At 45.0% G+C, this 47,562-nt stretch carries 72 protein-coding genes and 7 pseudogenes (1 of these 79 only partly in view); 34 read left to right on the top strand and 45 right to left on the bottom strand.

Features of this window, described 5'->3' with window-relative positions; translation table 11 throughout:
• From JCM16161_RS12430 to JCM16161_RS12390, 10 genes and pseudogenes are all read left to right on the top strand, one after another.
• A pseudogene (locus tag JCM16161_RS12430) lies at positions 1-526 on the top strand (hypothetical protein); the annotation flags it as partial.
• A gap of 222 nt (positions 527-748) precedes the next feature.
• Positions 749-2,509: a hypothetical protein gene (locus tag JCM16161_RS12425; protein ID WP_054856041.1), complete on the top strand. Its 1,761-nt coding sequence runs from the start codon at positions 749-751 to the stop codon at positions 2,507-2,509.
• A gap of 62 nt (positions 2,510-2,571) precedes the next feature.
• A complete protein-coding gene (locus JCM16161_RS12420; RefSeq protein ID WP_243671636.1) occupies positions 2,572-3,483 on the top strand; it encodes an AAA family ATPase in 912 nt (303 codons plus the stop codon).
• Between the two features lie 53 nt (positions 3,484-3,536).
• Positions 3,537-3,971 carry an ATP-binding protein gene (locus JCM16161_RS12415; protein ID WP_054856039.1) on the top strand — a complete coding sequence of 145 codons (435 nt, stop codon included), beginning with the start codon at positions 3,537-3,539 and terminating at the stop codon, positions 3,969-3,971.
• A 4-nt stretch (positions 3,972-3,975) separates the two neighbouring features.
• Positions 3,976-4,155: a hypothetical protein gene (locus tag JCM16161_RS12410; protein ID WP_054856038.1), complete on the top strand. Its 180-nt coding sequence runs from the start codon at positions 3,976-3,978 to the stop codon at positions 4,153-4,155.
• A 10-nt stretch (positions 4,156-4,165) separates the two neighbouring features.
• On the top strand, positions 4,166-4,342 hold the full coding sequence (locus JCM16161_RS12405; protein ID WP_243671635.1) for a hypothetical protein: 177 nt from the start codon (positions 4,166-4,168) through the stop codon (positions 4,340-4,342).
• Entirely contained in the window at positions 4,339-4,476 is a 138-nt protein-coding gene (locus JCM16161_RS18970) for a hypothetical protein (RefSeq protein WP_243671634.1), read from the top strand. Before JCM16161_RS12405 ends, JCM16161_RS18970 begins: the two co-directional genes overlap by 4 nt.
• A gap of 46 nt (positions 4,477-4,522) precedes the next feature.
• Positions 4,523-4,891 (top strand): heavy metal-binding domain-containing protein, encoded by a 369-nt coding sequence (locus JCM16161_RS12400; RefSeq protein WP_054856036.1) that lies wholly within the window; start codon positions 4,523-4,525, stop codon positions 4,889-4,891.
• A 94-nt stretch (positions 4,892-4,985) separates the two neighbouring features.
• Positions 4,986-5,423 carry a hypothetical protein gene (locus JCM16161_RS12395; RefSeq protein WP_243671633.1) on the top strand — a complete coding sequence of 146 codons (438 nt, stop codon included), beginning with the start codon at positions 4,986-4,988 and terminating at the stop codon, positions 5,421-5,423.
• Positions 5,424-5,446: 23 nt separating this feature from the next.
• On the top strand, positions 5,447-5,683 hold the full coding sequence (locus tag JCM16161_RS12390; protein ID WP_243671632.1) for a hypothetical protein: 237 nt from the start codon (positions 5,447-5,449) through the stop codon (positions 5,681-5,683).
• Here JCM16161_RS12390 and JCM16161_RS12385 read toward each other — a convergent pair.
• Positions 5,667-6,731 carry a hypothetical protein gene (locus JCM16161_RS12385; protein ID WP_243671631.1) on the bottom strand — a complete coding sequence of 355 codons (1,065 nt, stop codon included), beginning with the start codon at positions 6,729-6,731 and terminating at the stop codon, positions 5,667-5,669. The genes JCM16161_RS12390 and JCM16161_RS12385 overlap by 17 nt on opposite strands.
• Positions 6,718-6,882 (bottom strand): hypothetical protein, encoded by a 165-nt coding sequence (locus JCM16161_RS18965; protein ID WP_243671630.1) that lies wholly within the window; start codon positions 6,880-6,882, stop codon positions 6,718-6,720. Before JCM16161_RS18965 ends, JCM16161_RS12385 begins: the two co-directional genes overlap by 14 nt.
• Before the next feature lie 898 nt (positions 6,883-7,780).
• Between JCM16161_RS18965 and JCM16161_RS12375 the strand changes: the two genes are divergently transcribed.
• From JCM16161_RS12375 to JCM16161_RS18960, 3 genes are all read left to right on the top strand, one after another.
• On the top strand, positions 7,781-7,963 hold the full coding sequence (locus JCM16161_RS12375; RefSeq protein ID WP_054856032.1) for a hypothetical protein: 183 nt from the start codon (positions 7,781-7,783) through the stop codon (positions 7,961-7,963).
• 161 nt (positions 7,964-8,124) lie between these two features.
• Positions 8,125-8,502 (top strand): hypothetical protein, encoded by a 378-nt coding sequence (locus JCM16161_RS12370; RefSeq protein ID WP_243671629.1) that lies wholly within the window; start codon positions 8,125-8,127, stop codon positions 8,500-8,502.
• 931 nt (positions 8,503-9,433) lie between these two features.
• A complete protein-coding gene (locus tag JCM16161_RS18960) occupies positions 9,434-9,661 on the top strand; it encodes a hypothetical protein (protein WP_243671628.1) in 228 nt (75 codons plus the stop codon).
• A gap of 43 nt (positions 9,662-9,704) precedes the next feature.
• Here JCM16161_RS18960 and JCM16161_RS12355 read toward each other — a convergent pair.
• The 5 genes and pseudogenes from JCM16161_RS12355 to JCM16161_RS12335 all read right to left on the bottom strand — a co-directional run.
• Positions 9,705-9,944: pseudogene (locus JCM16161_RS12355) on the bottom strand (creatininase family protein); the annotation flags it as partial.
• 88 nt (positions 9,945-10,032) lie between these two features.
• Positions 10,033-11,550, bottom strand: coding sequence for a hypothetical protein (locus JCM16161_RS12350; RefSeq protein WP_054856027.1), 1,518 nt, complete (start codon positions 11,548-11,550; stop codon positions 10,033-10,035).
• Between the two features lie 510 nt (positions 11,551-12,060).
• Positions 12,061-12,555 (bottom strand): annotated as a pseudogene (locus JCM16161_RS12345) (creatininase family protein); the annotation flags it as partial.
• 42 nt (positions 12,556-12,597) lie between these two features.
• Positions 12,598-13,011, bottom strand: coding sequence for a DUF86 domain-containing protein (locus tag JCM16161_RS12340; protein ID WP_054856026.1), 414 nt, complete (start codon positions 13,009-13,011; stop codon positions 12,598-12,600).
• On the bottom strand, positions 12,999-13,412 hold the full coding sequence (locus tag JCM16161_RS12335; RefSeq protein ID WP_054856051.1) for a DNA polymerase subunit beta: 414 nt from the start codon (positions 13,410-13,412) through the stop codon (positions 12,999-13,001). The genes JCM16161_RS12340 and JCM16161_RS12335 overlap by 13 nt, the downstream gene beginning before the upstream one ends.
• A gap of 111 nt (positions 13,413-13,523) precedes the next feature.
• Here JCM16161_RS12335 and JCM16161_RS12330 point away from each other — a divergent pair, with 111 nt between their 5' ends.
• A complete protein-coding gene (locus tag JCM16161_RS12330) occupies positions 13,524-15,242 on the top strand; it encodes a hypothetical protein (protein ID WP_054856025.1) in 1,719 nt (572 codons plus the stop codon).
• Positions 15,243-15,270: 28 nt separating this feature from the next.
• On the opposite strand, the gene JCM16161_RS18955 is transcribed toward JCM16161_RS12330, so the two are convergent.
• From JCM16161_RS18955 to JCM16161_RS18935, 6 genes are all read right to left on the bottom strand, one after another.
• A complete protein-coding gene (locus JCM16161_RS18955; RefSeq protein WP_243671627.1) occupies positions 15,271-15,438 on the bottom strand; it encodes a hypothetical protein in 168 nt (55 codons plus the stop codon).
• A 20-nt stretch (positions 15,439-15,458) separates the two neighbouring features.
• Positions 15,459-17,045, bottom strand: a complete 1,587-nt coding sequence (locus JCM16161_RS12325) for a hypothetical protein (protein ID WP_054856024.1) — start codon at positions 17,043-17,045, stop codon at positions 15,459-15,461.
• Positions 17,046-17,086: 41 nt separating this feature from the next.
• On the bottom strand, positions 17,087-17,314 hold the full coding sequence (locus JCM16161_RS18950) for a hypothetical protein (RefSeq protein WP_243671641.1): 228 nt from the start codon (positions 17,312-17,314) through the stop codon (positions 17,087-17,089).
• Between the two features lie 61 nt (positions 17,315-17,375).
• Positions 17,376-17,723: an MBL fold metallo-hydrolase gene (locus tag JCM16161_RS18945; RefSeq protein WP_243671626.1), complete on the bottom strand. Its 348-nt coding sequence runs from the start codon at positions 17,721-17,723 to the stop codon at positions 17,376-17,378.
• Positions 17,686-18,075 carry a hypothetical protein gene (locus JCM16161_RS18940; RefSeq protein WP_243671625.1) on the bottom strand — a complete coding sequence of 130 codons (390 nt, stop codon included), beginning with the start codon at positions 18,073-18,075 and terminating at the stop codon, positions 17,686-17,688. Before JCM16161_RS18940 ends, JCM16161_RS18945 begins: the two co-directional genes overlap by 38 nt.
• Positions 18,039-18,302 carry a hypothetical protein gene (locus tag JCM16161_RS18935; RefSeq protein ID WP_243671624.1) on the bottom strand — a complete coding sequence of 88 codons (264 nt, stop codon included), beginning with the start codon at positions 18,300-18,302 and terminating at the stop codon, positions 18,039-18,041. The genes JCM16161_RS18940 and JCM16161_RS18935 overlap by 37 nt, the downstream gene beginning before the upstream one ends.
• A gap of 132 nt (positions 18,303-18,434) precedes the next feature.
• Here JCM16161_RS18935 and JCM16161_RS18930 point away from each other — a divergent pair.
• Positions 18,435-18,736: pseudogene (locus tag JCM16161_RS18930) on the top strand (DMT family transporter); the annotation flags it as partial.
• 33 nt (positions 18,737-18,769) lie between these two features.
• Positions 18,770-19,228: a DMT family transporter gene (locus tag JCM16161_RS18925; protein WP_243671640.1), complete on the top strand. Its 459-nt coding sequence runs from the start codon at positions 18,770-18,772 to the stop codon at positions 19,226-19,228.
• Positions 19,229-19,234: 6 nt separating this feature from the next.
• On the opposite strand, the gene JCM16161_RS12305 is transcribed toward JCM16161_RS18925, so the two are convergent.
• The 3 genes from JCM16161_RS12305 to JCM16161_RS12295 form a co-directional block, all read right to left on the bottom strand.
• On the bottom strand, positions 19,235-19,690 hold the full coding sequence (locus JCM16161_RS12305; RefSeq protein ID WP_054856023.1) for a hypothetical protein: 456 nt from the start codon (positions 19,688-19,690) through the stop codon (positions 19,235-19,237).
• Positions 19,691-20,500: 810 nt separating this feature from the next.
• The gene (locus tag JCM16161_RS12300) at positions 20,501-21,040 is read right to left on the bottom strand and encodes a hypothetical protein (protein ID WP_054856022.1); all 540 of its coding nucleotides are present in this window, start codon (positions 21,038-21,040) and stop codon (positions 20,501-20,503) included.
• The gene (locus JCM16161_RS12295; protein WP_243671623.1) at positions 21,013-21,927 is read right to left on the bottom strand and encodes a hypothetical protein; all 915 of its coding nucleotides are present in this window, start codon (positions 21,925-21,927) and stop codon (positions 21,013-21,015) included. Before JCM16161_RS12295 ends, JCM16161_RS12300 begins: the two co-directional genes overlap by 28 nt.
• A 298-nt stretch (positions 21,928-22,225) precedes the next feature.
• Here JCM16161_RS12295 and JCM16161_RS12290 point away from each other — a divergent pair, with 298 nt between their 5' ends.
• Complete coding sequence (locus JCM16161_RS12290; protein WP_054856020.1) at positions 22,226-22,447, top strand: hypothetical protein; 222 nt, start codon at positions 22,226-22,228, stop codon at positions 22,445-22,447.
• Between the two features lie 16 nt (positions 22,448-22,463).
• Here the strand turns inward: JCM16161_RS12290 and JCM16161_RS12285 are convergent, their stop codons facing one another.
• Positions 22,464-22,853, bottom strand: coding sequence for a hypothetical protein (locus JCM16161_RS12285; protein ID WP_054856019.1), 390 nt, complete (start codon positions 22,851-22,853; stop codon positions 22,464-22,466).
• 121 nt (positions 22,854-22,974) lie between these two features.
• Between JCM16161_RS12285 and JCM16161_RS12280 the strand changes: the two genes are divergently transcribed.
• A complete protein-coding gene (locus JCM16161_RS12280) occupies positions 22,975-23,199 on the top strand; it encodes a hypothetical protein (protein WP_054853856.1) in 225 nt (74 codons plus the stop codon).
• Positions 23,189-23,626, top strand: coding sequence for a type II toxin-antitoxin system VapC family toxin (locus JCM16161_RS12275; protein WP_054856018.1), 438 nt, complete (start codon positions 23,189-23,191; stop codon positions 23,624-23,626). The genes JCM16161_RS12280 and JCM16161_RS12275 overlap by 11 nt, the downstream gene beginning before the upstream one ends.
• 10 nt (positions 23,627-23,636) lie before the next feature.
• Here the strand turns inward: JCM16161_RS12275 and JCM16161_RS18920 are convergent, their stop codons facing one another.
• From JCM16161_RS18920 to JCM16161_RS12265, 3 genes are all read right to left on the bottom strand, one after another.
• Complete coding sequence (locus JCM16161_RS18920) at positions 23,637-23,843, bottom strand: hypothetical protein (RefSeq protein ID WP_243671622.1); 207 nt, start codon at positions 23,841-23,843, stop codon at positions 23,637-23,639.
• Complete coding sequence (locus JCM16161_RS18915; RefSeq protein WP_243671621.1) at positions 23,756-24,172, bottom strand: hypothetical protein; 417 nt, start codon at positions 24,170-24,172, stop codon at positions 23,756-23,758. The genes JCM16161_RS18920 and JCM16161_RS18915 overlap by 88 nt, the downstream gene beginning before the upstream one ends.
• Before the next feature lie 147 nt (positions 24,173-24,319).
• Complete coding sequence (locus JCM16161_RS12265; RefSeq protein ID WP_054856050.1) at positions 24,320-25,039, bottom strand: hypothetical protein; 720 nt, start codon at positions 25,037-25,039, stop codon at positions 24,320-24,322.
• A gap of 679 nt (positions 25,040-25,718) precedes the next feature.
• Here JCM16161_RS12265 and JCM16161_RS18910 point away from each other — a divergent pair.
• The 6 genes from JCM16161_RS18910 to JCM16161_RS18900 all read left to right on the top strand — a co-directional run bounded on the left by JCM16161_RS18910 (position 25,719) and on the right by JCM16161_RS18900 (position 28,569).
• A complete protein-coding gene (locus JCM16161_RS18910; RefSeq protein ID WP_243671620.1) occupies positions 25,719-26,084 on the top strand; it encodes a hypothetical protein in 366 nt (121 codons plus the stop codon).
• A gap of 315 nt (positions 26,085-26,399) precedes the next feature.
• The gene (locus JCM16161_RS18905; RefSeq protein ID WP_243671619.1) at positions 26,400-26,762 is read left to right on the top strand and encodes a hypothetical protein; all 363 of its coding nucleotides are present in this window, start codon (positions 26,400-26,402) and stop codon (positions 26,760-26,762) included.
• 158 nt (positions 26,763-26,920) lie between these two features.
• Complete coding sequence (locus JCM16161_RS12245; protein WP_054856014.1) at positions 26,921-27,241, top strand: DUF86 domain-containing protein; 321 nt, start codon at positions 26,921-26,923, stop codon at positions 27,239-27,241.
• Positions 27,238-27,762, top strand: coding sequence for a nucleotidyltransferase domain-containing protein (locus JCM16161_RS12240; protein ID WP_054856013.1), 525 nt, complete (start codon positions 27,238-27,240; stop codon positions 27,760-27,762). Before JCM16161_RS12245 ends, JCM16161_RS12240 begins: the two co-directional genes overlap by 4 nt.
• Before the next feature lie 170 nt (positions 27,763-27,932).
• The gene (locus JCM16161_RS12235; protein ID WP_243671618.1) at positions 27,933-28,340 is read left to right on the top strand and encodes a hypothetical protein; all 408 of its coding nucleotides are present in this window, start codon (positions 27,933-27,935) and stop codon (positions 28,338-28,340) included.
• A gap of 82 nt (positions 28,341-28,422) precedes the next feature.
• On the top strand, positions 28,423-28,569 hold the full coding sequence (locus tag JCM16161_RS18900) for a hypothetical protein (RefSeq protein WP_243671617.1): 147 nt from the start codon (positions 28,423-28,425) through the stop codon (positions 28,567-28,569).
• 259 nt (positions 28,570-28,828) lie between these two features.
• On the opposite strand, the pseudogene JCM16161_RS12230 reads toward JCM16161_RS18900, so the two are convergent.
• The 6 genes and pseudogenes from JCM16161_RS12230 to JCM16161_RS12210 all read right to left on the bottom strand — a co-directional run bounded on the left by JCM16161_RS12230 (position 28,829) and on the right by JCM16161_RS12210 (position 31,792).
• Positions 28,829-29,520, bottom strand: a pseudogene (locus JCM16161_RS12230) (purine-nucleoside phosphorylase).
• Between the two features lie 5 nt (positions 29,521-29,525).
• Complete coding sequence (locus JCM16161_RS12225; RefSeq protein WP_243671639.1) at positions 29,526-30,014, bottom strand: DUF711 family protein; 489 nt, start codon at positions 30,012-30,014, stop codon at positions 29,526-29,528.
• Positions 30,015-30,176: 162 nt separating this feature from the next.
• Positions 30,177-30,611, bottom strand: a complete 435-nt coding sequence (locus JCM16161_RS12220) for a hypothetical protein (protein ID WP_054856010.1) — start codon at positions 30,609-30,611, stop codon at positions 30,177-30,179.
• A 42-nt stretch (positions 30,612-30,653) separates the two neighbouring features.
• Positions 30,654-31,166, bottom strand: a complete 513-nt coding sequence (locus JCM16161_RS18895; protein WP_243671616.1) for a hypothetical protein — start codon at positions 31,164-31,166, stop codon at positions 30,654-30,656.
• Positions 31,106-31,576 carry a hypothetical protein gene (locus JCM16161_RS18890; protein ID WP_243671615.1) on the bottom strand — a complete coding sequence of 157 codons (471 nt, stop codon included), beginning with the start codon at positions 31,574-31,576 and terminating at the stop codon, positions 31,106-31,108. The genes JCM16161_RS18895 and JCM16161_RS18890 overlap by 61 nt, the downstream gene beginning before the upstream one ends.
• A 51-nt stretch (positions 31,577-31,627) precedes the next feature.
• On the bottom strand, positions 31,628-31,792 hold the full coding sequence (locus JCM16161_RS12210) for a 30S ribosomal protein S14 (protein WP_013336226.1): 165 nt from the start codon (positions 31,790-31,792) through the stop codon (positions 31,628-31,630).
• A gap of 130 nt (positions 31,793-31,922) precedes the next feature.
• Between JCM16161_RS12210 and JCM16161_RS18885 the strand changes: the two genes are divergently transcribed.
• The 3 genes from JCM16161_RS18885 to JCM16161_RS18875 are packed head-to-tail and all read left to right on the top strand — an operon-like array spanning position 31,923 to position 32,762.
• Positions 31,923-32,072, top strand: coding sequence for a hypothetical protein (locus tag JCM16161_RS18885; protein WP_243671614.1), 150 nt, complete (start codon positions 31,923-31,925; stop codon positions 32,070-32,072).
• A gap of 2 nt (positions 32,073-32,074) precedes the next feature.
• The gene (locus JCM16161_RS18880) at positions 32,075-32,257 is read left to right on the top strand and encodes a hypothetical protein (protein ID WP_243671613.1); all 183 of its coding nucleotides are present in this window, start codon (positions 32,075-32,077) and stop codon (positions 32,255-32,257) included.
• Positions 32,229-32,762 (top strand): hypothetical protein, encoded by a 534-nt coding sequence (locus JCM16161_RS18875; protein WP_243671612.1) that lies wholly within the window; start codon positions 32,229-32,231, stop codon positions 32,760-32,762. Before JCM16161_RS18880 ends, JCM16161_RS18875 begins: the two co-directional genes overlap by 29 nt.
• A 157-nt stretch (positions 32,763-32,919) precedes the next feature.
• On the opposite strand, the gene JCM16161_RS12200 is transcribed toward JCM16161_RS18875, so the two are convergent.
• From JCM16161_RS12200 to JCM16161_RS18830, 17 genes and pseudogenes are all read right to left on the bottom strand, one after another.
• Positions 32,920-33,174 carry a hypothetical protein gene (locus JCM16161_RS12200; RefSeq protein ID WP_054856009.1) on the bottom strand — a complete coding sequence of 85 codons (255 nt, stop codon included), beginning with the start codon at positions 33,172-33,174 and terminating at the stop codon, positions 32,920-32,922.
• Positions 33,175-33,196: 22 nt separating this feature from the next.
• Positions 33,197-33,382: a hypothetical protein gene (locus JCM16161_RS12195; RefSeq protein ID WP_243671611.1), complete on the bottom strand. Its 186-nt coding sequence runs from the start codon at positions 33,380-33,382 to the stop codon at positions 33,197-33,199.
• A gap of 22 nt (positions 33,383-33,404) precedes the next feature.
• The gene (locus JCM16161_RS18870) at positions 33,405-33,551 is read right to left on the bottom strand and encodes a hypothetical protein (protein ID WP_243671610.1); all 147 of its coding nucleotides are present in this window, start codon (positions 33,549-33,551) and stop codon (positions 33,405-33,407) included.
• A gap of 22 nt (positions 33,552-33,573) precedes the next feature.
• The gene (locus JCM16161_RS12190; protein WP_054856007.1) at positions 33,574-34,476 is read right to left on the bottom strand and encodes a hypothetical protein; all 903 of its coding nucleotides are present in this window, start codon (positions 34,474-34,476) and stop codon (positions 33,574-33,576) included.
• Positions 34,477-34,631: 155 nt separating this feature from the next.
• On the bottom strand, positions 34,632-35,183 hold the full coding sequence (locus JCM16161_RS18865) for a hypothetical protein (RefSeq protein ID WP_243671609.1): 552 nt from the start codon (positions 35,181-35,183) through the stop codon (positions 34,632-34,634).
• A 20-nt stretch (positions 35,184-35,203) separates the two neighbouring features.
• A complete protein-coding gene (locus tag JCM16161_RS18860; protein WP_243671608.1) occupies positions 35,204-35,413 on the bottom strand; it encodes a hypothetical protein in 210 nt (69 codons plus the stop codon).
• Between the two features lie 44 nt (positions 35,414-35,457).
• The gene (locus JCM16161_RS18855; protein ID WP_243671607.1) at positions 35,458-35,877 is read right to left on the bottom strand and encodes a hypothetical protein; all 420 of its coding nucleotides are present in this window, start codon (positions 35,875-35,877) and stop codon (positions 35,458-35,460) included.
• A gap of 43 nt (positions 35,878-35,920) precedes the next feature.
• Positions 35,921-36,478 carry a peptidase M50 gene (locus JCM16161_RS12180; RefSeq protein WP_243671606.1) on the bottom strand — a complete coding sequence of 186 codons (558 nt, stop codon included), beginning with the start codon at positions 36,476-36,478 and terminating at the stop codon, positions 35,921-35,923.
• 98 nt (positions 36,479-36,576) lie between these two features.
• Positions 36,577-37,539 carry a dihydroorotate oxidase gene (locus JCM16161_RS12175; protein WP_054856006.1) on the bottom strand — a complete coding sequence of 321 codons (963 nt, stop codon included), beginning with the start codon at positions 37,537-37,539 and terminating at the stop codon, positions 36,577-36,579.
• Between the two features lie 75 nt (positions 37,540-37,614).
• Entirely contained in the window at positions 37,615-38,136 is a 522-nt protein-coding gene (gene pyrE, locus JCM16161_RS12170; protein WP_243671605.1) for an orotate phosphoribosyltransferase, read from the bottom strand.
• A pseudogene (gene pyrI / locus JCM16161_RS12165) lies at positions 38,136-38,613 on the bottom strand (aspartate carbamoyltransferase regulatory subunit). The gene pyrE and the pseudogene pyrI overlap by 1 nt, the downstream one beginning before the upstream one ends.
• Positions 38,610-39,536, bottom strand: coding sequence for an aspartate carbamoyltransferase (gene pyrB / locus JCM16161_RS12160; RefSeq protein WP_054856049.1), 927 nt, complete (start codon positions 39,534-39,536; stop codon positions 38,610-38,612). The pseudogene pyrI and the gene pyrB overlap by 4 nt, the downstream one beginning before the upstream one ends.
• Positions 39,537-39,604: 68 nt before the next feature.
• Positions 39,605-39,802: a hypothetical protein gene (locus tag JCM16161_RS18850; protein WP_243671604.1), complete on the bottom strand. Its 198-nt coding sequence runs from the start codon at positions 39,800-39,802 to the stop codon at positions 39,605-39,607.
• A gap of 17 nt (positions 39,803-39,819) precedes the next feature.
• Entirely contained in the window at positions 39,820-40,464 is a 645-nt protein-coding gene (locus tag JCM16161_RS18845) for a hypothetical protein (RefSeq protein ID WP_243671603.1), read from the bottom strand.
• The gene (locus tag JCM16161_RS18840) at positions 40,455-40,598 is read right to left on the bottom strand and encodes a hypothetical protein (RefSeq protein WP_243671602.1); all 144 of its coding nucleotides are present in this window, start codon (positions 40,596-40,598) and stop codon (positions 40,455-40,457) included. The genes JCM16161_RS18845 and JCM16161_RS18840 overlap by 10 nt, the downstream gene beginning before the upstream one ends.
• Positions 40,595-41,017 carry a hypothetical protein gene (locus JCM16161_RS18835; RefSeq protein ID WP_243671601.1) on the bottom strand — a complete coding sequence of 141 codons (423 nt, stop codon included), beginning with the start codon at positions 41,015-41,017 and terminating at the stop codon, positions 40,595-40,597. The genes JCM16161_RS18840 and JCM16161_RS18835 overlap by 4 nt, the downstream gene beginning before the upstream one ends.
• Positions 40,957-41,883: a hypothetical protein gene (locus tag JCM16161_RS18830; protein WP_243671600.1), complete on the bottom strand. Its 927-nt coding sequence runs from the start codon at positions 41,881-41,883 to the stop codon at positions 40,957-40,959. The genes JCM16161_RS18835 and JCM16161_RS18830 overlap by 61 nt, the downstream gene beginning before the upstream one ends.
• Positions 41,884-42,038: 155 nt before the next feature.
• Here JCM16161_RS18830 and JCM16161_RS12150 point away from each other — a divergent pair, with 155 nt between their 5' ends.
• The 3 genes and pseudogenes from JCM16161_RS12150 to JCM16161_RS12140 all read left to right on the top strand — a co-directional run bounded on the left by JCM16161_RS12150 (position 42,039) and on the right by JCM16161_RS12140 (position 45,354).
• Positions 42,039-43,142 carry an ABC transporter ATP-binding protein gene (locus JCM16161_RS12150; RefSeq protein ID WP_054856005.1) on the top strand — a complete coding sequence of 368 codons (1,104 nt, stop codon included), beginning with the start codon at positions 42,039-42,041 and terminating at the stop codon, positions 43,140-43,142.
• A 51-nt stretch (positions 43,143-43,193) separates the two neighbouring features.
• Positions 43,194-44,509 (top strand): annotated as a pseudogene (gene ahcY, locus JCM16161_RS12145) (adenosylhomocysteinase).
• A gap of 68 nt (positions 44,510-44,577) precedes the next feature.
• Positions 44,578-45,354, top strand: coding sequence for a winged helix-turn-helix transcriptional regulator (locus tag JCM16161_RS12140; protein ID WP_243671599.1), 777 nt, complete (start codon positions 44,578-44,580; stop codon positions 45,352-45,354).
• A 66-nt stretch (positions 45,355-45,420) separates the two neighbouring features.
• Here the strand turns inward: JCM16161_RS12140 and JCM16161_RS18825 are convergent, their stop codons facing one another.
• Both JCM16161_RS18825 and JCM16161_RS18820 read right to left on the bottom strand, forming a co-directional pair.
• Positions 45,421-45,573, bottom strand: coding sequence for a hypothetical protein (locus tag JCM16161_RS18825; RefSeq protein ID WP_243671598.1), 153 nt, complete (start codon positions 45,571-45,573; stop codon positions 45,421-45,423).
• A complete protein-coding gene (locus tag JCM16161_RS18820) occupies positions 45,573-45,740 on the bottom strand; it encodes a hypothetical protein (RefSeq protein WP_243671597.1) in 168 nt (55 codons plus the stop codon). Before JCM16161_RS18820 ends, JCM16161_RS18825 begins: the two co-directional genes overlap by 1 nt.
• A gap of 123 nt (positions 45,741-45,863) precedes the next feature.
• Here JCM16161_RS18820 and JCM16161_RS12130 point away from each other — a divergent pair, with 123 nt between their 5' ends.
• From JCM16161_RS12130 to sucD, 3 genes are all read left to right on the top strand, one after another.
• Positions 45,864-46,100 carry a hypothetical protein gene (locus JCM16161_RS12130; RefSeq protein WP_054856003.1) on the top strand — a complete coding sequence of 79 codons (237 nt, stop codon included), beginning with the start codon at positions 45,864-45,866 and terminating at the stop codon, positions 46,098-46,100.
• Between the two features lie 62 nt (positions 46,101-46,162).
• The gene (gene sucC / locus JCM16161_RS12125) at positions 46,163-47,287 is read left to right on the top strand and encodes an ADP-forming succinate--CoA ligase subunit beta (RefSeq protein ID WP_054856002.1); all 1,125 of its coding nucleotides are present in this window, start codon (positions 46,163-46,165) and stop codon (positions 47,285-47,287) included.
• Positions 47,288-47,292: 5 nt separating this feature from the next.
• Positions 47,293-47,562 carry the 5' end (the start) of a succinate--CoA ligase subunit alpha gene (gene sucD, locus JCM16161_RS12120; RefSeq protein ID WP_054856048.1) on the top strand. Its footprint extends 609 nt past the window's final position, so only the first 270 of its 879 coding nucleotides appear in the window; it begins with the start codon at positions 47,293-47,295; its stop codon lies off the right edge, out of view.

Genomic DNA, 47,562 nt, shown 5'->3' with positions numbered 1-47,562 from the left:
TGATCCCTGCATTGGCACGGTTGAGGCCGTGCAGTGGGCCGTGATGACCTGGTTCGCGGCCTACAATAACACCAGCGTCAATGAGTTCGAGGCGGAACCGCTGAACCCAACGGTAATGATGAATTACATACAGACACTACTCAATAATGAGGCGTTTAATACGGTAACATTCCCAAGCGGCACAACATTAATTTATGTTGGCGATATTGATACCCAGGTGAGCGCGACGCCGTTATTTGCCCTCGCAGGCGATATGGGCTCAATACTCGAGGCCATGGGAGTGTCACTACCTCCTGAGCTACAGCAATTCCTAAACTACCTAATAGTGGGCATATCCTTTAGTACGCAGACCATTAGCAATATTCAAAATACAATATTTATACAAATGAGTTATCCATCTGGTATCAACGTATGCACAAGCCCCATTGCCTATGAATTTAATTACCAAGTCTACGTAAGTAACCTGAGCAGTTACTACCCAGCACCTACGGCCTACGTAGACTTCAACGCCGGACCATGCTCATAACCCTAAAAGCGGCCAGCCCGTTGAGGACTTTTAAAATCACCCCTTCTTTTCCCTTTCTTGTTCTCACCCCTCCTGCCATTTACGCATTGGTTTTACCCTCTTGGCTTGTTCCTTTACCGCGTTTTAGCAGTGAATCACTTGAATAGGCGTAACTCAACCCCGCTCGGCTCACCTTTTATGATTGGGTGGAGTTAAAAAGGTCTGGTTGATTAGGTAGAATTGATGGTTGTGGGTTTGAAAATGAAGTGGTTTGTCGTGGCTGTGCTCGCGATTGTCGTGGTTTTTGTGTTTGCACTGACCATGCATTTTGTTGGTGAGTCCATGATTAAGTCCGTGAACCAGGTTGGTAAGGTGAGCCTTAACGCCGTCAATGGGGTAGTTCCAGTCAGCATTAACGTGCCAATCTACGTTATTGGTCCTCAAACGCTTATCCAGAGTCTCATTAATGTTGGCGTTAATGAATCATTGATTAAACCAACAACCATTAACCAACTACCAAACCTACCAAACAATAGCATTATGGTTATTGACTGGTCAGCGATAAGGCCGCTGCTTTACTTGATTAACAGAACTGGGGTTAATGCCGCTAGTCCTGCCATTAATACCTTAGTGAACCTACTTAAGCGTGGTGATTTGGTCTTGATAAGCGTCAATAAGAGTTCTTTATCCATTGCTGAGTTGGTCTTAGCTTATTCTCTTGCCAGGGCCGACGGTGTCGAGGTTAGTGGATTCACAAGCGTTGGTTCATTTCCATACCCAATTAGTCAGTATTTAATTGCATACCCAGTAATGCCCATAACGACAAACTACACGTTAATTGCAGGCTTCGTTTATAGGCGTGATGGAGTGACGGCACTGATAGTGGGTCCATTGAATATGCATGACATGCCTGGCTTGGTGATTACATGGTTAATGGTCACCGGCAGATACGGCATAGCCACAACTCCATTAAGCACTTTGGACCCAGGTTACGAGAATACAGACCCCTGCTATGCGACTTGGCTAAGCCTATTAAATGCACCAAGTGGTTCGGAGGGCGTATACGAGAATGATGAGTACATATTCATATGGGGTGCCCAGGCATTGGCCAGTGAGGCTACGCAGACCGTTATTATAAATCATAACCTCGGTATCGCCGCGGTGAAGGACAATTACGGTGACACCTTTTACTATGACTCCTGCATTTTGATCCTTAACACCACGCAGTTCTACACGGATACGCCACCGAACATACCCATTGAGTTAATAGGCGATGTTGCCTACGTGATGACACCATCCGGTGGTAACTCCTGGATTGCTAATAGAATCGTCGTACTAGGGCCTGGGCTACTGAGTAACTTAATTGGTGGCTTTGACCTATATGCCAGTTATGAGGATTACGTAAACGGCTTAACTAACTCGTTTATAATAACCACGAGCAGTGGGTACTCACCAACACCACAGTCGTCATCTGGTTCACTATTCTTTGGGTTTAGTATAGGTTATGAATCCGCTAGCATCTTTGTTGAGTATACATTACCATCAATAGGTGGGGCATCCGAGGGTATTAGCGTAAGTACTTACCCGTCGGCCTCGGCCTATGGGCTTGACGCAAACAACTACACATGGAACTTTTACTATAGCTTCGGTCCTCTTGACCTGTCAAGTGATGCCGACTTCATTAATGGTTTAATCGTCGGTGGCCCTGGAATGGTTGGTGAGTTGGCAATGCCTAATTTCTCGCTCGGTAATACGTATTGGGTCTACGCACCATTTAACGCCGAGGTTGAGACAACATGCTGGGACGCATGGGCTAACATGGGCTGGGAAATAGGCGTCATACCGGCATCATCAAGTGTGATTGTCAGCCCAAGTAATGTGGGCTTTTGGTTCTCGACACCGCAGACAAACGCGCCAAGTGGGTCGTGGGTCAATGGAGTATCTTACAACTACTCGCCATATTATAACTGCCCCAACATGATAACGTTGAGTGCACCGAGCTAGGAATATCATATAACGGGTTATAAAAATTAATATAAATTTTATAGCGAAAATTAAGAGTGGTAATGAGTAAAGATATAATGCGTGTGTATGGATATAAGGTATTTCCTAAGGAGATCACTATAGAGAACTTCAAGAGCATAAGGAATTTAACGTTGAGACCCAGGCCAGGTATAAACCTATTAGTTGGTCCTAATGGTGCAGGTAAGACGAATATTTTAGAGGCTGTGCATTTTTTCATGAGGGCGTTATCGAGGGATGAATTGATTAAAATACCCTATGCGCCATATATGCCCTATTATTGGGATCCGCAGGACCTATTTTACGCTAAAGACTTTAGTAATCCATTGGGCTTTAAACTAACCTTAAGAATAACCTGGGAGGGAGAACATGATACATACTCAACGCGTATGGTTCTCTCCACGAGATTTACGTTAACTGGCCCAAGAAGTATAGAGCCGCAATGGTTTGAAATAGATGTGAATGAATCAAAAATCGAGATCATGGGGGATAGACTACGTGTTTATTTAAAAGCTAAGTACACTAAGTATTTGAAGGATCTGAAGATAGGGCTTGACGATTTTAAAGAGCAGAATGGATACTTAATTGGTGACTTTAAATTGCTAGGCAATGGAATATTGGGAATTCTTTATTCTACCCTCCTATATGTAATGAGTACCCCAAAATACGAAAATCAGGATCTCCTCATGGTTCTAGGCATAGCATTACCCACCGACAGACTAGCTACTATTCCATTCATATTTAAATGGAATAGGACCAACGCTAATGAGTATAAAGGCATGCCTGTCCCGGTCCCTACTCTTACAACGACCACATTGCCATTTCCTTACTTCTTCATGGTGTTTGATGCGGTGTTTTCCAATGTAATACTTCTAAAGCATCCAGACGTGAGTGCTATTTCAGAACCAGCACCAATGCGTGGGCTAGAAAGAATGGATATTAGGCTAGGAACTTAGTATCTATCCTGTATTCACTTCGTGCTAATAAACGCCTTGATAAACTTGAGCGGGTGCTTAGGGAATTATTCCCAGAGGTGAGCATAGGCTTTAGGGACTTTGCAGGGAGGGTGGCCCTGATAATGCAGGAAGGAGGCTTGGAACTTCCTCCTCCTAACATGCCCGATGGCCTTATTAAGGTGCTGGCTATAGCCACGGCAGTTGAACTTAAGCCCTCCATTTTACTTATTGATGAAATTGAGAATAGTCTGCACGCCAGGGCCTTGGAGGTGATATTTGATTTACTCAATAACCTAGAAATACCCGTACTGGTTGCCACCCACTCACCAATTCTTGTGAATTTAGTCGGTCCGGAGAGAACGATAATTATTAGTAAGGACTTGAACGTAGCGACTACGGTGGAGCAGGTCAGCAATGTTGAGAGTCTCAGGAGTAAGCTTAAGGAGCTTGGCGTTTCGTTTAGCGATTACGTGTTTTATGGGAGGTGATTAATTGATTAAGAGGATGATCGTTGTTGAGGATACGTACGGCGTTGGATTCCATAGGGAATTAATACGTAAATTAGGAATTAGCACGAATCCTGAGGTGAGGAGGTTACCGGCTGGTAAGTGCAGTAATGCACTTCGAAGAAAGGTATTGGCCAGCGCCGTGACTGATTCCATATATAATTAAGGTGGTTTTCGTGATCGATGAGGAGAGTAGGGGTAAGGATAGGGCAGTTAATGATGTTTTGACTTACATGATGGGGTTTGAGGATAGGGTTAGGGTTGTCCTTGTTCAACCTAAGCACGAGCCTGGCTTTGCATTGGGCTCGGCTTCGACAAGATTAAGTGTAGGAAGCAACCTGAGGATGTGTTGAGATATAATAAGGGTAATTACGAGAAGAGATACTTAGCCGAGTGGGCTAATAATGTTGATATAGGTAAGCTCAGGAATGAGCCTGATTTTCAGGATTACTTAGATGCCCTTAATTGGCTTCTTAAGGATCCGTAGTGAATAGCGGTAAAACTTTAGTACTTTATTTGAATAATCGTGAATAATGGCGATTAGGGAGGGTGACGTTATAGTTGTTACTTCACCCTACATTCCTGGGTATAGGATAGTGAGGGTTTTGGGCGTCGTTTTAGGCATTACGGTTAGGTCTAGAGGCCTTGGCGGTAGGTTTCTTGCGGGTTTAAGGGCCTTAGCTGGTGGTGAGATTAAGGAATTCACAGAGTTAGCCGAGCAAGCCAGGAGGCAGGCTATTGAGAGGATGATTCAACATGCTAAGGAGCTTGGCGCTAACGCCGTCATTAGTTTCAGGCTCGATAGTAATGAGATCAGTGAGTACATGGACGAGATAATAGCCTACGGTACCGCGGTTATTGTAGAGCCTGAACAGGGCTCCGGACATATTGCGTTAGAATGATTTCCTAAGGATTAACTATATTTGTTTAATTTATCATATTAAAGTCCCTGTATATGTAATAACCTTTAAAAATGAGTTTGGGATCGATCAAGTAATGAATAAAGTTTTGACTCTAGCTGTGCTACTTATGATAATCATTGCTGCTGCGGTTACCGTATTATTAATCATCCATAGTACAAATACCATGAGCTATGTGGATAGGCTTAGGGAGTTAATAAGCAATGGCACGTTTACGGCGGTATACAACGTAAACATCACCTCAATCACCATGAGTGAATCTGGTAATAGGATAGGTAATTATAGGGTAATTGACCAGATAAGCCTTGGGTATATAAATGGCAGTAAGGTCTTTATCGTAGCAGTTAGGTATATTAACGAAACATCAGCGCCGGAGGAACCACGCATAACGCTATCAGAGGTTGCCTTTTGGATCAATGGAACAAGCCTTTGTGTGGCAAATCGCGTGATCATTAATGAACGCAGCTTAGGAGTAGTGAGTGCTATGCGCAGGGTACTTACTCATTATTTGTGAGCCTTTTACCGTTTAATTACCTGTTGAGTAATGTTAGTGTTGGCGTAGTTTCTGAGGGATTTAGCGCCAATTACTCAATCATTTCGCACATAAATTACGTGAATTCTACGAAATGGCATGGAAAGACCGTGTATTGCTATGAAATAGTCAGTAAGGGGGTTAGTGAGACAGAGCAGGTAATGACCAGGACAAGCACGAATAACTACATAACTGGAATAATATGTCTATTACACGTTTACGTAACTATTCATTATTTTTAATTACTTCTAATCCCTTTAATGCTATTAAGTAAGCTGAGGCCGTATGCCTATCATATCCTTTTTCCCTCATCACCTTTTCATGCTCCTCTGAGTTGGTAGTACCTTTAGGATTGACTAAAACGACGTTAAACCCTAACCTCAATGCCTTAATAACACCGTGAGTTAGCAACTGCTTCTTAGCGAAACGTGAAACCTTCCTATTACCGCTTTTGCTCCTAGTGAACTTCCTCCTCTTAACTAGGAATAAGTCCTCAAATACGACGTAATCAACGCCAATCCTTGAGAGGAAATTAAGGGCCTCAGATAAAGCGTTCAGTCTCAAAGCCTTAGCCCTCTCCTTAGGAAAACCTGGCCTAGTAACGTCTGAATACCAGAAGGTCTTGGTGGTAATAACCCCACCATCCCTGTTGATCACAACCACGTTTAGCCTGTCACTATTTAAATCAAAACCAGCAACTAAACCATAACCAGGTGGTTTCGGTGAAGAGAGGTACCTCAGGTATAGCCAGAGTGGTATTTGGAGGTGTATCATCGGCCTTTCCTTAAAGGAAATCACCGCGCCATAACCCTCCTCCCTTCTACTCGCTAAATCCTCCGATTCACGAAGCAATGGTAAGTACTTCCTGCCGAAATAAGCCCTTCCAACGATCCACGTCCCCCAGGGATCCTTGACCTTAACTTCCACGTGGTCCTCCGAAACGTGAAACTTAATCCCCCTATTACCCTTATCGCTTTTATTCCCCCTACAGGCAATCCACCTCCTCCTAACCTCAACCTTATTACCATTATTCTTAACTAACGCTAATGCCTGCTTATAGGCTGTTTCAGCGTAAAAAGCGTAAGGGATGATTTTATACAACTCCTTAACAGCATCATCTAATGGAACTCCTCTTAAAGCCAGGTTAATCCCAGCCTTCACAGCCTTTGAGTAATAATAAGCAATCCTCGAGATTCTCCCAATGTCTTCAAACTCAACCCTACCGTTTATAGTCACGAATTGGAAGTTTTCGAGTGCCTCCTTAGACCCTATCAATCTACTCCCCATCATCTGGTAGGATAACAATTACGATCACCTCCTTTCCAGCAATTTTCCCGGCCTTCTCCCTAACACTCTTCGGGATGTATATTGCATACCTCTTCTCACCGTACTTATCACTCCCAGCAGAGGATATGACGCCTCTGAAAACTATCTGCTCCATTTGATTTTAAGTAGCGGAAAAGCTATAAGCTTTTCTGCTAACACTTTATTGAAGGGTATCACTGTGAAGCCTATGAGCAGTCGCGAGGTGGAGGAAGGCACCCAACGAGGCTCCCCGTGTCCTCGAGGGGAGTGGTTCACCGCTCCCGTAGACGGCACGGGGAGGAGGAAGGAGTGATGAGGCCGAGTGATTAATAGTCACGAAAAGTGACTATTAATCACGATGAAGGCCGAACTCTATTACCCAATGGATTGCCAGCAATTAGCGTACTAAATGAGACAACGGTAACTATGTTCAATGAAGCCAGGTCTACAATAATTGAGACACTAAGGTCGGAGCTGGTTAATTACACACTCAATTATTTTAACATAACAGCATTTAATGAGTTAATTAAAGCAACAATGAGTCATTGAGGATTCATTAATGCGAGATACTACTTTCCTCCTAGATTCATAACCAAGCATTTAAATAATTAGCTAAACCACCATACCAGTATGCCCAAATGCCCCGATGTCAATACTCAAGCTGGGCGTTATGAAATCGCGCTTTTCGCCGTGCTCATTTTCGCATTGTTTATCTTAATGCTTTATTTAACTATGAATACCGTGAGATCTTTGGTATACTTCTATCCTTCATTATTATTACCTCTAATAATAATGTCTCTCATAACGGTTGGTATAGGTCTCTTGTTCTATCTCCTATATGATTATTGCTTCATCAATAAGGTTGACAGGATCATCAATAATTATCGTTATTTCACATACTTTATGCTTGTAATGTTATTTTTTGAATATTGGCGTGATATTTGCGGTAATTATAACTGCCTATATTCAATCTCGTCATACGGCATGTATTACATTATCACCATAATCCTACTTGTGGTACTAGCCTGATCTACATGGACATACCCTTTAGAAGCTCTGTGTTTAGTCAGTACAGGGCTTTCATGCTTGGCATCCTAGTTATTTCAATGGGTGTTACGTTCTTCATAATGAAGTTTAATGTGATGGGTAGTCTCCTCACCGCGTCCGGTTTTATCATTCTTGCATTATCGCTATTAGAATGGAGAAGGTATCCCTGAATTTAGGAATACTAATGTGGGAAGTTATATTCTGCGTTGAGATCGAGCAATACCTATGGACTTGGTTATTGAACTTAACATATTAGATATTAGAACATTTATTAGCTTAGATACCATTAATTTAAGCGGTTAGTATGGCTTTACATAGTACTAATGCTACCATGGTCATACTCAATATAGCAATGATGGCGTTAATACTGGTAATTCTAATGAGCATTGGGATCATTGTAAATAAGCCTATTATGGAGATCTCTGGTTCCAATTACGAAATCAATTATTATAAACTACCCATTAGTAGACCAACCCTATTAATACATGGAACCATCAATGGCATACCCGCATCAATCACCGTAACACTATACGCATACACCCCAGCTGAGATCTACCTACTTGGTTATTACCGGGGATTTGGCTCTGTTAGTATTAACTTGGATCGGCATCTTTTCGTTAAGGCGGGAGATAACGGGCTTATTAGTATTGGAGATATATGGCTTAGGGATTACGGAGATTCGATTAGACCCTCATTAATTGCTTCATAACTTATGGCGTCGGCGATATCGTTAGGACAGCCGTAATCGCAATACCGTACAATCCAGCATGGATAGTAACGGAGAGGCCTGTGGAAATTAATTTGTATGTTAACTTTAACTATGTAAAGTCATTAACGGTAAATACCGTAAATACGAATAAGGATATTTACGTTTGGGTACTTAAGCAATATCGCATATTTAGTGGTGGCGTACCGTTAATATTTGTTGGTTGGGATATAAGTGTCATAAAGAATTTATTCCTCGCCTCAATTAGCGTTGGGTCATACATAAGCAATAGCGGGATATATAATATCCTCAATGAAAACGGAAGCCTAATATCCATAGGACCTACTTATTTTATACAAGGCACTTATTACGTACTCTCACCTTCCAGTGGCATCATTATTAGCAGCACCATGTTTTCTAAAACCGAAAATGAACCTCCCATAGTGCAGTACTTCGTTCCGCATCAGGGCTTTGTATATTATGGCATACCTTCATACATGGCAAACGTATCCTTTCAGCTATACGGAGTGAATTCATTCGGCATCTCTCAGGTAAATGCTTGGATAAACGGCACCATGGCCTTAGCACCAGCCTCCTTGATATAAGTTACTCAACGATAAGGCTCAACACCTACCTAGACATCGGCAATGGATCATTAACGCGAATGTTCAGCGAAATACTACATAATAAGGGGCATTTAATAATAATCAATAGTCTGGGTAAAGGCCTTACTAATAATTGCTCGCAGGCAATTCCGCCCGCCATAGATCTAACATCTATTAGCTATTATTTTCCCTGGTGGGTAATGTATACGTCAATGCCTAACCATGTAATTAATCTAGATTTTACAATCCTCTCCTTAGTAATTGGTGTGTATGTCTTAAACGCTTTTGACAATAATCAATATATAACGAATGTCATGAACAATGATGCCGTGACCATGATATCATATGGCTATAACAACCTAGGTGCCCTGATAATTGTTCCTAGGAATACTAATTTTTACATAACAATAATTGGCAATCCACTGCCAATAACTGGTCCACAACCAATACTTATATACCCAATCGGTATAATCATTAATGAATCAAATTATTACCTAGGTGGTGAATGCCAGATGGTTCATCACATTCTATTACCAATATTAAACATACCTCAATAACATTTTTAATACCCTTACAGAGATGGTCATTCATAGATCGTCCCTACTTAACCTTTGTTATTGGTAGTTTTCCGTTTCTTAAATCATTTATTAGCTGGACGACTTCGTCTATTGCCGCTTCAAGTATTGCCCTGCCCTTTTCCTGGCTTGCCCTTGATGGGTATCCCTGCACTGCCTTCGTGTACTCCTGCGCATAAACCTCCTTCCCGTAAATCCTAAACCTGGCCTCGACCCACTCATCAGCCGAGCCATCCCTGGGCACCCACTTGACTAGGTCTGGGTATTTATTTGAATGCTCAAAAACTAACTTTTTATTATGTAGTGTGGATGCTGGAATTTAAGCCTGGACTAATTCTAATAGTATTGAAAGATTAGGTGTGGTGGTTTTTGGCCCGTGGGCTTTGGGTGGGGCAGTTCAGCCTCTCCATCGCCCTTGTTATTGCCTTTGCCCTCCTTTCCTTGCCCTCGCTGGCTGCCTCCTCGTGCGTCCTCCTCAACACCTCGCATACCTTGCTGACGAGCTCAGGGTACTTCCTTATCACATCTATGCCCATGTAGACCACGTACCTCTTACCCCGCCTACTCAGCTCAGCATCATAGCCTGCATTTTTCAAAGTCTCTAAAACAGCCTCATAATCCTTACGCACGGCCTTAAGCTCAACATGACCAATATCATTCACGCTGACAGTCATCTTAATACCGGCAACCTCGATTGAAGACCAACCCCTTGGCTTAACCTTCATGCTTGCCAACGTTATTAAGCGCCTAAGCTTTTCCGCGTCTGGTAGTAAGCTTAAGTCCTCGAATAAGGCTTTAATTAATGTGTCGCTAAGTATTCTACTAACCAACTCAACAGCCTTTGATGGACAAACTTTATAACCAATTAAATGCCCTTCATTCTTCTCCCTGAATTTAAGGTCTTTCAATATCTCAATTAGGTTGTCCCATGTTTTGCGTTTTATCTCACTCATTGAAAGTTTAACAGTCTTCATCTTAATATCTACACTGCCATCGCCTAAGATTGCGAATAGTAAAAATATTAAGAAATCCTCGTTATTTAGTTTGCTGGCTTCTTTGACAACCTCGGTCTTGCTTTTGAGCGTGCCCCTATGATTAATAGCCATTAAATTCCACATGATGTTTATGCCATTGTCATTAATGCTCACACCACGTATGCGCATGTGGTTCTTCCTTGGCCAAGCCGATAGCCAAGTGATGACTTGCCAAAGCTGGTTAGTCCCCATCTCTGGGTACCTATCCTTACTAATCGAGCCGTCGGTCAGCAAAAGCCCGTACTGCATTGCTCTTAGCGTGTTGCCGCTGAAGAGTATAGGCACAGATATATAAGTGCCTCTGAGACCATTTAAGCGCAGCGTTATCGTTATACTCTCTGTCTTGGCTACTCTCTCTAGATAAATCGTTAGGCTCTCCGTGTAAAAATGCGCCACAAAGCTCTTGTTTTTGTTAAATGGCTCGCCGCTTATGATTATCCTCACCTCTTCACTCTTTAGTTTACTGATTAACTCTTCGAGCTCCCTTCGATAGGTACTCAGCCACTTCTCGCGTGCTTGGTTTAGGAGCTCGAGCGTTTTCTCGCCGGCATCGAGCATTGCCCTCCTTAGGTTGGTTATATTTTCATTACTGCTTTCCTCGATCTTAACCCTGATTTCCCGTAACCAATTGCTCAGCGCCCTTATTGGCTCATCAAACGGTGTTGTTGAATTACTGAACAGTATTGCTCTGTGCTTCTCAACCCTGCTTAGGAACTCATTGATTAGCCTCATGGTTTCCTCAACGACCCTTGGATCATCAACCTCCTCACCACACTCGAGCCTCCTCGAGCCCCTCACCTTCTTACCCCAGCAAATCCTTAAGCCGTTGAGAACCATGAATCATCCATAGGGCTAATCCTCAACGGAGCTAATAAATCACTACCAAATTAGTGCTGAACTGGCTTAAGTACTTGATTGAAAGGGAGATGAATAAGCCTGCGTCAATGTGGTTCACGTGCATTGCAATGGGTTAATAAGTGTGAGACTGCCTAAGCAAGACCATGATGTATTCAATCGAGCTATTGATGGTCTGTGGTTAAGCCAGTAAGGCTGTGGCGGTGGATTCATTAACCATATGCATAGCAGATGATGGGGCATTAAGCTATACGCTAAGGAAGTATCGCCTGACGTATACCCGTTCAACGACGTAGCCACACCAAAAGTAATCAACTCTCTCAAAATCAAAACATAACGACATACTTCCAACAATACGCCAAAACCACCCACAATCCCTACTCCCAAACCCCAGGCACTAAAGAATAATATTCAATGCATTGCCAATACATATAGAAAAAGAGAGAATTTTAGTTTGTTTTTATTCTAGTTTGCGCGATTATCCTCTATGCCGGCCCATACTTCACTGGTCTCGTCCTCGGCGGCATGGCCTTCCGGCGTTTCAAGAACCCTTTTTCTGGCTTCCTTTGCCAGGTCTATCCACCAATTAATGATTATTATGACTAGGTTCGTTTCCTTGGCAACGTCCTTAGCCGCCATGTTTAAAGCGTCTGTGTTACCTCCATGTCCATTAATTACGACTAGGTACCTAACGCCGTTTCTGGCGACCTCCCTGAATATATCCCTGTACAGCATATATAGCGTCTCATTGCTTATAGATATTGTTCCTGGGAACTTATCGAGTACGTACGTATTACCATACCAAACAGTGGGTAGTAGGAGTGCATTGGTCCTCTTGGCGGCCTCCTCGGCTATGTAGGTGGCCATTAACGCGTCAGTACCCAGTGGTAAGTGAGGGCCATGGGCCTCGACAATGCCGGTCGGTAGCAGGGCCACTGTTTTATCTACCCTCTCGAATTCAGGCCAGGTGAGTTCCCACCAACGCATTAATTAGTGATTTAATAATGCCTTAAATGTAATACCCTGGAGTTAGGGGTCCCAGTACTGCCTAACCCTATCCTTAAGCGCCAGGGCTAGTTCGAGGACCCTCCTATAGTCCCTCGACTTAAGTATCTTATCGACTAAGTTGAGGTCTAGGTTAGCGTAGCCGTGAACCACCACATTCCTAAAGCCCACCAACGACTTGACCAGGGCCTCCTCACCCGTTACCAAGCCCATCTCCCTTAGCTTCCTGGCGATTCCTGAGTAACCCTCTACCGTGATGCCCATGTTCGATAACAACCGCTGGCACAGGTCAATGAAGGCCTGGGCCTTAACCTGGAGTGCGTGTATCGACGCCAGTTGGTCTCGCCAATCGTTTAAGTCGTAGCCGCGATTAACCAATTCATCGAGCTTCCTAGTCATATCCTCAATAATACTCAGCAGTTTATTTAGGATCGCCATCTCATCACCAACGCCCTACCCGCATTAACCACTAGGTCCAACTTCCCAGCATCAATGAGGAAGTCCTCACAAATAGAGGCCCTCCTATGCATCCTCAACCAAGCATCATCGCCAGCCATGTACAGTATCACGCCATCACTAAAAACCTCATGAATCAGGTAACAATCGGTACCGTCGCCAATGGGCACTAGATCCACCTTATCCGTGTCCAGGTAATCAAACAGGTCAAAGAGCAAACGCGAGTACCTATCTAGGTCAAGGCCTCCCATGAACTCCACCGCAATATCAACATCCTCACCAAAACCCCTCCTAACTATGGAACCAAAGAGAACAGCATAGTAAATGCCGTAGTTACTCCATGGAAACCTCCTCAACCTATCAATCACTGATTTATTAAGCATTAAGCCCAATCCAGGGATTGCATACATACTTAAAGTGTTTACGTTTACCCAATGTATCAAGCAGGTACGTACAAAAACCTTATTTCCCAGTGCATAATTACCTATTAATTTATGAAGGACCACGTAATGACCACAGCTATACACATGGCCAAACGCTCAATTCCACTATTAATTGCAGCACTGGCATTAATGGTAGTACCCAAGGCAGTACTCGCACTCGATGGCTGTTACATATTTACTAGCATTAATTTAACCTCAACGGGCTTCCCGTACAGTATCGCATTCTATGTGAAAGTAAGCCCAAGCCGCTTCGTGCATTGGCCTCCAATTACTGCTGGCTTATTTAATAAAACCATACCCATCACACTCAGTGAGAAGATACCCCAGGTCGATATATTATTTCTTAATAAAACCATTAACTACGTATCACCAAAACCACCCTTCTTCTACACGGCAGAATTAACAGCTACCTGGAGTTATACGGTATATCCAGCAAACATCACCAACTATGTTTCATATGCCCAGCTAGGTCCTTGGCTAAATATGACGATGATTAATAACAGCTGCAGGTATCTACGCGCATACGTGGTTCTACGCCCAGTACCTGCCATAATTAATGCAAGACCTGACTGGACATACTTCTGCGCATTCATTGTAATGCTAGTATTACTAGTCGGAATCCTACTAATTATTATTTGCCTATTCCTCATTAAGCCCATAAAAAAGCCCATCAGCAACTCATCAGCGTCGCTCGGTGTTTATAGCTTTGGTCGTGGCATGCTAATATTCCTAATTACGATTACCATAAGCATAGTCATGACAATGACATTCCTAATGTCATCAATACTCACGGGAAGCCCACCGCCAGTCCTCGCCCTATCGAGTGGATTCACGGTGTTTAACCACGTAGTGGCAAACCTACTGTACGTCACATCTCAGGGTCGATTAACGGTGGGGAACTTGGCGAGTATTACGATGTACATGATCGTGATGTCCATAATGATCGACGTAGTGTATGCATTGTTCATAGTAGCCATGGTTTTCCTTAAGGATGGTTTTTCTAGGTTGGGTTTTATTAATGATAATGTTCGAATCGGTTACTACGGTTCATTAATAAACATATTCGGCATAATACTCCTAATGATTGCTTACCCAGTAATAATCATTTTGGCAGAGCCACTCGCCATATACGCAATTGAACATGTGACTCCCTCAATAACGCCCGGCATAGTCTCAATCGTTGAGGGATTAATAACTGCTGCGGTTCTGGGCTTAATAGGCTTAATAGTGTTGCTTGTGGGTTTCATCATGACGCTCATAGCCACATATAGGTTACTACTCACCTACAGCCCAACCACGAGGTACCTCAGCGCAGCAATAGCCTTACTGATAATAGGCATTATTTTAAACCTAGTGAGTGTAATGGGCATAAGCCTGGGCCTAATCACATACGCACCAGCCATCGCTTACCTATACTACCTAACAACACTCACACTGAATAGAGTCTCCAACCTCAACGATATAGACGCGCTAATACTCAGTGCGGAGCACGAACTAGACGTGGCGAGGACCAGCGCCTATCCAATTGATGATTTAAAGAGGGCATTCAACTATGCAGTCAAGGCATTGGCAATTAGGGATGGACTACCCGAGGTTCAGGATGCGGTGAGGATAGGCCATTGGACGGACCAACTGACGACGAGTGCCGTAATGCGATTATCAGACAAGCTACCGACAGTGAAGGAGTTATGGCTAATCCTGAGCCAGGGCTCAGTAATAAATATCGATGATGTAATAGGTAAGGTTAAGGAATTACTCAGAACGCTTTAATCAAAACAATGAACCTACTCAGCGGCGCTCAGCCCTGACACACAGTAGAGCCAGGCCATGGGTATAGGTAGGGCAGGTAATCCAGGTAGTAACCACTACCATTAATCACAATACCTGCAGGCCAATAATACTCATTACCACTGGACACAGTAATGGCTGGCGAACCCACGAACGTAGTATAGAACTGCCACGACATATTGGGATTGGTATATATGTTTACGAGGTAATTCTGGTATATTGTAGCTTCAGATGATGTGAAGTAGTTAAGTATATATGATACGGCGAAGCAATGAGCGGTCCAATAATAGGTGGTACTTCGCCTAAGACCACCTCAGCAATAATCTCAGCAATAACACCACCAACATCAGCACCCCAGGCAGGAATGCCCGGGTTGTACGTCACTAGCACCTTCTGTAAACCATATTCTACGACACTATTCGACAAACTACTGGGATTGGGCGCATTGTTACAGGCCTGGACATACGTTGGCGAGGACTCAGTAGATGGGTTATACGAAATATACTGACCGTCAAGCACCGAGAATGCCTTACCAGCTAATCCCTGGTTTATTAATACGGCTAGGGTATTCGTCACTGAACCATTACCAATATCAAGATACGGATAGATTGTAAGGATACCGGATGATAGGCTACTCAAGCCTAGCACCATCGTACCATTTGCAATGTAAGTAGGCGTACAGGAACCACCTTGAAATAAACAGTAGTAATACGTAACCGCGGCAACATACCCAATAGGTCCAACAAACATGGTACCAGAACCTGGTACGTAATAAACCTGCTGTCCATACATGCACGCCGAGCTAAGAGAGCTCCCATGCGTAATGGCTAATTGTTGTTCATAAGCATTGCACACCGGTTCATATAGGTACATATTTACGGATTGTGAGAATGTAATTGTTGGTCCATTAGACGTGGTTGAGAGTATGTAATAGCCTGTTGTGTTGTAAATGGCATATGAAGCATAGAATCCGCTACCTGCTTGTGCCTCCCCGTTATGTAATGCAATATTTATATTCGTAATACCGTTACTCCATATCCCCGAGCCCCAACTTACGAAGAATAGCGGTATTGGCCCATTAAATTCGTAGCAACTCTCTAGCTGCCAACCAGTTGAGCTTAGGCCAGGTACATATGGTAAGCTAGAAGGTGATAATGGAACACTATTACCCATACATGAACCCACGTAGGTATATCCATACGGATCTGTTATGTTTATTTTGGCATTAGTCATCTGCATGGTTGTTGACTTCGTTAGGTTTCTCGGTATTGGTAGTGGCTTCGTCATTGTTAGGTTTATGGTTGCCATTATTGTTACGTGTTCATTACTTATTATCCACCTTGGGTCGTAGGGTATTGCTAGGATTATGAACCTAATCGTGCGTGTTTCATTGGAGACGTAGGTGACGAATGCCAGTAGTGATGGCCATAGTTCAGTCACCTGCCATTCCCCGGCTACTTCCCTGATTAGGGGGCTTGTTAGGTTTATACTTATTGTACCTTCCCCGTAGTAGTAGCCCACGGTGTATATCTTCGTTGTTGTGAATGCGAATAGACTCACTGTCACTGGTACGGGTGTGTTATTTAGGTATGCGCGTATTACCAATGTTGGCGATGCGGCATTACTCACGTTGTAGTAGTCTATGCGTGATGCCTCGCCAGTGATGGTCATGAATGGCTTTGGCTGGGTCTGTGTCTGGGCTAGGACTACCAGGGTTATTGAGAGGACTGCCATTGAGAGTATTGCCAGGGTGATCATGCGTGCCCTGCCTATTTGCCTGGGCATAGTGGTCCTTCTCATTATGGGGCTTTTTTTACACCGGGTGTTCATATGAATTGCGCCCTGCCCTCACCCAAGCACGCCTCCATGGGTATTACCAGGTTATTGAGCTTCTCCTCACCAACCGTGGTGTATGGCCCATGGCCTGGGTAGATTATGAAGTCGTCGGGTAATTCCCTGTACAGCCTGCACACGGAATCCCTAAGCCTATCCACATCGCCTCCTGGTAAGTCGGTCCTACCGACACTGCCAGCGAATAAGGTGTCTCCAGTGATTACGAAGTTATCGCCAACTATTGATATTGAGCCAGGCGTATGCCTGGAGTATGCATAACCTTTAGGTCAAGCGGTAGTTTTGATCCTCATCAATGAACACGGGCTCCGGGAGTTCCGGCCTCGCGAATCCCCACCTCACAGCCAATTCGTTGAATGCATCTCTCAATTCCCAATCAAGTTTATGAACCATGAATGGGACGCCTAGGCTATCGGTCAGTTCTTTAGCTGCACCCACGTGGTCGAAGTGAAGGTGCGTGGCTACTACGGCCAACACCCTCCTATTACCTAGGGTATTTAGTATTGCCTCAGCCTCATCACCAGGGTCAATTATCACGCAGGAATTGCCATCGCATACAAGGTAGCAGTTGGTTTCAAGGGGCCCAACAACTACTACCTCCACAGTGAGCATTAGAACCCCTGCCTTGGCTTGGCCTACCCATTATTGACCACACCTCAATTGCGCAGGCGAGTATTGATAATGACTGTATTGTTGCCCCCACGTAATTAATGACCGACCTATTGACGAGTATCAATACTATGGCCGCGATGATCAGTATCGTGCTCGCCAACCACATGTACCTCGATGCCCTATGCGTTGCTATGCTGGTTAGTACGCCGTAATTACCAATCATTAGCGCCAAGGCAATTATTAGGGATATCACTGAGGCTATGAACTGCCTAGTCAATAGTAGGGCTAGGCCTATTATCATAGCTGCCGTAAACGCTATGGGCACGTAACCCCTCTCAAGGCCGCTACGCACGAGTGTAATGCGAGGTACGTGTATAGGCCTAGTATTAACGCCAGGGTGATAAGGGCGAGCATGGCTATGTTACTGGGTATGTAAAGCATGAAGTATGGCAGTGGTATGTCGGTGTATATCGTTAGGTAGCTGGTTATGAAGAGCCATAATAGGGATGCGAAATTAACCACCACAAAACCCACATAGAACCAAACAAGCCTACCAAGCATCTTTGTACCTACGCCCATATTATGAGTACGCCATAAGACGCCCTTAAATCCCTTACTATTCACTAAATGGTTGGTGCCAGAAATCCTTATAACACTCCATATTAATCGCGTGACTAGGTTATGAATAATAAACTCCGTGGCTACCTAGCCATGCTTGGCGTTCTCATTGCCTGGGGCTCGTCCTACTCCATCTCTAAGGTGGCCATGTATTACATGTCCCCCTTCGTGCTCACGATGTATAGGTTCGGCTTTGGTGGGCTATTACTATTCCTAATCGGCAGGGGCTTGGTAATAAATCGTAGGTACGTAATCAATGCATTACTTAATGGGGCCTTATTCGTGGTCTTCTTGAACCTAGCCATTAAGTATAGTTCAAACCCAGCCTGGTCTCCGTGCTTGTTTATACACAGCCAATCTTCGTACTAATACTATCAATAGCCCTATATGGTGAAAAGCCGACTGCGCTGCAGGTAGTTGGTATTATAATGGCATTTAGCGGTTTATTGATTGCTGTCGGTGTTTATAGCTTTGACATTGGTGACGCCATTGCAATACTTAGTGGTTTCATTTGGGCGCTGGGCACTCATTATTACAGGAGGAAACTGATCCATGAGGACCTCATTAGGTTGAATGCCTCGATGGCCGTCATATCGGCATTAATAGCAGCACCAACACTTATCATTAACCCGCATATGAAATTGACACTGAATGCCATTGCGTGGGGCATAATCGTTGCATTGGTGGCTCAGGTAATGGGCTTCCTACTTTGGTTCCTCGGTGTTAAGGATCTCGGCCCCGTGACGGCAAGCTCGATCTCAATACTCGTACCCGCATCCGCATACTTATTCGCCCTATTAATACTTGGCAAGGTGCCCACGGAGATGGAAGTAATAGGCTCGGCAATAACGTTGGCCGGCGTCTTAATATCGCAGTTAAGGGTTTAACGAACCTCATTGACCCTGTAGGTTCAGGGTTTCATAAAGAACCTGCTGACCATTCGTGAATACCACCTCTGCCGTGTTTAAGCCGTAGATCCTCGAATCACCGTTATAATTCGCAGTGCAATTTCCAACCCTCAACGCCGCACCTACGTAATGCGTCCCATTACTAATTATAGTCAATAACGCTGAGCTTCCAGGTGGTATTACACACCTATTACTTGATGTGAACTCAGCATTATTAATCACGATGTATGCTAACTCCACATACTCCGTGCCTGAATTAATTATTATGAATGTAGCGTTATTTTGCGACATGCTTGGGCCCTCAATCATAACCCTAACGCCAAATGACCTTGATGCATTGCCGGCTATTCCAAATACCCAAATTACTATTGCTATGGTTAATGTTATTGCTACTACCACGAGTATTATTGTCGTTATTGTATCGCTCAACCCCTCACTCATTGTGGATATTAAGTTTCAATTCCCCTTAATAAACATTATTCTTAATAAAAGATAGCCACAATCAACGAGGAAGACGTTGGTAAGGATGAAATCATTAAGTAAGGATAAGCTATAAGAACTAGGTCTTGACTGTGGTATTCATAACAATTGACGTAATCCTAGTACTAACATTGATTGCTCTGTTGAATATGCAAAGTACGCAACTTCTAGCAGGTTCATGGATTAGTGATGATGAGTTAGTTAATATAACCATGTAGACCCACAATACATGTTCCATTACCACGGGTCCAGACTATACACTATCAATATGATGAAGACCGTTAATCTCAATAGGAGTAGGTATACTGTGTATGCCGTTATAATCGAGGTCACGATAGTGACTTTCTATTCTCTTTAGAGATTATCACAATAACTGACATACCATGCTTCTCCGTCTGTCAATCAATTCAATAGGCCAATCTCTATACTTAAACATCACTAGATTCCCCTACGTGTCTTAAGCAATTCCCCAATGGCTTCAACTAACCTAGGGCTGACTCGGCCCATTAGGCGAAGGTTCTTTATAGATGAGATTTTGAGGAATATAACCTACATAGTGTGCGGAGGATATATTCAAACTTAGAATGTATATCAAAAACTCAAAGACATACCATGCCATTCATTACCTACCACTCAGGTCAGGACACGACACGGACAAGGAAATTAGCAAGAAGACGTGGAGAAAAACCATGCAAAATAAAACCAATGCAGAAAGATAAAAGAAAGTAATCTTAATTTTAAATTTATTTTAAATATCTTACAAACTCGTCCTTAGGATATTACTCCCAGGCAGCCCTCATAAACCTGGAACCCAGAGTCTATCCAACTCGATGTTCCATAGTAATAATACTCGGTTGGACATGCAGTCTGTCCGTAATTATTATCGAAAGATAGAACATAGACAAGGAAGCCCTGCGAGTTCCAGTTGAAGCTTCCTAAATCGCCAATGGGATTCACGTAACAGTTATACAGCCCTATTGGTGGAAAGCTTGGCACCGGCACCTCACCCAAATTTGGTGATTCAACTATGTATTGGGCATATGGGAAGTACGTTGAGTAACCGTTGAAGTTGTTAGACACGGTCACCGTGACGCATTGGCCCTGACCATTACCCTGCTGGTTAACTACCTCATAACACACGGTCCATAACTCAGTATTACCATTATTTGTGAAAGATGGACTACTTATATACGAATATATGTAGTAACCCTCATATTGTGAATAGGAACCCTCAGCAAGTACTTGTGGCTCGTAATTAAAGGCCGTCCCAGTATACCAAATAATTATGGTAGGCCCAGACCCCTCCCACATATATCCGGCTTGCATATAGGGTACCAAATAATTATAGTTTGGTCCGTAGCTACCCAGACTGCGACTGCGGTGTTTGAACTACCACTTATGCCTGAGGGTACGTATAAATAAGCGGATACGTCAGATAGCGAGTAATTGTTATAATAAACCACATAACCAGCCCAACTTACTGTGGTCTCCGTTTCGTTTACAACCCTGATTTTGTTTATTTCCTGCACCATACTCTTTGGTACTAGAATTATCTCAATCCTCTCTATCCCCATTGGTTCCAGTGGGTAGTACTTGACATGTATTATGCCAATTCTCATATTGTTTGGTGCTATTACGTTTATTGTATACTCAATACCAACGGTATTTATAATTAAGTAATTTCCAGACCTAGTAATGCTTGTTATGAAGCCCTCACCAGCCGGGACAAGCCTACCGTTGCCTACGTACTCCCTAACCACGGGTATTCCCATTAGCAGTTTCACAGTCCCATTAAATGCCTCATCTAAGCTGAGCCCGTTGTAGTTAAGAAACTCATTGATAAAGCCCATGGCGTTACCGAGGTTGCTCAGTGAGGCGAATATCGATGTCGGAATCACGAACTGGGAGGCACCGCCAATAATGTAGCATGTGAAATTAACAACACCCATCGGCGGAGTTATGCCAGTTAGGTTAGTACAATGCTGTTCACTAAGTGGCTGCAGTGGCACGTTAAACACCGGAGGTATCCAACCACGAATGCCGGCACAGGAGCACGGAGGACCAGCTTCAAGCATTTCATTGAGTAGGGTCTTATTACCCTCATAAACAATTAGCTTAACCCAAGATCCAGCAGGGCATGGGCAGATACGAGGCTTAGAAACCTGGTAAGCAAAATAAACGGAAGCTATAATAGTCACAATAATTATCACTCACACCATCATAACTAACCACTTTGTTCTTAGGCCCATAACCATCGGTTCTACCCAACCCACCGGACTTTTTTTTTTACTTCGGGTGTTCTTAAAAGGTGAGCCGAGCGGATTGGTTTGTTGATTTCATTATTAATTACCCTAACGGCACCACCAATGGCTATTCAATTGACGCCAACATTAGTAATTATGCCAATTACTTTGTGTGGGCTCAGTACATTAATGAGAGACCCTCATACCCCAGCGAAATTTCTAACCTGGCGACCATAAGCCAGGCTATGTCCTTGTGTACGACATCGCCTTTTACGACAATAATCTTGGTGAGTGGGTTTCACCAACGAGCTTGTCCTCACCCAGTTACACCGCCTATGCGATAACCATGAACTCATGTCCAGGGATGGTACCAAGTAGTTATGGGCAGTACGAGATACCCAACGGCTTCCCAAACTCCGGAACCCAGGTAATGGGCTTCAAGGATCAGTACACGACTAACTTCTGCGTCGGTTAATAATTTGTTTTATGCATTATGTACGTGCGGGTGCAATGCTGCTCTCCATTAACTTAGTCATTACCTTCGACGTTAATTCGTAGGTCGCGGCTATGTTTGAGTTCAGAACCCTCAACTGATTGCTTATTAGGTCGAGTCTGTCAATTACCTCCTTACGTAGGTCATCGATTTTTCTACCTAATTCATCAAATCTAGTGTCAATTTTCTTGCCTAACTCATCCATCTTATTACCTAATCCATCGATTTTCTTACTAAATTCATCGAGCCTATTCATCATTGCGTACATGAGTATTAACTCCGCATCCTCCCTTGAGACCTCCTTCTTACTAATCCAATTAGGTAGTTGGGCGATAACGTAGTCCACACCCTTACTGAGTACTAGGCTCATTAACTCACTTAAGTCCATACTTATTAAATTGGTCTCAAGTCTTAATTTAAGCCTTATTTCTAGGGCGTTTGAATAACGAATACATCTGCAGTATTTATTGACAGTAAGCCTTATAATCGTATTCAATTAATAGTTTACAATGAGTGTAGTACTGTCTGTTAGGATACCCAGGTGGTTGAAGGAGGAGTTGGATAGGCTTGGTATTGACTACTCGAGGGAGATTAGGGAATTCCTTGAGAGGAGGGTTCGTGAGGAATTGGCGAAGAGACTTGAGGCTAGGTATGAGGAGCTTTTGAGGGATTCACCGCTGATAAGGGGTAACCTTGCCGTAGAATTCATTAGGGAGGATAGGAATGCCAGGTAGGCAGATCGTATGTGATGCAAGCGTTATAGTTAAGTGGGTTATTAAGGAGGATTACAGCGACTATGCCGAGAGGATACGTATTGACCATCTTAATGGCCACATCACGGTCGCTATACCATCAATAGCCATCGCCGAAGTAGCCAGCGCCCTGAGGAAGTATTATCTACGTAAATTAATAAGTGAGGATTATATGAGGAGAGCCCTGGACTTATTGAGTAATAGTTTATTGCGTGTTTATAATGTTACGTGGGACTCAGTAATTAGCGCGAGCGAGTTATCTATTAAGTACGGCATTTCGATATATGACGCCATATACGTGGACCTAGCCATGAGACTTAACACGGTCATGTACACGGCTGATGATGCATTAGTGAAGTCATTAGGTGATAATCAATATGTGAAGCACGTAATTGATTATGCCCCGTGACGTGGACATTTCAGTAAAGTATTGTTGGGTCCTTCTTAAGCGATGCTTCCCAAAACATTATCTCAAAGTTCACACTATCCCTAAAGGCCCTTTCCATCTCAGGCGTTACATCATACTTATCCAGCGTTCTCAGTATTGCCTCAACCCTAACCCAATAGTCGCCTGAAGCGTAGAACTCAGCCCATGCATTGAATATGGCGTTCTTAGTCCCAACCACGTACTTACCAATCTCATGATAACCCACATGCATGGCGCCCACGCCGCGAGGAACTGAGGCCAGCCCAGTGAGGCGTAGTAGTGTAGATGCCTAGTGTATGCGTAATTAACCAGGTTGAACCCTGTATTGTCAACTTCCTCCTCCGTTATTGATAAGTCACGGAATAACCTCTCATGAACCTCCGCACCCCTCTCCACATTGCTGAATACCGCCGTTAACACGTCAATGGCCTCATTAAGCGGAGCCCTACTTGCCGCCTCAATCACGGCCTTCTGCATTTCCCTCACGTACTTCGTGTCCTGGATTAGGTAATATCTAAAGACGTCCATTGGTAGTGAACCATCCTAAGCTTCTCAACGAACTCATGCCTAGTGTATTTACTCCATAAATCACCCACTAATTCCCTGAGCATCTCATGGGTACTAACCATATGATTAATTCCATAATTATCTGGTTATTAAATATTATTAACAGGTTTATTGAACATTAGGACCACACCTGCTAAGTTCGTTAATCACGTCGATTGGGTTCTTCTCGATGATTCTCTTCCTAGTGTACTTAATCCTCTCGCCACTCCTCCTATCAATACCTTCAAGCTCCACCCTAGCCCTGACTAGGCACGTACCCAGGGACTCCCAGGTGAGTCTCGGACCCCCCAATGCCCTGACAACCTCGTCTATGTGTGGAGTACTTTCCGGCGGAACCACTCCACTCCTTTGGGCTATCTCGATATGGTAATTATTGAAGCCAACCCTAACGCGGTAAAGCATGTACCTGGCAACGTCACGGCAATTATCATTGAGTGGTATAACCCTGGCATCGAAGTAAAGGACCCTACCAAGGGCATTACTAACCATGGCCGAGGCGAGGCCTGCCATTGAACTGATCAGCTTGTACTCACGTCCATTAAACGGTACATAACTAAGGAGAAAGACGCTAATCTCATCACTAATCACTAGCGAGTATTCGCCGGAGAAGGCCCTCATTAATTCAACGGCAGCCTTAATCAATGCCCTATGAACCCTCTCATCCCTGGGCCAATTAAAGTCCCTAAGCGCCTTACCGAAGCCAGCCCCATCAAGCCTAACGACAATTGGCGGCTTAACAATGCTAGTGACTACCCTGGAATCAAAATCCCTCTCTAACTCCACAGGATTTACGCTGGTCAGTAGGCTAACCATGTCTATGTTACTCACTATACTCACGGTTTAACTGTAAAAGCCAAATAAAATTAAACTCTGCGGTTAACACGGTGAATAATAAATGTTCCTTACTATTGAATCAATCAATGACTGTGACATTAGGGGAAATTACCTGGTCTATACACATAATACCCTCCATAACTTGTGCCTGATCCATCAAAGGTACCATCCACGGCGCTGTTAACTACTAATTGAACATGGGCCTAATATATGAAATTAGCAATTATTAATAAACGGCTATAATTCCACCAACGATACAGTATGTCTCTTATTTCTTATTACAGAGCATTAACCATATCATTGCTTACCTCCTTACAGTTCAAATTCCTACCTCAATGCCTCAGTGCATTTTAAGTGAACACCCAAGTTAAAAAAAAGTCCAGGCATGCTACGCATTGTGTATGACAACTGTAAGCTGGACTAAAATCCCGGTCCAGGTTAAGGATACGCTTTACACTTATGGTGCAGTGGTCTTACTCATAGCAACGATATGGCTTGTGGGCATACACATATACCAACTAATAAACCCACCAACAATAACAATGGTACTCGCAATGCAACCAGGAGGAAACAAACCGCAAGTAACAATTTATTATAGCTGCGGTTGGAAGTGGTCCTCATCATCAGCTCCAGCAGGCAGCACCGTAGCTTCAATGGATGGTGCGGCTATACTATGGCGTCATGGTCAAACATATTTCCGTCTTACTACTACTTTGAAGTTTACATATACGATCCATTTGGTTCTCCAGCTAACCCAGCGCCGTACGGCACGGTTAATTATCCTGAAGGGAATAGTTACGAAACTTATTCTGTGACCCTAAATTATATAGTATATAATGGCGCTTACGCATGGTATTGGGGTGTTGGTCCAGTGGAGTATGCACCTAATGGACCTACACTTGGCTATTTTACCGCGTCAATTAATGGATACTGGACACCAAACATGCCATATACTTATGAGGGCTGTGCATATGCTTATGCTACTTCAGGTATAAACGGTGGATCCCCAGGTTGTTCATCAATAGCAATAATAGGTTGATCTCCATGTTGGTCTTGTCATCAAACTTTAAAAATGGTACATTATTGATAATTCTATAGGTGTTGCCCTATGGATGTGAAGAGAAAAAGGTTAATCTTTAAGTATATCTATGCCTTAGTTATAATTTTATTTTTCAGTATACCAAGTGCCATGTATGGAGTATTTTCATCAATGTTTCCAGAGCCTAAATCCTTACTTTATGTGTTTAAAGTAAAAGTTGTGCCGCCTCCTACGTGGGAAGTCGTATCGTTTATCCTGTATATTATCGCATCCTTCGCGCTGGATTTAGTAGTAATACCGTACTTGTTCCGTGACGTGGGTATTAATAGTTACATAAGCGCAGTGGTCTATATGTTACCCATGTTTCTGATAATGCTCGTAATTACTCTACAATCTATTTACGTTAATATATGGGCAGCCTATACTAACCTATACGCCGCAGCCACAGGCCATGGACCTGGCGAGGTGATCGTGCCGCCTGCATCTCCACAGAATGAGTTGGCTTGGCAATGGTTTGGGACTGGCGTGTCTGAGGTTTATTACGCATTGTTATCCTTTTATACTATACCCGTGGTCTTCGCCGTTTGGTTTGCCCTGGCCTACGTAACCCTCCTTTGGTCGAGAAGGTACATGGCTAAGAAGACCGTTAAGGCGTTGATGCCTAAAAAGGATTATTAATGGGCATGGCTTTATCAAATGGGTGATGTGAAGCGGGGACGGATCTGATGGGTGAGGACCTAAGACCTGCGCGCTGACGTTCCCTTCAATTAAGTCCCTGTAATTGGTATGTGTAAGGCTTTTTAGCTTGGGTAAGGAGTGCATATTGGCGTGGTAGTGTGATAATTAATGATAAGTTGGCGATGGCTAGGAGTTATGTAAATATTTTAAGATCGATTAGGGATAGAGCGAGGACTGTCGACGATTTGAGCAGGGATTTGGTGCTTAGGGGTGCCGTTGAGCGTTACTTGCACTTAGCCGTTGAATCCCTCATTGATGTTGGTATGAGGCTGTGTTCAATTCTTAATCTCAGTAAACCTGAGAGGTATAGGGATATTGCGAGGGTATTGGTGAACGCTAACGTCCTTAGTAATGAAACCGGTAGATTATTCGAGTTGTGGATTAGCTTTAGGAATGTGCTTGTCCACGCTATGCCGTGATAGATCCCGAGAGATTAATTGAGGCTTTGAGCGAGATTGATGAGTTAGATAGGGTAATTAATGAGATTAGTAGCTTCATTAGGGATAAGTCAATAGATCCCTTGGATAATCAACTCATCACCAATAATGAGGAATTGACAGATTTAATTAATAAAGCGAGGCGGGTATTAGAGGGGTTTGACTTCGTGCTGTTCGCATATGTATTTGGATCGAGGGCGATTGGTAAGGCACGTCCAGGGAGTGACCTTGATATTGCTGTATTCACGGGTAGGGAACTAAGCTGGAGGGAGCTCATGAGCATCATTATCGCTTTAGAGGATGCACTTGGGCTTAAGGTCGACCTTATCCACCTTAATAAGGCATCACCGTCGCTTACATATGAGGCCGTGAGCAGAGGTGTCCTAATCCTAGATAAGGATCCTGATAGGAGGATTGACTTTGAGGTTAGGACCATTAGGGAGTTCCTGGACCTCAAGCCGAGGCTTATCCAGTACTACAGCACATTACTTGGCCGCGGCTAACAAATAATAGTGCATTACTACTACAGGGAGAATTTTAAGTGAACGCTCAAGTAAAAAAATACCGTTTAAGGTATTAAGAGTGACGGTGATTATGCATAGCTCGCTCAAGGTGTGATTTTCAATATCACTTTTAATAATAGCGGGTTGGCATTGAGGTCGTGGCAACATACGTGAATAGCACAACGGTTTACTACGACATGATGTTCACGGCGTACGAGCCAAGTACATTACTAAGCACAATAAGTAACCCAATGCTAAGTATGGCTAGGTTGAACTATATGGTATTGAACCTGAACCTCACCAACACTTATCAATTAACAAAGGCATTAATTAAACCGCAGGTACCAACACCACCAGCACCCAGGTGGTGCTGGTGGGTCAATAAATCATCCTGGCAAACACCCATCATTAAGATACCAATAGCATGGGTCTACGATAATGTACCAAGCTACCTAATTTATTATCTAGCCATGGTAATGGTGACCCACTTGTTGCTGCCCTCCCGGTTAAGCATAGTAGTTCTTCGGGAAGTTATTTCTATTATCCGTTCATTCTCGGCTTCAACGTTACTAGGCTAGGTAGTTATTCAAGTGGTACGTCCATTTATGTCGATGGACCTGACGTTATCTTTAATCCACGTACACCAATTAATTCCTACAATTGGACGGCCTACGTTTCAATAGGCAATTCACCATTGTCAGTACCTGGTGGCGCCGTGACGGCTATCGTTTACAATTCCCAGGCTCGGTTGTTTGGAGCGGCACATTCACAATACCAACAAGTATCGATGGCGCACCACCTCATTAACCTGCCATTATCAGCATACCCTGGACAGTGTTTAACTACGGCGTACCCTACAATACGTACTATATTAAGCTTAATTATAACGCTACACCACGCCACAGGGCTCGATAAGGTATGGCTCATTAACTACGACAATAACGGTATACGCCGAACTCTAAAGCCGCGGTCCATGAGCATGAATTAATTAGACCATTTAAATACGCATCTTAAATCATTAATCCATTTTAGATACGTACTACCTACTTAATTGATATTAAGGCATTTAATACAGCCTTGCCAACCTGAGCACCGCATCCCTTAACTCGCCTGCCGTTAGGAACCTGCCCTCCCTACCCTCGGTTAGGTTATTACTCACTATGAGCACCGCTGCCGTCTTCACGTTCCTAATGAGGCCTAGGAGGAATAGTATTGCCGTCTCCATCTCAACGCCCAGGAACCCCCTCGAACCAAGTATGTTCACCAGGTCCTCCTCCGCGTAAAATGCATCACTACTATACACGGGGCCAACCCAAGCCCTCACACCAGTCGATTCAAGGCTCCTCACCAGCTCACTCATTAGTTGGTAATTGGGTATTGCTGGGTATGCTATGAAACTGCCCAGGTACTGCGTGTATATTCCTCCGTAGTTGTATGCCGAGCCTGTGGGCACGATAACATCGCCAATGCCTATCTCCCTCCTCAGGCTCCCGTGGTTCCAAGCCTAACGATGAGCCTGGCGCCCATGCTTATCAACTCCTCAATCACGATGGCGGCCGATGGGGCTCCAATTCCGTGGGTTGCCACGGTAATGTCGATACCATTGTACCTACCCGTGTATGTCATTAACCCCCTATTCTCATTAACGAGCCTCGCGCCGACGAGCAACCCACTTAATTGCCTCGCCCTCTCTGGGTCACCGACTATCACCACCCTCTCAGCAATATCCCCAGGACTAACCCTCAGGTGTATTGGCATGAGAATCACCTCATCACGTCAAGTACTGGCGTCTTACCAAAGTCCCCAAGATCAACCTCAGTCTCACCACCTGGGTATGGAATTAACCTAAGCCCAATCGACCTACGCTTAATACTGGCTATAGCATGTAAATCATTGATTAACCCATTAATGAGCGATAGTTGATTGCTTGGTATTGGTACCATGTCAACACCCGCCACGCAGGCCATGGTGTACTTAACGAGTTTGGAAAACGTGATTAAGCCCTCCCTAGCCCTAGCCTTAAGCTGCTCATCCTCAGCAAGCGGCAGCATTACCTCGTTAAATCCCGTAACCCTAAATTGACTGGATACCTCCCAAATGGCCTTGTTCAATCTATAAATAGCACTTAGTGTGCCGGGTCCGCCGAACCTAATCCTATAAATCCTCTCAATGGCGTTGACGACCGATTCTTCACCCCAGGGTGATAATGAGACGTCGATACCCAGGTAATCAACGCCTAATTCACCCGCAATCTCCTTACCAACGTCCTCGGCTGTCCTAAATACCCTGGTTAGGTCATTACTTAGATTACGCTCATTACTTAACTCACTTGGGTAGAGTATTGATAGGCTATGCCATGGCTATTGCAAGGTTTATTGAGTCTGGGTAGTATGGCGTGAGTATTGCGTCGCCAATCAGCGCGGCAATCCTCCTGGATAGAGCCATCGCCCTAACTCCACGAGCCTCCTAAGTACGTTTATGAAAAGCTCTGTGCTGTATCCGCTCAATTCCTTAAAATCACCAACCCAAATACTTAGGTAACTCCCCGACTTAAGAAATGCATCAACCACCCTATTTAACTCGAACCTTGAATCCATGGCTATATTGAGTGATGCATGTATGTACCCGAGGTCAAGGCTGATTCTGTTAATAGTTGTCGATAATTCCTCGAAGTCCCAGGACGGGTCTGTGAAGGGCAGTGTAACCCTCCAGGTCCTTACCTCAATACCTCTCCTACTACTAACATTGCTTATCGCATTACGTAGCTTAATCAATTCCTGCCTAAGCTCATCGGCATTAACCCTGCCACCCTCCACGGGGTAAAACAACGTAACTGCGCGGATAATCATTAACTCAGTAGTGGCTTATTCTCATTTAAGTATTGTCATTAATTAGTAATAATATGTTAGGTAGTGATTGTGCTCGTTAATAAACGAACCCCTCGCATACGCATTGCATATACCCTTCAATGGGCACTTATCGCATTGTGGCTTGTCCCTAATACATACAGTCCTCCCAAACCTCCATAGGAAGTCGTCCAACGCTATTGGGTCCAACTTCCCGATCCTAATCACTGCATCCCAGGCATCACGGACTGTTAGCCTAAGCTCAACGTCAAGCTCCCTACTAAAGTGCATGTCACGTCTCATTAACTCGAGAACCCAGTCCTCAAGCTTGACAATGCCAAGCCTATAGGCAATTCTCGTGAGGTGATTATCGATTGGTAGCTTAATTTCCTGCGGCTTAACCTTTAGTAACCCACGCAACACCAAGAACTTAATCAATAGGTATGCCTTCTTCCTTACGGGATCCTCGTAGGCCGCCATGCCAGATAACCTATCAATCAACTCCTCAACACCTGAAACGTGGAAGAACCTAATAGTTGTCCCATAATTCCTAAGCACATAGAACCCACATCCCTAAGCAGGTAGGCCCTAACCCCATAATCCCAAACAGGTCCATAATCACCAACGAGCCAATCCCTAACCACCGCGGGATCAAGCCTCCTTAGGTTAGCTGGGCTAAAGAAGGAACTATCCCTATTAAACATCTCCATACCAAGTCTCCAGAGCAGGTCGGAGCCCGTAAAAACATCGTCGCCAACCCGCCTTGTGAATTGCCTATCCCCAATATTCGTCCTATGATCGATAGCTACCATTGCCAGGAAGTAATTATACGTGGCCTCGATATCGGCATCCTTGGGCGGGTAAAACCTTGGGTCAAAGGCGTCAGACCTGCGTAGGTCTAGCGATGCCAAGGTCCTGGCTACCTCAATAATCTTGTCCAGACTTAGTGTTGCGGGTATTCTAGCCATAATTTACTAAGCATACCTTGTGCTTATAATCCCTACGTGATTGCGAAACACTCAGTAATATTTCCTAAACCCTAGCTGTGGTGCCACCTCCCTGAAGCACCTCCTGCATAGGTAGAGCCCGTACTTCCTAATGACAGCCTCGTGAGTACCACACCTTTGACACCTAATGACAGCCCTCCCGTACTTACGCTCCTTTGGTGGCTTAATCTTCGCCATTCACGTACCCGAAAGAAGACCCAGTTAAAAGTATTTTTGCCCGTGAAAAATTAATAATGGGTCATTAATTACCCAATTTAGATGGTAATAACCATAGTTAGTACGGTGGAATTACCCGAGAGCTAGGGAGATGTTGAGGAATTACAACGTTGAACTCTATGAACTACCGAAGCTAGGTAAGGATGACCAGTTAAATGCGTTGTCCAAAGCCGAAATACTGATGTGTTGGTGCGGTAAGGAATTCGACCTAGTTAGTAATATCAAATCCATGCCGAGCTAAGGGTGATACAGACGTTCTCCGCGGGCGTTGACCACCTACCATTCACCGCAATACCAGACAACGTAGAGATCTACAGCAATGCGGGGGCTTACTCAATACCCGTTGCTGAGCATGCGTGGGCCATGATACTGACCCTAGCCAAGGGATTGCATAAGCGTGCTAAACGCCAGGGAGTACCTAAGTAATGAGTTAACGAGTCCGCGCAAAATCAGCGAATCAACACTACTCGTCCTCGGTACTGGCGGTATTGGTAGGGAGATTGCGAGGATTGGTAAGGAGGGTTTCAGGACTTACAATATCGGTATTAATAGAAGCGGTAAGCCAGCCGAGTACTTCGATGAGGTCCACCCAACAAGTAGGTTACTCGATGCATTGCCAAGGGCCGACATAGTGGCAATAGCGTTACCGCTGAATAAGCATACGAGGGGCTTAATCGGCGAGAGGGAGCTTAGGGCATTAAAGCATGGCGCCATTGTCGTAAATGTCGGCCGTGGTGACGTGGTCAGGGAGGAGGATCTGTATAGGGTTCTTAAGGAAAGGCGGGACATTAGGTTTGGCACTGACGTGTGGTGGGTGCATGATGGGCGTGAGGAAATACCACCGAGAACACCATTGACTGCCTTGCCTAATTTCCTGGGTACACCGCACATTGCTGGTGGGGCTCAAAGGGAGATAGCTGAGAATGCATGATTAGGGCTGTGGAGAACGTCATTAGGTACGTCAGGGAGAGACCCCTATGAATAAGGTCAATAGGGATGACTACGTTTAGGCCATGCCTAAATCAATAAATTGCTTAGCCCTCACTTAGAAATTTCTAAATGGCTATCAACGTGCATCGCCGTAATACCTACTCCTCCCAGTACTCACCATAGCCAATCACTACGCCTAGGTAGTCATAGATTAAGCCCCTCCTAACCGCCTCCTCGTAAATCCTCCAGATGCGTTTTGTGGAAACAAGACCCACATAGAAGCCCTCCTTCTCGAGTTCCTCACGGACCTTGTCAGGGAAGTCTATAGGCTTTATAAAGGGTTCCCTGGAGAACACCCTAAGCATTGCATTTAGTATATCATTATTGTGTGGGTACGGCTTCTTCCTGACCATGACCCATCATTGGTCAAATTCCTCAAAGATTTAATAATTTCTTATAAAATTCGCGGTCATGGACCATGTAGTAGATGAATAATAGCAGGTATATGAGCGGTGCCACGTTTACGTAATTAATTGATGATTTCATGAACGACCCATTACTTTCACCGATTAGTCTTATCGTGGTCCTATTGATCATGAATAATGCCTTGGTATATACCATGTTATAATTTGTTATAAAGTAATTACCGTGGGTATTTACTATCGCCGTAATCACTATATTTACCTAGGAATACATAGTTATAACTATTGAGGGTGCAGGTGAGTAGGAAACCGTTTGGTACTGGCATGTAGTTGCTTACCGATAATGCAGGTATATAAGTCCACGACACTTCATTAGCCTGATAATGGTTTTTACAGCCGAACCTGATAAGTCACTTGCGTGGTGCCAAGTGGGTTAAGTGGGGTTGGTGGCATTTGATATGGTATGGAGTACATGGTCTTGCTTGTGCTTCCTGGCGCTACCGTTATTAAGTCTGAGCAGGAATTTGTCATTACATCAACCCTGATGTAGTAGGGTTGAGGAACAACCGAGATGAAACCGAGTATAGTTATGGAGTTAGGTACGTATGTTTTATTCGTGACGCCTATATCTACTAATGAATAGTTTAGGAGTGCCATGTACTCCATTGGATGCTCGCTACCGAGGACGAGGCCAGTCACCGGATCTAGCCCACTGTATTGTGGGTTTAGCACTACGAGTGACGGCACAATCAAAAGGGTTATTAACGAAATAATTATTGACCAAGCAACTATCCTAATTGCGTGCATCTTCGTGAAGTCACTGGGCTTATTATCCCTTAGGTTCATGTTAGGCATTAGCCATGCAATAAGGAGTAGTATGTATGATACAATCATTATTATGGCGCCAATTATGACTATATAAAGCACCGCACCAAACATTAGCGCAATACCTGCATACCTATGTAACTTACTCAGCCCGTTAATCGCGTGGTATAGGTAGTACGAGAACGCAATTAATAACGGCCACGCGGCGGTAATTAATGCGTACACCAGTGCCACCTGGTTTGATGGATATCTAAGCCATAGCGGCATACTTGAAGATAGATTCATGATTACGGAGTATGGGTTAACAGTGACCTTAATGGCACCATAAACCTCAAGCAGTATGGTGGTTGCCACGTAATTAAATGCGATTATCGTTATCATGATCATTAACGCTATTTTAACATCATTAAACCGCCCCACTAAACCAAGCTTTCTAAAGACGTAAAGTAACGCTATCAAGCCGAGCATCGTAAGTGCCTCATGGCCAGGAAACTTAATTGAACCTATTATTAATAGAGTGGCTGATAATATACCGACTAGTCTTATAGTTAATAAGTTGAGATAATTCCTTAGCCATTATTAGCGTGTAGTGCTGAGTTCTTAAATCCCTTATTTCATAATGGTCATAGTTTATCCTGCTCGTAATCCCTAAGGAGGAATGCCCTCGCTAATTCCTTACCGAGGTACATGGCGTGTGAGTAATTCGTGAAGTGATTACTATTCTTAAGCACATTATACGCCTCCTCAAGCGACTTAAACGAGAACCTCCTGTGTAATGCGTTTGTGATTGGTAACCTATGCTCAACAACCACGGAATCACCCTCCCTCATCACTAGGAAGTTGCCCCTTGGATCCTCCACAAATTCCATAAATACACCTGAGTTCCTTTTCACGAACTCCTCAGCCCTACTGATGTCCCTGGCGTATATCCTGGCTGAGAAGGGTATTAACGCGATGGAACCCACACTGTACCAGGCATTGAACTCCCCATTCAACGCCTCAACAACCCTCTTCGCCAGTGACCACCACCTATACAACTGCCTGCACCAATCATTAAGCACATCAACGCTCCTCAGGTAAACCAATTGATTATAGTAATCCCCGCTTATGACCCCCTGGACCAGGTAATCACCACCATAGTAAACAGCACCCACCGAGTATGGGTTTATCCTCAACTCATTGATTATGGCATTAACTAACTCGCAGGTGGTTCAAAGCCCCTAAGCCCGGCCTCACTAAGTCTCCTGAACGGGTGTGGCTTGCCCGTCGAATCAATGACCACGAATGGCGATAATAACTCCCTATAATCACCCTTATCAAAACCGTAATTAAGCACCAGGTCGACAAGCTTAACCCAAGACCTGTAGGTATCCCTCTCGTAAATGAAGCCACCAACAAGCGGCAACACCCAACCACCGCCACGCTCACTCTCATTAAACTCAACATTGATTAATGCCTAACAGGCCTACGCCCTGGCCTATAACTCTCGTGAACGACCTTAATTAATGCATTTACATCACGCTCCCTAAACGCCCCCCTTAGGTCTACCACCCTCACTGTGGACCTAACACTATCCGCAACGTCCTTACTCACCATTAGTACGTCCAGCGCCCCATCCCTGAAAAACCTAATTAGTAAGTCACCGACACCATTATAATCAAGGCCGAAGACTATCAGCGTGTCAATCCAATTAAACCTTGATAATGTGGCTACCATGTAATTAATGCCGACTGGTGTGTATAGATTACCAATGATCCCAACAAGATTAATTGAATCACCCAATAACCCCTTTACCTGGTTGATACTGCTCCAAAGAGTTACTATGGCTATGTTGGAATCCTCATTAATTACCTCATAACTAAACCTCACAGGTGCCACAGTAATGGGCTAAGTTATAATCCTTGCCATGACGTTATAGTATGAAACTCGGTATTAGTAATGCAATGGATATTACAAAGGCTATGACCCAAACCCTAACATCCCTCCTGAACACCCTGAATCCATCAAGCATTATACCCGGCAAAGCCAGTGGTAGCATGTTGAAGAAGCCCAGCCACGCATTGGTTGCGTATATAATGTTGGCATAGTAGGAAAATGGACCGGGCAATAACAGCCAAAGCGGTAGGAAAACCGCGGCAAACGCCATGTTTGTGGCTGGGCCGGCAAGCGCTATCTTTAACTCATCCCTCCTTGATGGATAACCCCAAACCTTTGGACCAATAACAGTGGCGCCGGGCGTGGCTATTATGAAGAACCTGGTCAATGCCGTAACGAGGGCCAGTAACAAGCCAATCCACCAAGCCCTGAAGTAGGCTATGTAACCCAACCTCCTAGCCACCTCCCTATGCATTAATTCATGGCCGAGGAAACCAGTCAGTACTGCAATGAACGTGGCTACTAAGCCGGCGAGACTAAGTAATGTATTAAAGAGTAGGGCGAAGGCTATGGTCATCGCAATTAACGCAATCACGATATCCCTAACCTCATGCCTATAAGGCTAAACGGCACTCCATAACCACCACCCCAATAATGATTAAGGCTCATCGAAACGTGGTGACTAAGTAATTATTAAAGCCTTTCACTCAGACTCATCAATACCTCTTTAAACAACCTATTAAACACGAAGGGACCCTCGTATGCGAATGCCGTAACCACACCAACCATGTCCGCACCACTCCTCATTAAATCGATCACTTGCCACCCGTGAAAGACGCCGCCAAGCCCAATGACTGGGTTCCTAAAGCCCCACCTTCTAACCTTACTAATTAACGACCTAACAATCTGGTAAATTGGGTAACCACTTAATCCACCATAACCAACGGAAATCCCAGGCTCCCTAATTGGCAGGGTATTGGCTATCGTCAACCCAAACCCACGCTTACCAGCCATGTTCACCACCCACCTGTAGAACTCAATATCAACCCCAAGGGGCAGTTTTACGAACAACGTACCTGGAAATGCCTCAACACCCCTAAGCAATTCACCTAGATACTCCCTATCTGATATCCATGAGCCACGGTAAGTAGGGCTACTAATATTCAACTCCACGGCGTCCACGCCGTAACCCCTTAATTTATTAAGCATGTACATAAACTCGCCGATTGAGAACCCCGCCAGGCTAATAATTACGTAAGTACGAAGCCTGCGCAGTCTATTGAGAATGCTCGGTAATCGACTCATGAAGTCTATGAAGCCCCTCGATGGTAAACCCATGGCATTAACCATGGCCTTAAGACCGGGGTACTTAACAATGCGTGGCCTGGGGTTGCCAGGGCGTGGCCTAAGCGTGATTGAGCCAATGGTTATGAAGCCAACGCCTACCCGCGCAATCTGTGGTGCCAGAAATCCGTCCTTGTCAATACCTGCACCAAGCCCCAGGGGATTCTTAATTAACTTACCATCTACCTCAATCGGCATTTCGATTTCATAATGACGGTAATTAACAATACCACTCCTAATAAGTGCATGTGATGTCTCGTAAGTGAACTCAGGGGGCAGGTAATTAAGTAGCTTAAATACCTGAGCCAGCACGTGTGCTCACCAGGTAATTGATTATTGAATTACGTAACTCATCACTGATTAACCCATTCTTAACGAGGGCATTAATCACCTCTGTAATCCGAAGTAGGGCAGCGGCGTTAACGCCCTCTCTCCTGATTGCATCAAGCCCGCCCTGCTCCCTATCAATGAAGGCTGCCGCCACAACCACATCGCCACCGTGGCTCCTAACAGCCTAATAGCCCTGATTATTGATCCTCCCGTGGTCACCACATCATCGATCACGGCAACCCTCATACCCTGCCTTAAATCACCCTCGATAAGCCTCGCCGTACCGTGTTCCTTAGCCTCCTTCCTAACGTATATCATGCCCTTACCGAGTTCGTAAGCAACCATTGAGGCCCAGGGTATACCAGCCGTTTCTATACCCGCCACAACATCGATGTTAAAGCTTGATAGTAAACCTGCCATTGACTTAACCAACTGCCTATAAATGTCTGGGTGCGTTATTACAAGCCTTAAGTCGATATAGAATGGGCTTTCAATACCACTGGTTAATTTGAATCGTCCAAACTTAATTGCGCCTATCCTGTAGAGACTTATTGCCAAGTCATCGCTCAACATCGCCATCACGCCAGTCCAAAGTATTTCTCGATGTCGCTAAGTTCATGTATCGTGCCGCAGTAATCGCATACAAGCTTTAATGGTTCCCTAGACAGTACCGGAACCTACTCCTCACGGGCTCCCTCTGCTGATTCGTTATACACCTCGGGTTCTTGCACTTAAGTAATCCCTCAATAACGTCCGGTATCGCCACCTTAAACTTACTAACGACCTCATAATCCCTGATTATATTCACCGTAGCGGTAGGCGCGACAAGAGCCACCAGGTTGAGCTCATCCTTAGTTAATTCCCTACCCTCGATCTTAACAATGTCCTTAGTACCCAGCTTCCTACTCTCCACATTCATAACAAGTGCCACCCTAAATCCCTCACGACCTGTTATACCCAGTAGCCGAAGCACGAGCAGGCCCTACCGGCTGGTATGTGGTCGATCACCACGCCATCCCTAATCTTACTAATTATCAACTCCCTCTTACTACTCATGACTTGTCACCCGCAAGCACTAGCTTTAATAAGGCCATGCGCAGGGGAACGCCTAGGCTAGCTTGTTTGAAGTACCTGGCCTGAGGCATGTTATCAACGGCGAAGTCAACCTCATCAACCCTGGGCAGCGGATGGAGGATTATTAGGCTTGGCTTACCCCTCTCAATCAACTTAGGCGTAACCTTATAAGCGCCCTTAACCCTCTCATACTCCATTGGGTCAGGGAACCTCTCCCTCTGGATCCTAACGACATATAGCACGTCCAAATCACCGATCACGTTGTACGGGTCATCGGTCCAGTCATACTTCATGTTCCTCGAATTCATGAACTCAATGAGCTCCTGCCTAGGCCTCAGTAGCTCCGGTGATATTAAGTGAAGCCTAACCCTGTAGTAGGACAGGGCCTGAATAAGCGAGTTAACGACTCTAGCATACCTAAGGTCACCGAGAATCCCAATTGACAAGCCATCAATCACCTTAAACTCCCGCCAAATCGTGTACAGATCAAGCATTGCCTGCGTTGGGTGGTTCTGCGAACCATCACCAGCATTAATAACCGGCGACTCAGCAACCTCAGCCGCAAACTTAGCAGCACCCTCGAGACTATGCCTAATCACTATGGCGTTTGCATATGCGTCAAGCATCCTAATGGTATCGGCGAGGTTCTCACCTTTAGCCATCGACGTTGCCTCAGTACCGCTGAAGCCAATTACCCTACCACCAAGCCTGAGCATGGCGGTCTCAAAGCTAAGCCTAGTCCTGGTGCTCGGCTCAAAGAATGCTAGAGCAAGAACCTTATCATTAAGGATATCAAGCCTGGACTTGGCGTACTTCTCCATATTAACAGCCTCAGAAAACAAAGTCTCAAAATCCTCCCTATCAAAATCCAACACGCTTATTACATCCCGATTAAACCAGCCCAAGGAACCCACCAAGACATCAACAGCTAATTTAATAAAGGTTTCTTCGAAGAAATAGGCGGAAATACTTATTACGGGCCTAATACCTTAATGACGAACTTACCACTGTGCACAACCCTAATAACACTACTTGGCATTACTTCGTACTTGCAGCCATCGCATTGAATTTCCCTGGGGATTATTGGTGAGTCGATTAGTACTTCATATTGCCCATCCCCAATGGGCCTACTTGGACCTTCATAATTAATCATAAGCTCCTTACCACTCATTACTGCCTTTACGTTATTTACAAGCCATGTACCGTCAGTATATTACTCGCTGTAATCCCACGCCTCAGTAGATCCACCGGCGTGCCCCTAATCAGTATTGGTGCTTCGAACAAGTCATTTATTATTAAGTCCCTAATGAGCATTATGAAGTCCGCCGCAGCCCAACCATGCGGTGCATCACCCTGCCCACCCCCCTCGGTTATTATTGATATTCCCTCGGCCCAGCCGTAGGTTGGCGATGCGTGATTAACAATCCACGTTAAGTACCTACCCACCCGCTCCCTATCACCAAGTATAGCCCAGGAATGCGCCAGATTCATCGTTAAGTAACTACCGTAGGTACCCCACTGGTGGGTGTTCATTATTCCACCGTTCAATCCATACAACTCCTCAGTGGCCTCGAGCGTTCTCCTGACCAATGGATTATCGAGTGGTAACGCCATTGTAGGCCACACAACCGCTATGACCCTAGTCATTGCCGAATCAGCGACCCTCTCCGGCGCAGGCACCATGTACTCAACGCCGAGTCTCGCCCTAACAACATTTACCGAGTTAACCAGGGCATCCACGAACTCCCCATATAGCTTCTCAACCCATTCATAATCCTCATGACCCATATCCCTAAGCACCCTGCCCAGTTCCCTCAACCCGGCTATGGCCACATATCGTCCCAGTAGTGGTGGTCCATGGGCCCCGTATCCTCGGCAGACCAGGACGGTGGTAATAAACCCCTTATTGACTCATCGCCAGTCACCTCCCTATTCGTCTCTAACCACTCAACCCCACGCCTAATCATTGGTACCACCTCCTCAACGCATCGTAATCCCTCGTTAACTGCACATACTTACTCACAGCCCATAAGACCTGCCCATTGGCATCATACTCCCTCACCTCGAAATCCACGGCCTTGAAATAACCACTTGCGTCAACCCTCCTGAGCAGTTCCTCAACAACTGCCCTGCCCATGTCCGTTAAGTTCGACATTGTGAGAGCCGTGGCCATGTACGAGCCATCCCTTATCCAGAAGAGGTGATATATCAATGGGCCCGGCGTTATTTTACCCCCATCCCAAAGCATTACCAGGTTTGCGATTGATTGACGGAGGATGTCACCAATGGCGCTATTGCCTATTGACGCTGAGAACGATCTTTCATTTATTGAGTCCCAATTACGTAATTCCGCAACCACGTCATAATCACCGACCGCCTTGACCAAGGCCTATTATGCGGGGTATTCCTGAGCGGGTCCATTGGCGCCTTAATCCTGAGCCTCCACTCACTATTTGCATCAATAACGGCATTAAAGCCAAGGGCTGCGTGAGCCCATCCTAACTCGTCATTAACGTAAAGCTCGCCGTTAAGCCTGCCAAGGGCTGCGTCCTCACTTGCATCCCTATTCACGTCGTATGAACCAAACTGTGCCGGTTCCCTATCAGCAGTCAGCACCAACTCCCCCTCCACCGTTATGAACCAGCCATCACCCTCAATGCCCGCACTCCTAACCTCAACCATATGATCTACGTTGTACGGCCTAGTAACGAGGTAAACAATGTAATTACCTGGCAATCCAGTAAGCCTAAGGTCCGTAATTAACACGTCAACCCCCGATTTATTGGCAACGGTTGACCTGGCAATGATCCTCGCAATACCCAGGTCCCACTCATTAATTATCACTGGGTAACCAGGTTTCTCGAGGTATTGCCTAAATGAACCATGAAGCCCCGGAGTATATAATCTCGAACCATCGTAAATCCACACCTCAAACGCGGCGTTCCTCCGCGTTACGAAGAGCATCGCGGGATCTATTACGGCCTCATTAATGCCCTGTACAGTGCCGATCATCCCCCAATCCTTGAAATGAATATTTCTAAACGGCATCAACTGGGCAGGTTCAAAACCCCTACCCATGGGTTCCAACTGTTGCCTTAGCCACCTTGGCCAGGCCCAATGGGGCTTCCTGTAATATAGGCCCATTATGAACATTGAACTTCCGAATCCATTTATGGCCGACTCAACGAACTTATCCACATCCCTACCCCACATCCTTGCTGCATATTCTAATCGCTTACTGACGTTGCTCATCCTAACTCAGTACGTACTCATTTTAAGGCGTTTTAATAGATTCCCTATGCGGTATGTCGTGGTGAGTTAACCCATTACTGAAGTTAATACTTGTTATACCCGGTCTTATTGGAAAAGTTTATTTTTGTTCAAATAGCTAGTAGTGTTGTAGGGGCATGGTGAGGGTTTACCTGCATGAGGTTACGAAGATCTTTGGAAAGAGCGTAGTTGCATTAGACAAGGTGGAGCTTGAGGTTAAATCTGGCGAGTTCATGGTTGTGATGGGGCCATCTGGCCATGGAAAAACAACACTTCTCAGGGTTGTGGCTGGTCTTGAGGAGCCAACGGATGGTGAGGTCTGGATTGGCGATACACTCGTTGCATCACCAAAGAAGGGGATCTTCATACCGCCAAAGGATAGGAACGTGGGCATGGTATTCCAAAACTGGGCCCTCTACCCGCACATGAAGGTCTTTGATAACATAGCCTTCCCACTCAGGATTAAGAAGCTTCCGAAGAACGAGATTGAGAAGAGGGTCAGGGAGATAGCCGAGGTACTCGGCATTGCCGAAACGCTGGATAGGTACCCAAGGCAACTATCCGGTGGCCAACAACAGAGGGTTGCAATTGCGAGGGCATTGGTTAAGGAGCCACAGGTGCTCCTCATGGATGAGCCATTCAGTAACCTTGATGCTAGGATTAGGGTTACGGCCAGGGCATTCGTGAAGGATATCCAGAGGAAGCTTGGGATAACCACAATACTCGTGACCCACGACCCAGCCGACGCACTGACGCTGGCCGATAGAATAGCAGTGCTTAGAAGGGGGGTTATTCAGCAGATAGGCTTGCCCAACGAGATTTATGATAGGCCGGCCAACGTATTTGTGGCGAACTTCATAGGCGATATAAACCTATTTGATGGCTCAATAGTTGGTAAGGGCAATGAGACGTACTTCGATGGAGGTGACGTGAAGGTTCAGTTACCGCCGAACATAGGCGTACAGAGTAATGAGAGTGTAATCCTCGGTATAAGGCCTGAGGACGTGATATTATCTAAGGAGGTCATTAATAATGATGACTTGACATACGTAGGCAAGGGGGTTGTGGAGATCTCGGAGTTCGCTGGTGGTAAGTTCAACGTAATGGTTAAGCTGCAAAGCACGGAAATAAAGGTTGTCTCATCAACGAGTTTTGGACTTGGTGAACCAGTGCATGTTTACTTCAATTCGCGTAAGATAAAGATATTCGATAAACAAACAGAGAAATTACTATACGGTTGATAACCTTTTGTTAAAATTTTAATACTTCAGTGAGTCAACGCATTGACCTGAATGGCGTATAAGGTTAAGGACATATCACTCGCTGAGAGGGGACGCCTACTCATTGAATGGGCCGAGAGGCACATGCCGGTTTTGATGAAGATTAGGGAGAGGTTCATTAAGGAGAAGCCTCTCGAGGGTATTAAGGTCTCGGCTAGTCTGCACGTGACTAAGGAAACCGCAGTATTGGTCAGGACATTAGTCGCTGGTGGGGCTACGGTAACCCTGGTACCCTCAAACCCACTCTCAACACAGGATGAGGTGGCTGCCGCACTGGCTGAGGAGGGCGTGCATGTATATGCATGGAAGGGCATGAATGAGAGGGAGTACTATAACGCGATTGGCTTTGCGATTTCTCAGGAACCCGTGGTTACGATGGATGACGGCGCGGACCTAACGGTGACCTTTCATAAGTTAGCCCTTGGCGTTAAGAGTAACGAGGTGAGTTACGCATTGGAGACAGCCGGTGACAGGGACTTCGCTAAATTAATAAGTGGCGTTTACGGTGGTACTGAGGAAACGAGACGGGTGTCATTAGGCTGAGGGCGATGGCCAGGGAGGGAACTCTTAGGTACCCAATAATTGCCGTTAACGACTCATACACTAAGTACCTATTCGATAATAGGTATGGGACTGGTCAATCCACCTGGGATGGGATATTAAGGGCCACGAACATTTTAGTCGCTGGTAAGGTCGTCGTTGTCGCGGGCTATGGTTGGGTTGGCCGTGGAATAGCCATGAGGGCTAAAGGACTTGGTGCGCGTAGGGTCATAGTCACTGAGGTGAACCCTGTAAGGGCACTTGAGGCGGTCTTTGACGGATTTGAGGTCATGCCCATGAGCGAGGCCGCGGAGGTTGGCGACATATTCATAACGGCCACCGGCGACATAAATGCAATAACCCTGGACCACATACTCAGGATGAAGGACGGTGCCGTGTTAGCTAATGCCGGTCACTTCAACGTAGAGATTGACGTGGCCAGTCTCGAGAGGGTTGCGGCTGAGAAGAGGAGGATTAGGGACTATGTTGTTGAGTATAAGCTACCAAACGGTAAGCGAGTCTACCTACTTGCTGAGGGTAGGCTCGTTAATTTAGTAGCCGCTGAGGGCCACCCAAGCGAGGTTATGGACATGTCCTTCAGCAACCAGGCACTTGCCGTTGAGTACATAGTCAAGAATAGGGGCAAGCTACAGCTTGGTGTTCATAAGCTACCTGACGAGCTTGACATGGAGGTTGCAAGGCTTAAACTCGAGACCATGGGCATAAGGATCGACCAACTAACCGAGGAGCAGAAACGCTACATAAGTAGTTGGGGCCTTGGTACATAAATAGGGAAACTTTTATAAGATGCGTAATCATCAAAAATCGTTAATTAAACATGGTAATTACGCCATTAATGCTGATCTGGATAATAACGCTATATAGTAACGGTACATCAACCGTTAGCCTAAATACCACGTTGACCGGCGAGTTCGTGACCCTTCAATTACCCGTCCAACCGCAGTCATACATCATGGTCCTCGTCAATGGATCTGCAACTGCATACATGATCAACGGCACATCAATAATAATACCTGTCCTAGGCACTGCTAATGTATCCATAATGTATGTACCAAGGGTATTCGTTGAGAATAACTTTGTCGGCATTAACGTGGGTAACTCCACCGTTGAGATCATAATACCCAATGACATACTCATAGCCAACATAACGCTGTCATTAATTAGCATGAGCATGGTAAATAATGAGTTAATAATAACGGCGAGGGGGCCCGGTGAATTCCTATACACAATAATGCCTACATCCACGGCTAAGCACGCGCCAATAACAGTGCCACGCATTATTAATTACGAGTATCTTGCAATGATAATCGTCATCATAATAGTGATTATGGCATTCGCATTATATACCTTGATAGCGAGGCGGGGAAAATCGCCGAAGGAGGAATCCACGCCTCAAACATCGCTAAACCTCAATGACTATGAATTATCGATACTGAGGTACTTGAGGTCCAGGGGCGGCTCTGCCTTCGAAATCGACATTTCCAGGGACTTGGGTATACCGAGGACTACCGTGTGGAGGAGCATCAGGAGACTTGAGGGCCTTGGCCTTGTTAGGATTACTAAGGTTGAGGGTAAGAACATGGTCACATTAATCAGGGATTTACAGCCTTAACGGCCCTAACCACTTCGAGAAATGACGAGAGCATGTTCTTAAGCAACTCATTGTTAACTTCCTGGATCAATTCGCCGAAGTCCCTGACCCATGACTCATCACCCTAATGAGCAGGGCTGACGCGGTAATTAACGACTGCGTTAGGCCCGATAAATCCCCATCATTCACAGCCACTCTTAATAACTCAATTGGGTTTGTGACCAAGGCTTCATTATTCATCAGCTTAAGAAGACCAAGCTTAGGCAGTACAGTGCGTGAAGGAGTGATGCACGCTTGAGGGTATCGCCTGTTAATTCTGTTGATTCTGAGACTGTGTACGTGAATTCCTCATGCAGGAGTTCGGCTGTTGATGATACGTAATCCCTATTACCCGCTTTAAACGCCATTAATAATGCATTGACTATCTCATTAACCTTAACTCCTTTATTAACTCATTCATTGAGTCCATGCAAATTAATGAAGTTTTGAGGTAAAATAAAAATTAGGCTGGCAATGGTTAATGCATAGCCATGGAGAGACTTGAGGACTTAATTAAGGGGTATGTCGTTAGGTATATGGACCCCAACAGGTTTGGCGGTAAGGTATTTGTCATACATGGTAAAGATGCCCTTGAATTCACGGATTTAAATAAGGCGAGAAGCACCGCTCTTTCGATGCCTGGTATCTCCATAATTATTGCCGTACCGAAGAGGGATGAGGTTGATGAGGCATTCATGAGGTTCATGAGGTTGGTTAGGGAATCTTAATTCCTAGTTACGTCTATAAATAATGTAAATGCTTAAATTAAGGCTAGTTTGCATAGTTTAACGTGAGACTCCTCGAGTATAAGGGTAAGGAATTACTAAATAAGTATGGCGTTAAGATACCCAGGGGTGCCATAGTAAAGAGCCTTGACGACATAGACATACTCAACACTCTCAAGTTCCCATTATTCGCTAAGGCCCAGGTACCCTTCGCAGGTAGGGCTAAGATGGGCTTGGTGAGAAGGGTCGATACAATTAAGGATGCCGAGAACGCCGCAAGGGATTACCTGGGCAAGGTTATTCAGGACTACCCAATTAGAAAGGTGCTTTTTGAGGAGGGGGTTAACGTGGCCAAGGAGCTTTACGTATCAATAACCCTGGACAGGGAAAATAGGGGCTACCTAATGCTTGCGTCTACGGAGGGTGGCATCGATATTGAGGAGGTTGCCAGAAGAAGCCCTGAGAAGATAGTTAGGCTTTACATTGATGATTATGAGGGACTTAGGGACTACATGATTAGGGGAGTGGCTCAAAAGCTTGGTTTGGAGGGCTCTGCCGCCCAGGACTTCGTGACGGTGGCCAGGGCCATGTATAGGGTTTTCACAGAGTATGACTCTGAGCTTGTGGAGATAAATCCATTGGCATTAACAACTGATGGTCAGTTGGTGGCGTTGGATGTTAAGGTGATGATTGATGATAACTCGCTCTATAGGCATCCCGACATTAGCGTTGAGGATAGTGACTACACAACTGAGGAGCTCGAGGCTAGGAAGTATGGGTTACATTACGTGGAGTTGACCGGCTACGTGGGGATTATGGCCAATGGCGCTGGCTTAACGATGGCAACGATGGACCTGGTTAAGGAGTTCGGCCATGAACCAGCCGACTTCCTCGATGTTGGTGGTGGAGCTAGTAAGGACTCGGTTAGGGAGGGATTGAAGATGCTGCTAACGGACGATAGGATAAAGGCCGTTTTAATAAACATATTTGGCGGAATAACAAGGTGTGATGAGGTTGCCAGGGGGGTTGTTGAGGCTCTGAATGAGGTTAAGACGAACAAGCCAATATTCATTAGGTTAAAGGGCACTAATGAGGAGGAGGGCAGGAGGATACTGGCTGAGATAGGGCTTAAAACCTATGAAACTGCGGAGGAGGCGATGGATGCATTATCAAAGGCGCTGGCGAGGTGATGGACATGGCCATACTCGTAAATGAGAATACGAAGGTCCTGGTCCAGGGAATAACGGGTAGGGAGGGCTCAAGGCACACGCAGTACATGCTTCAGTATGGCACTAAGGTACTCGCAGGTGTAACACCGGGTAAGGGTGGCCAGACGGTTCACGGAGTGCCTGTTTTCGACACCGTGGAGGAGGCACTGAGGAAGTTCCCTGACATAAACACCTCAATAATCTTCGTACCAGCCCAATTCGCGGCTGACTCCGTATATGAGGCAATTGACGCAGGT

It is taken from the genome of Vulcanisaeta sp. JCM 16161, assembly GCF_001316285.1.
Note: the sequence above shows the minus strand (reverse complement) of the source record. Positions and strands in the feature narration are given on the sequence as shown.

Coding starts and splice junctions, on each gene's coding strand:
- JCM16161_RS18890 (WP_243671615.1), bottom strand. CDS start 31,576: ATGGCTAGAATACCCGCAACACTAAGTCTGGACAAGATTATTGAGGTA.
- JCM16161_RS12150 (WP_054856005.1), top strand. CDS start 42,039: ATGGTGAGGGTTTACCTGCATGAGGTTACGAAGATCTTTGGAAAGAGC.
- JCM16161_RS18955 (WP_243671627.1), bottom strand. CDS start 15,438: ATGTCGTGGCAGTTCTATACTACGTTCGTGGGTTCGCCAGCCATTACT.
- JCM16161_RS18945 (WP_243671626.1), bottom strand. CDS start 17,723: ATGCTCACTGTGGAGGTAGTAGTTGTTGGGCCCCTTGAAACCAACTGC.
- JCM16161_RS12350 (WP_054856027.1), bottom strand. CDS start 11,550: ATGGTTCTCAACGGCTTAAGGATTTGCTGGGGTAAGAAGGTGAGGGGC.
- JCM16161_RS12300 (WP_054856022.1), bottom strand. CDS start 21,040: ATGTGGGAGGGGTCTGGGCCTACCATAATTATTTGGTATACTGGGACG.
- JCM16161_RS12340 (WP_054856026.1), bottom strand. CDS start 13,011: ATGGCGATCCTAAATAAACTGCTGAGTATTATTGAGGATATGACTAGG.
- JCM16161_RS12330 (WP_054856025.1), top strand. CDS start 13,524: ATGAAGGACCACGTAATGACCACAGCTATACACATGGCCAAACGCTCA.
- JCM16161_RS12395 (WP_243671633.1), top strand. CDS start 4,986: ATGAATAAAGTTTTGACTCTAGCTGTGCTACTTATGATAATCATTGCT.
- JCM16161_RS18885 (WP_243671614.1), top strand. CDS start 31,923: ATGTTGAGGAATTACAACGTTGAACTCTATGAACTACCGAAGCTAGGT.
- JCM16161_RS12285 (WP_054856019.1), bottom strand. CDS start 22,853: ATGGACTTAAGTGAGTTAATGAGCCTAGTACTCAGTAAGGGTGTGGAC.
- JCM16161_RS12130 (WP_054856003.1), top strand. CDS start 45,864: ATGGAGAGACTTGAGGACTTAATTAAGGGGTATGTCGTTAGGTATATG.
- JCM16161_RS12385 (WP_243671631.1), bottom strand. CDS start 6,731: ATGATGGGGAGTAGATTGATAGGGTCTAAGGAGGCACTCGAAAACTTC.
- JCM16161_RS18840 (WP_243671602.1), bottom strand. CDS start 40,598: ATGATTAGGCGTGGGGTTGAGTGGTTAGAGACGAATAGGGAGGTGACT.
- pyrE (WP_243671605.1), bottom strand. CDS start 38,136: ATGGCGATGTTGAGCGATGACTTGGCAATAAGTCTCTACAGGATAGGC.
- JCM16161_RS12220 (WP_054856010.1), bottom strand. CDS start 30,611: ATGATTATCCGCGCAGTTACGTTGTTTTACCCCGTGGAGGGTGGCAGG.
- JCM16161_RS18935 (WP_243671624.1), bottom strand. CDS start 18,302: ATGGGCGTAGGTACAAAGATGCTTGGTAGGCTTGTTTGGTTCTATGTG.
- JCM16161_RS12280 (WP_054853856.1), top strand. CDS start 22,975: ATGAGTGTAGTACTGTCTGTTAGGATACCCAGGTGGTTGAAGGAGGAG.
- JCM16161_RS18910 (WP_243671620.1), top strand. CDS start 25,719: ATGGCGTCATGGTCAAACATATTTCCGTCTTACTACTACTTTGAAGTT.
- JCM16161_RS12200 (WP_054856009.1), bottom strand. CDS start 33,174: ATGGTCAGGAAGAAGCCGTACCCACACAATAATGATATACTAAATGCA.
- JCM16161_RS12425 (WP_054856041.1), top strand. CDS start 749: ATGGTTGTGGGTTTGAAAATGAAGTGGTTTGTCGTGGCTGTGCTCGCG.
- JCM16161_RS12275 (WP_054856018.1), top strand. CDS start 23,189: ATGCCAGGTAGGCAGATCGTATGTGATGCAAGCGTTATAGTTAAGTGG.
- JCM16161_RS12195 (WP_243671611.1), bottom strand. CDS start 33,382: ATGGTATATACCAAGGCATTATTCATGATCAATAGGACCACGATAAGA.
- JCM16161_RS12375 (WP_054856032.1), top strand. CDS start 7,781: ATGGACATACCCTTTAGAAGCTCTGTGTTTAGTCAGTACAGGGCTTTC.
- JCM16161_RS18965 (WP_243671630.1), bottom strand. CDS start 6,882: ATGGAGCAGATAGTTTTCAGAGGCGTCATATCCTCTGCTGGGAGTGAT.
- JCM16161_RS12335 (WP_054856051.1), bottom strand. CDS start 13,412: ATGCTTAATAAATCAGTGATTGATAGGTTGAGGAGGTTTCCATGGAGT.
- JCM16161_RS12325 (WP_054856024.1), bottom strand. CDS start 17,045: ATGCCCAGGCAAATAGGCAGGGCACGCATGATCACCCTGGCAATACTC.
- JCM16161_RS18825 (WP_243671598.1), bottom strand. CDS start 45,573: ATGAATAATGAAGCCTTGGTCACAAACCCAATTGAGTTATTAAGAGTG.
- JCM16161_RS12140 (WP_243671599.1), top strand. CDS start 44,578: ATGCTGATCTGGATAATAACGCTATATAGTAACGGTACATCAACCGTT.
- JCM16161_RS12420 (WP_243671636.1), top strand. CDS start 2,572: ATGAGTAAAGATATAATGCGTGTGTATGGATATAAGGTATTTCCTAAG.
- JCM16161_RS12190 (WP_054856007.1), bottom strand. CDS start 34,476: ATGCTCGGCTTGATAGCGTTACTTTACGTCTTTAGAAAGCTTGGTTTA.
- JCM16161_RS12400 (WP_054856036.1), top strand. CDS start 4,523: ATGGCGATTAGGGAGGGTGACGTTATAGTTGTTACTTCACCCTACATT.
- JCM16161_RS18850 (WP_243671604.1), bottom strand. CDS start 39,802: ATGAGTGGTAAGGAGCTTATGATTAATTATGAAGGTCCAAGTAGGCCC.
- JCM16161_RS12305 (WP_054856023.1), bottom strand. CDS start 19,690: ATGAGTGAGGGGTTGAGCGATACAATAACGACAATAATACTCGTGGTA.
- JCM16161_RS18830 (WP_243671600.1), bottom strand. CDS start 41,883: ATGAGCAACGTCAGTAAGCGATTAGAATATGCAGCAAGGATGTGGGGT.
- JCM16161_RS18820 (WP_243671597.1), bottom strand. CDS start 45,740: ATGGCGTTTAAAGCGGGTAATAGGGATTACGTATCATCAACAGCCGAA.
- JCM16161_RS18915 (WP_243671621.1), bottom strand. CDS start 24,172: ATGGACGTCTTTAGATATTACCTAATCCAGGACACGAAGTACGTGAGG.
- JCM16161_RS18925 (WP_243671640.1), top strand. CDS start 18,770: ATGGCATTTAGCGGTTTATTGATTGCTGTCGGTGTTTATAGCTTTGAC.
- JCM16161_RS12210 (WP_013336226.1), bottom strand. CDS start 31,792: ATGGCGAAGATTAAGCCACCAAAGGAGCGTAAGTACGGGAGGGCTGTC.
- JCM16161_RS12370 (WP_243671629.1), top strand. CDS start 8,125: ATGGTCATACTCAATATAGCAATGATGGCGTTAATACTGGTAATTCTA.